Annotated in this window: 50 protein-coding genes (2 of these 50 running past the window's edge); 21 read left to right on the top strand and 29 right to left on the bottom strand. The window is 69.8% G+C overall.

Features of this window, described 5'->3' with window-relative positions:
* From V5F49_RS12970 to V5F49_RS12945, 6 genes are all read left to right on the top strand, one after another.
* Positions 1–629 carry the 3' portion of a replicative DNA helicase gene (locus tag V5F49_RS12970; protein WP_394118546.1) on the top strand. It extends 853 nt beyond the left edge of the window, so the window shows 629 of its 1,482 coding nt (coding positions 854–1,482); its start codon lies off the left edge, out of view; the stop codon is at positions 627–629.
* Complete coding sequence (alr, locus tag V5F49_RS12965; RefSeq protein WP_394118545.1) at positions 626–1,792, top strand: alanine racemase; 1,167 nt, start codon at positions 626–628, stop codon at positions 1,790–1,792. Before V5F49_RS12970 ends, alr begins: the two co-directional genes overlap by 4 nt.
* Before the next feature lie 74 nt (positions 1,793–1,866).
* On the top strand, positions 1,867–3,348 hold the full coding sequence (gene radA, locus V5F49_RS12960; RefSeq protein WP_394118544.1) for a DNA repair protein RadA: 1,482 nt from the start codon (positions 1,867–1,869) through the stop codon (positions 3,346–3,348).
* 105 nt (positions 3,349–3,453) lie between these two features.
* Positions 3,454–4,158 carry a CvpA family protein gene (locus tag V5F49_RS12955; RefSeq protein ID WP_394118543.1) on the top strand — a complete coding sequence of 235 codons (705 nt, stop codon included), beginning with the start codon at positions 3,454–3,456 and terminating at the stop codon, positions 4,156–4,158.
* A gap of 46 nt (positions 4,159–4,204) precedes the next feature.
* A complete protein-coding gene (gene purF / locus V5F49_RS12950; RefSeq protein ID WP_394118542.1) occupies positions 4,205–5,710 on the top strand; it encodes an amidophosphoribosyltransferase in 1,506 nt (501 codons plus the stop codon).
* Positions 5,711–6,035: 325 nt separating this feature from the next.
* Positions 6,036–6,779: an SDR family NAD(P)-dependent oxidoreductase gene (locus V5F49_RS12945; RefSeq protein ID WP_394118541.1), complete on the top strand. Its 744-nt coding sequence runs from the start codon at positions 6,036–6,038 to the stop codon at positions 6,777–6,779.
* A gap of 93 nt (positions 6,780–6,872) precedes the next feature.
* On the opposite strand, the gene V5F49_RS12940 is transcribed toward V5F49_RS12945, so the two are convergent.
* Complete coding sequence (locus V5F49_RS12940; RefSeq protein WP_394118540.1) at positions 6,873–8,543, bottom strand: lysine--tRNA ligase; 1,671 nt, start codon at positions 8,541–8,543, stop codon at positions 6,873–6,875.
* A gap of 96 nt (positions 8,544–8,639) precedes the next feature.
* Positions 8,640–9,590 (bottom strand): transporter substrate-binding domain-containing protein, encoded by a 951-nt coding sequence (locus V5F49_RS12935; protein ID WP_394118539.1) that lies wholly within the window; start codon positions 9,588–9,590, stop codon positions 8,640–8,642.
* A gap of 237 nt (positions 9,591–9,827) precedes the next feature.
* On the opposite strand from V5F49_RS12935, the gene V5F49_RS12930 reads away from it, so the two are divergent.
* A complete protein-coding gene (locus V5F49_RS12930; RefSeq protein ID WP_394118538.1) occupies positions 9,828–11,699 on the top strand; it encodes a glycosyltransferase family 2 protein in 1,872 nt (623 codons plus the stop codon).
* On the opposite strand, the gene V5F49_RS12925 is transcribed toward V5F49_RS12930, so the two are convergent.
* Together V5F49_RS12925 and V5F49_RS12920 are read right to left on the bottom strand one after the other, a co-directional pair.
* Complete coding sequence (locus tag V5F49_RS12925; protein WP_394118537.1) at positions 11,644–12,243, bottom strand: SCO family protein; 600 nt, start codon at positions 12,241–12,243, stop codon at positions 11,644–11,646. The genes V5F49_RS12930 and V5F49_RS12925 overlap by 56 nt on opposite strands.
* 46 nt (positions 12,244–12,289) lie before the next feature.
* On the bottom strand, positions 12,290–12,499 hold the full coding sequence (locus V5F49_RS12920) for a hypothetical protein (RefSeq protein WP_394118536.1): 210 nt from the start codon (positions 12,497–12,499) through the stop codon (positions 12,290–12,292).
* 562 nt (positions 12,500–13,061) lie between these two features.
* Between V5F49_RS12920 and polA the strand changes: the two genes are divergently transcribed.
* Positions 13,062–16,049, top strand: a complete 2,988-nt coding sequence (gene polA, locus V5F49_RS12915; RefSeq protein WP_394118535.1) for a DNA polymerase I — start codon at positions 13,062–13,064, stop codon at positions 16,047–16,049.
* A 123-nt stretch (positions 16,050–16,172) separates the two neighbouring features.
* The gene (gene cysG, locus V5F49_RS12910) at positions 16,173–17,666 is read left to right on the top strand and encodes a siroheme synthase CysG (RefSeq protein WP_394118548.1); all 1,494 of its coding nucleotides are present in this window, start codon (positions 16,173–16,175) and stop codon (positions 17,664–17,666) included.
* A gap of 51 nt (positions 17,667–17,717) precedes the next feature.
* Here cysG and V5F49_RS12905 read toward each other — a convergent pair whose 3' ends face one another.
* Positions 17,718–19,391 carry a 4Fe-4S dicluster domain-containing protein gene (locus V5F49_RS12905; protein WP_509210682.1) on the bottom strand — a complete coding sequence of 558 codons (1,674 nt, stop codon included), beginning with the start codon at positions 19,389–19,391 and terminating at the stop codon, positions 17,718–17,720.
* 187 nt (positions 19,392–19,578) lie between these two features.
* On the opposite strand from V5F49_RS12905, the gene V5F49_RS12900 reads away from it, so the two are divergent.
* Positions 19,579–20,499, top strand: coding sequence for a uracil-DNA glycosylase (locus V5F49_RS12900; protein WP_394115409.1), 921 nt, complete (start codon positions 19,579–19,581; stop codon positions 20,497–20,499).
* 7 nt (positions 20,500–20,506) lie between these two features.
* Here V5F49_RS12900 and V5F49_RS12895 read toward each other — a convergent pair whose 3' ends face one another.
* The 5 genes from V5F49_RS12895 to gcl form a co-directional block, all read right to left on the bottom strand.
* Positions 20,507–20,974, bottom strand: a complete 468-nt coding sequence (locus V5F49_RS12895) for a CYTH domain-containing protein (protein WP_394115410.1) — start codon at positions 20,972–20,974, stop codon at positions 20,507–20,509.
* A 370-nt stretch (positions 20,975–21,344) separates the two neighbouring features.
* The gene (gene pyk, locus V5F49_RS12890) at positions 21,345–22,862 is read right to left on the bottom strand and encodes a pyruvate kinase (RefSeq protein WP_394115411.1); all 1,518 of its coding nucleotides are present in this window, start codon (positions 22,860–22,862) and stop codon (positions 21,345–21,347) included.
* 186 nt (positions 22,863–23,048) lie between these two features.
* Positions 23,049–23,927, bottom strand: coding sequence for a 2-hydroxy-3-oxopropionate reductase (gene glxR, locus V5F49_RS12885; RefSeq protein ID WP_509210681.1), 879 nt, complete (start codon positions 23,925–23,927; stop codon positions 23,049–23,051).
* An 84-nt stretch (positions 23,928–24,011) separates the two neighbouring features.
* Positions 24,012–24,791, bottom strand: a complete 780-nt coding sequence (hyi, locus tag V5F49_RS12880; RefSeq protein WP_394115413.1) for a hydroxypyruvate isomerase — start codon at positions 24,789–24,791, stop codon at positions 24,012–24,014.
* 183 nt (positions 24,792–24,974) lie between these two features.
* A complete protein-coding gene (gcl, locus tag V5F49_RS12875; RefSeq protein ID WP_394115414.1) occupies positions 24,975–26,750 on the bottom strand; it encodes a glyoxylate carboligase in 1,776 nt (591 codons plus the stop codon).
* 183 nt (positions 26,751–26,933) lie between these two features.
* On the opposite strand from gcl, the gene V5F49_RS12870 reads away from it, so the two are divergent.
* Together V5F49_RS12870 and pncB are read left to right on the top strand one after the other, a co-directional pair.
* Complete coding sequence (locus tag V5F49_RS12870) at positions 26,934–27,221, top strand: YARHG domain-containing protein (RefSeq protein WP_394115415.1); 288 nt, start codon at positions 26,934–26,936, stop codon at positions 27,219–27,221.
* A 204-nt stretch (positions 27,222–27,425) separates the two neighbouring features.
* A complete protein-coding gene (pncB, locus tag V5F49_RS12865) occupies positions 27,426–28,718 on the top strand; it encodes a nicotinate phosphoribosyltransferase (protein WP_394115416.1) in 1,293 nt (430 codons plus the stop codon).
* A 51-nt stretch (positions 28,719–28,769) separates the two neighbouring features.
* Here pncB and V5F49_RS12860 read toward each other — a convergent pair whose 3' ends face one another.
* A complete protein-coding gene (locus V5F49_RS12860) occupies positions 28,770–29,963 on the bottom strand; it encodes a choloylglycine hydrolase family protein (protein WP_394115417.1) in 1,194 nt (397 codons plus the stop codon).
* A 167-nt stretch (positions 29,964–30,130) separates the two neighbouring features.
* Between V5F49_RS12860 and V5F49_RS12855 the strand changes: the two genes are divergently transcribed.
* Entirely contained in the window at positions 30,131–30,769 is a 639-nt protein-coding gene (locus tag V5F49_RS12855) for a peroxiredoxin (RefSeq protein WP_394115418.1), read from the top strand.
* 308 nt (positions 30,770–31,077) lie between these two features.
* Here the strand turns inward: V5F49_RS12855 and V5F49_RS12850 are convergent, their stop codons facing one another.
* From V5F49_RS12850 to ispH, 9 genes are all read right to left on the bottom strand, one after another.
* Entirely contained in the window at positions 31,078–31,509 is a 432-nt protein-coding gene (locus V5F49_RS12850) for a CBS domain-containing protein (RefSeq protein WP_394115419.1), read from the bottom strand.
* A gap of 128 nt (positions 31,510–31,637) precedes the next feature.
* Positions 31,638–32,384 (bottom strand): rhomboid family intramembrane serine protease, encoded by a 747-nt coding sequence (locus tag V5F49_RS12845; protein ID WP_394115420.1) that lies wholly within the window; start codon positions 32,382–32,384, stop codon positions 31,638–31,640.
* Between the two features lie 184 nt (positions 32,385–32,568).
* Positions 32,569–35,754 (bottom strand): efflux RND transporter permease subunit, encoded by a 3,186-nt coding sequence (locus V5F49_RS12840; protein ID WP_394115421.1) that lies wholly within the window; start codon positions 35,752–35,754, stop codon positions 32,569–32,571.
* 12 nt (positions 35,755–35,766) lie between these two features.
* Positions 35,767–36,939 (bottom strand): efflux RND transporter periplasmic adaptor subunit, encoded by a 1,173-nt coding sequence (locus V5F49_RS12835; protein ID WP_394115422.1) that lies wholly within the window; start codon positions 36,937–36,939, stop codon positions 35,767–35,769.
* Between the two features lie 171 nt (positions 36,940–37,110).
* A complete protein-coding gene (murJ, locus tag V5F49_RS12830) occupies positions 37,111–38,661 on the bottom strand; it encodes a murein biosynthesis integral membrane protein MurJ (RefSeq protein WP_394115423.1) in 1,551 nt (516 codons plus the stop codon).
* 65 nt (positions 38,662–38,726) lie between these two features.
* Positions 38,727–39,320 carry a Uma2 family endonuclease gene (locus tag V5F49_RS12825; protein WP_394115424.1) on the bottom strand — a complete coding sequence of 198 codons (594 nt, stop codon included), beginning with the start codon at positions 39,318–39,320 and terminating at the stop codon, positions 38,727–38,729.
* Positions 39,321–39,399: 79 nt separating this feature from the next.
* Positions 39,400–39,855, bottom strand: coding sequence for a ribonuclease HI (gene rnhA, locus V5F49_RS12820; RefSeq protein ID WP_394115425.1), 456 nt, complete (start codon positions 39,853–39,855; stop codon positions 39,400–39,402).
* Positions 39,852–40,817 (bottom strand): homoserine kinase, encoded by a 966-nt coding sequence (gene thrB / locus V5F49_RS12815; protein WP_394115426.1) that lies wholly within the window; start codon positions 40,815–40,817, stop codon positions 39,852–39,854. Before thrB ends, rnhA begins: the two co-directional genes overlap by 4 nt.
* Positions 40,818–40,820: 3 nt before the next feature.
* Positions 40,821–41,804, bottom strand: coding sequence for a 4-hydroxy-3-methylbut-2-enyl diphosphate reductase (ispH, locus tag V5F49_RS12810; protein WP_394115427.1), 984 nt, complete (start codon positions 41,802–41,804; stop codon positions 40,821–40,823).
* A 273-nt stretch (positions 41,805–42,077) separates the two neighbouring features.
* Between ispH and V5F49_RS12805 the strand changes: the two genes are divergently transcribed.
* On the top strand, positions 42,078–42,776 hold the full coding sequence (locus V5F49_RS12805) for a DUF1013 domain-containing protein (protein WP_394115428.1): 699 nt from the start codon (positions 42,078–42,080) through the stop codon (positions 42,774–42,776).
* Positions 42,777–42,962: 186 nt separating this feature from the next.
* Here V5F49_RS12805 and V5F49_RS12800 read toward each other — a convergent pair whose 3' ends face one another.
* Positions 42,963–43,793, bottom strand: coding sequence for a universal stress protein (locus V5F49_RS12800; RefSeq protein ID WP_394115429.1), 831 nt, complete (start codon positions 43,791–43,793; stop codon positions 42,963–42,965).
* A 333-nt stretch (positions 43,794–44,126) separates the two neighbouring features.
* Here V5F49_RS12800 and V5F49_RS12795 point away from each other — a divergent pair, with 333 nt between their 5' ends.
* A complete protein-coding gene (locus V5F49_RS12795; RefSeq protein ID WP_394115430.1) occupies positions 44,127–45,176 on the top strand; it encodes a glycosyltransferase family 2 protein in 1,050 nt (349 codons plus the stop codon).
* Complete coding sequence (locus tag V5F49_RS12790; RefSeq protein ID WP_394115431.1) at positions 45,173–46,018, top strand: ChbG/HpnK family deacetylase; 846 nt, start codon at positions 45,173–45,175, stop codon at positions 46,016–46,018. The genes V5F49_RS12795 and V5F49_RS12790 overlap by 4 nt, the downstream gene beginning before the upstream one ends.
* Before the next feature lie 245 nt (positions 46,019–46,263).
* Here V5F49_RS12790 and V5F49_RS12785 read toward each other — a convergent pair whose 3' ends face one another.
* From V5F49_RS12785 to V5F49_RS12775, 3 genes are all read right to left on the bottom strand, one after another.
* The gene (locus tag V5F49_RS12785) at positions 46,264–46,908 is read right to left on the bottom strand and encodes a CoA transferase subunit B (RefSeq protein WP_394115432.1); all 645 of its coding nucleotides are present in this window, start codon (positions 46,906–46,908) and stop codon (positions 46,264–46,266) included.
* A gap of 1 nt (position 46,909) precedes the next feature.
* Complete coding sequence (locus V5F49_RS12780; protein WP_394115433.1) at positions 46,910–47,623, bottom strand: CoA transferase subunit A; 714 nt, start codon at positions 47,621–47,623, stop codon at positions 46,910–46,912.
* 73 nt (positions 47,624–47,696) lie between these two features.
* Positions 47,697–48,464, bottom strand: a complete 768-nt coding sequence (locus tag V5F49_RS12775; protein ID WP_394115434.1) for a glucose 1-dehydrogenase — start codon at positions 48,462–48,464, stop codon at positions 47,697–47,699.
* A gap of 223 nt (positions 48,465–48,687) precedes the next feature.
* On the opposite strand from V5F49_RS12775, the gene V5F49_RS12770 reads away from it, so the two are divergent.
* Positions 48,688–49,542, top strand: coding sequence for an N-acetylmuramoyl-L-alanine amidase (locus V5F49_RS12770; RefSeq protein ID WP_394115435.1), 855 nt, complete (start codon positions 48,688–48,690; stop codon positions 49,540–49,542).
* A 28-nt stretch (positions 49,543–49,570) separates the two neighbouring features.
* Here the strand turns inward: V5F49_RS12770 and V5F49_RS12765 are convergent, their stop codons facing one another.
* The 4 genes from V5F49_RS12765 to uvrC all read right to left on the bottom strand — a co-directional run bounded on the left by V5F49_RS12765 (position 49,571) and on the right by uvrC (position 53,348).
* On the bottom strand, positions 49,571–50,047 hold the full coding sequence (locus V5F49_RS12765) for a molybdenum cofactor biosynthesis protein MoaE (protein ID WP_394115436.1): 477 nt from the start codon (positions 50,045–50,047) through the stop codon (positions 49,571–49,573).
* Between the two features lie 3 nt (positions 50,048–50,050).
* Positions 50,051–50,302 (bottom strand): molybdopterin converting factor subunit 1, encoded by a 252-nt coding sequence (gene moaD, locus V5F49_RS12760; RefSeq protein ID WP_394115437.1) that lies wholly within the window; start codon positions 50,300–50,302, stop codon positions 50,051–50,053.
* The gene (gene pgsA / locus V5F49_RS12755) at positions 50,299–50,955 is read right to left on the bottom strand and encodes a CDP-diacylglycerol--glycerol-3-phosphate 3-phosphatidyltransferase (RefSeq protein ID WP_394115438.1); all 657 of its coding nucleotides are present in this window, start codon (positions 50,953–50,955) and stop codon (positions 50,299–50,301) included. The genes moaD and pgsA overlap by 4 nt, the downstream gene beginning before the upstream one ends.
* 89 nt (positions 50,956–51,044) lie before the next feature.
* Positions 51,045–53,348, bottom strand: coding sequence for an excinuclease ABC subunit UvrC (gene uvrC, locus V5F49_RS12750; protein ID WP_394115439.1), 2,304 nt, complete (start codon positions 53,346–53,348; stop codon positions 51,045–51,047).
* Positions 53,349–53,617: 269 nt separating this feature from the next.
* Here uvrC and V5F49_RS12745 point away from each other — a divergent pair, with 269 nt between their 5' ends.
* The 3 genes from V5F49_RS12745 to V5F49_RS12735 all read left to right on the top strand — a co-directional run bounded on the left by V5F49_RS12745 (position 53,618) and on the right by V5F49_RS12735 (position 56,011).
* Positions 53,618–54,229, top strand: coding sequence for an outer membrane protein (locus V5F49_RS12745; RefSeq protein WP_394115440.1), 612 nt, complete (start codon positions 53,618–53,620; stop codon positions 54,227–54,229).
* Positions 54,230–54,477: 248 nt separating this feature from the next.
* Complete coding sequence (locus V5F49_RS12740; protein ID WP_394115441.1) at positions 54,478–55,173, top strand: outer membrane protein; 696 nt, start codon at positions 54,478–54,480, stop codon at positions 55,171–55,173.
* Between the two features lie 196 nt (positions 55,174–55,369).
* A complete protein-coding gene (locus tag V5F49_RS12735; RefSeq protein ID WP_394115442.1) occupies positions 55,370–56,011 on the top strand; it encodes an outer membrane protein in 642 nt (213 codons plus the stop codon).
* On the opposite strand, the gene panD is transcribed toward V5F49_RS12735, so the two are convergent.
* Positions 55,995–56,444: an aspartate 1-decarboxylase gene (gene panD, locus V5F49_RS12730; protein WP_394115443.1), complete on the bottom strand. Its 450-nt coding sequence runs from the start codon at positions 56,442–56,444 to the stop codon at positions 55,995–55,997. The genes V5F49_RS12735 and panD overlap by 17 nt on opposite strands.
* Before the next feature lie 244 nt (positions 56,445–56,688).
* Here panD and V5F49_RS12725 point away from each other — a divergent pair, with 244 nt between their 5' ends.
* On the top strand, positions 56,689–57,333 hold the 5' portion of the coding sequence (locus V5F49_RS12725; protein WP_394115444.1) for a Gfo/Idh/MocA family protein. The gene runs 354 nt beyond the window's last position; only the first 645 of its 999 coding nucleotides appear in the window; its start codon is at positions 56,689–56,691; the stop codon falls past the right edge of the window.

Genomic DNA, 57,333 nt, shown 5'->3' with positions numbered 1-57,333 from the left:
ACAAGATCCGCCGCGGTGACATCTCCGAGAGCGAGTTCGGCAAGCTCGCCGCCGCCGCCCAGACCATGCAGACCATCCCGCTCTACATCGACGACACCGGCGGCCTCTCCATCGCCCAGCTGGTGGCGCGGGCGCGACGGCTGAAGCGCCAGCGCGGGCTGGACTTCATGGTGGTGGACTATCTCCAGCTCCTGTCCGGCTCCTCCAAGAGCTCCGGCCAGAACCGGGTGCAGGAGATCACCGAGATCACCACCGGCCTGAAGGCCTTGGCGAAGGAGCTGCAAGTGCCCATCATGGCGCTGTCGCAGCTTTCGCGTCAGGTGGAGGCGCGCGACGACAAGCGGCCGCAGCTGGCCGACCTGCGCGAATCGGGCTCCATCGAGCAGGACGCGGACGTGGTCATGTTCGTGTTCCGGGAGGAATATTACCTCAAGAGCCGGGAGCCCAAGCCGGGCACAGAGGAGTGGTTCAAGTGGGAGAGCGAGATGAAGGCGGCCGAGAACACGGCCGAGGTCATCATCGGAAAACAGCGTCACGGCCCGACGGGGACGGTGAAGGTTCATTTCGAGCCCCAGTTCACCCGCTTCTCCAACCTGGCGCGGGAGGACCACCTGCCGGACCGCCGATGAGCGCGGACGAGCCCGGCGCCGGCGAGGGCGCCCCCTTCCAGGACCCGGACACCGCGCGCGAGGCGCGGGAGGCGGGGGCCATCCTCACCGTCGATCTCGGCGCGGTGGCCGACAACTGGCGCACCCTGTCCGCGCTGGTGGCGCCGGCCGAATGCGCGGCCGTGGTGAAGGCCAACGCCTACGGCCTCGGCATCGCCCGCGTCGCCCCGGCCCTGTGGCAGGCGGGCGCGCGCACCTTCTTCGTCGCCCATTTCAAGGAAGGGCTGGCGCTCCGCGCCCTCCTGCCCGAGGCGTCGATCTATGTGCTGAACGGCCTTCTGCCTGCCTGCGCCGGCGACTATGCCGAGGCGCGGCTGCGGCCGGTGCTCGGCTCGGTGCCGGAAATCTCCGAATGGAGCGACCTGTGCCGCGACCGCGCCACCGACCTGCCGGCGGCGATCCACGTGGACACGGGCATGCACCGGCTCGGCCTCTCGCTGGAGGAGGCGGTGCAGCTGTCGGGCACCTATTCCATGCTGGGCTTCACCCCCAGCCTGATCATGAGCCATCTCGCCTGCGCCGACACGCCCGGCCACCCCCTCACCACCCGGCAACGGGACGTGTTCGCGGACGTGGCGCGGCGCTTCTTCAACGTGCCGGCCTCGCTGGCCAATTCCGCGGGCACCCTGATGGGGCGGGATTTCCGCTTCGAGATGGTGCGCCCGGGCATCTTCCTCTACGGCGGCGTCGCCATCACCGGCGTGCCGCCGCTGCGCCCGGCGGTGCGGCTGGAGGTGAAGGTGGTGCAGGTCTCCACCGCCCCGGCCGGCGAGACGGTGGGCTACGGCGCCGCCGAGCGGCTGAAGCGGCCGAGCCGGCTCGCCACCGTCTCCATCGGCTATGCCGACGGCCTGTTCCGCGCCGGCGGCTCCTCCGATGCGGTGCGCGGCGCCGAGGCGATCCTGAACGGCCGGCGCTGCCATCTGGTGGGCCGCGTCTCCATGGACCTCGCCACCCTCGACATCACCGACCTGCCGGATGGCGCCGTGCAGCGGGGCGATACCGCCGTGTTCCTCGGCGAGGGCATCAGCGTGGACGACCTCGCCGCCCGCTCCGGAACCATCGGCTATGAGGTGCTGACCTCGCTGGGCGCCCGCTACGCCCGCCGCTACATCGGCGGGTGAGGCGCCCCGTGCCGGCGCGGATGGGCTAGACTCGCCGCTGCCGGCGGGGATTCGCCGGCGTAGCGGGATCGGGCATGGCCAAGCGCGACACGTCCTTCATCTGCCAGTCCTGCGGCGCGGTCTATGCGCGCTGGCAGGGCAAGTGCGAGGCGTGCGGCGCCTGGAACACCATCTCCGAGGAAGTGGCGGTGGCCGCGAGCGTCCCCGCCGCCCAGCGCTCCGGCCGCAAGGGCCGGGCGGTGGCGCTGGAGACCTTGCAGGGCACGGCCAAGCCCGCCCCGCGCCTCATCTGCGGCATCGGCGAGCTGGACCGGGTGGCCGGCGGCGGCTTCGTGCCCGGCTCCATCCTGCTGATCGGCGGCGATCCCGGCATCGGCAAGTCGACGCTGCTGGTGCAGGCCTCGGCAGCGCTCGCGGGGCGCGGGCTCAACGTGGTCTATGTCTCCGGCGAGGAGGCGGTGGACCAGGTGCGCCTGCGCGCCCAGCGGCTCGGGCTGGAGCAGGCCAAGGTCGCCCTCGCCGCCGAGACCAATGCCGAGAACATCATCGCCACCCTCTCCGGTGGCCCGCCCGTTCACATGGTCGTGATCGATTCCATCCAGACCATGTGGTCGGACAGCGTGGAGAGCGCGCCCGGCACGGTGACGCAGGTGCGCACCTCGGCGCAGTTGCTGGTGCGCTACGCCAAGCAGACCGGCGCCTGCGTCATCCTCGTCGGCCACGTCACCAAGGACGGGCAGATCGCCGGCCCCCGGGTGGTGGAGCACATGGTGGACGCGGTGTTCTCCTTCGAGGGCGACGGCGGCCACCAGTTCCGCATCCTGCGGGCCCAGAAGAACCGCTTCGGCCCCACCGACGAGATCGGCGTGTTCGAGATGACCGGGCGCGGCCTGTCCGAGGTCGCCAACCCCTCCGAGCTGTTCCTCTCCAACCGCGACGCCGGCGCGCCCGGCACTGCCGTGTTCGCCGGCATGGAGGGCACGCGGCCGGTGCTGGTGGAGATCCAGGCGCTGGTCGCCCCCTCCTCCCTCGGCACCCCGCGCCGGGCGGTGGTGGGCTGGGACCCGAACCGCCTCTCCATGGTGCTGGCGGTGCTGGATGCGCGCTGCGGCGTGCGGCTCGGCGGGCACGACGTCTATCTCAACGTGGCCGGCGGCCTGAGGATCGGCGAGCCGGCGGCCGACCTTGCGGTGGCGGCGGCGCTGGTCTCCTCCCTCACCGGCGCGCCCCTGCCGGCGGATGCCGTCTATTTCGGCGAGGCGAGCCTGACCGGGGCTGTGCGGCAGGTGACGCAGGCGCCCGCCCGCCTGAAGGAGGCGGCGAAGCTCGGCTTCGGCCGCGCGGTGGTGCCTGCCTCCGGCCTCGAGGGCACGGAGGCGCCGGTGGCGCTGCAGCCGGTGGGCTCGCTGGCGGAGCTGGTGGCCGCCATCGCCGCCGCCGCGCCCCGCCGTCCAGCCATGCGCGACGCGCGGAGCGGCCCCGCGTCGGGCGAGCGCAGCCGCCCCGAACCGCGGCGAATGGAACACGCGGACCGGCCCGACGACGAGGGAAGGTGACGCGCGGCCAAGCGCAAGCTATATCAGCCGCGCGGCGGGGTCCCTCAGGGCAGCATGCCGCGCGTGCGCGGACCCCATGTCCGCCCATCACGGATCCGATCGCCGATGCCTGTAACTCTGCTCGACATTATTGTTCTGTCGGTCATGCTGATTTCGGGGCTGCTGGCCATGGTCCGCGGCTTCCTGCGCGAAGTGTTCTCCATCCTCTCCTGGGTGGTGGCGGCCGGCGTAACCGTCTATTTCCACAAGCAATTCCTGCCGATTGTCAAGCAGTACATCGCCCAGGACTCAGCGGCGCTCGCCGCCACCGTGGCGATCCTGTTCCTCGGCACGCTGCTGATCGCCTCCATCATCACGGCCCGCATCTCCGACCTCGTGCTGGATAGCCGAATCGGCGCGCTGGACCGCACCCTCGGCTTCATGTTCGGCCTCGCGCGCGGGCTGCTGCTGATGGTGATCGCGCTTTTGTTCTTCAACTGGCTGGTGCCGCCGGAGAAGCAGCCGCCGTGGGTGGCCAACGCCAAATCGCTTCCGGCCCTGCGCGGCGCGGGGGAGTGGCTGAAGGCGCAGTTGCCGGATGACCCAGAAAACACCATCTTGAACAAGTTGAAGAAGCCGCCCGCCGGCGAGGAGGGCGACGCGCCCGCCTCCCCGGCAGCCCCGACGGGAGGGCAGCGTTCGGATTTGGGGGGCACCACAAGACCAGCCGGATCGGCTGAGGCTTCGGCGACGGGGGCGACAGCCTACCGCACCGCCGAGCGCCGCGGGCTCGATCAGCTGCTCGCAAGCACGCGCGGTGCCGGCCAGTGAGCCGCCCGAGCGGAGGTGCATGATGGACTGCGAGAGTGAGGGCCTGATGACCGCGGCACAGCAGGGCGGATTGCGCCTTCCCGATACCGCCCGCGCCAGCGAGCCGGACTTCGACCTCGACGGCGACCGCCTGCGCGAGGAATGCGGCGTCTTCGGCATCTACAATCATCCGGAAGCCGCGGCCATCACCGCCATCGGCCTGCACGCCCTGCAGCATCGCGGGCAGGAGGCGGCGGGCATCGTCTCCTATGACGGCCGGCGCTTCCATTCGGAGCGACGGCTCGGCCTCGTGGGCGACGCCTTCTCCGACGCCGGCGTCATCGCCCGCCTGCCCGGCGAGGCGGCGGTCGGCCACGTGCGCTATTCCACCACCGGCGAGACCCTGCTGCGCAACGTCCAGCCTTTGTTCGCCGAGCTCGACGCCGGCGGCTTCGCGGTGGGCCACAACGGCAACCTCACCAACGGCCTCACCCTGCGCAAGCAGCTGGTGCGCGACGGCGCCATCACCCAGTCCACCACCGACACGGAGGTGATCCTCCATCTGGTGGCGCGCTCCAAGAAGTCCCGCTTCATCGACCGCTTCATCGACGCCATCCGCGCGCTGGAGGGGGCCTATTCGCTGGTGGCCCTCACCAACAAGAAACTGATCGGCGCCCGCGACCCCCTCGGCATCCGCCCGCTGGTGCTGGGCTCGCTGGACGGCTCCCCCATCCTCGCCTCCGAGACCTGCGCCCTCGACATCATCGGCGCGCGCTACGTGCGCGACATCGAGAACGGCGAGGTGATCGTGATCGACGAGGAGGGCGTGCAGTCCTTCAAGCCGTTCCCGGAGATGGCGGCGCGGCCCTGCATCTTCGAGTACATCTATTTCGCCCGGCCCGACTCCGTGGTCGGCGGGCGCTCCGTCTACCAGGTGCGCAAGAAGATGGGGCAGGTGCTCGCCGAGGAGAGCCCCGCCAACGCCGATGTCATCGTCCCGGTGCCGGATTCCGGCGTGCCGGCCGCCATCGGCTTCTCCCAGCACTCGGGCATTCCCTACGAGCTCGGCATCATCCGCAACCACTATGTGGGGCGCACCTTCATCCAGCCCACCCAGTCCATCCGCGACCAGGGCGTGCGCATGAAGCATTCGGCCAACCGCTCGGTGGTGGAAGGCAAATCCATCGTGCTGGTGGACGACAGCCTCGTGCGCGGCACCACCTCGGTGAAGATCGTGCAGATGATGCGCGATGCCGGCGCCCGTGAGGTGCATTTCCGCATCGCCTCCCCGCCCATCACCCATCCCGACTATTACGGCATCGACACGCCGGACCGGGACAAGCTGCTCGCCGCCACCCACGACCTGGAAGGCATGCGCCGCTACATCGGCGCGGATTCGCTGGCCTTCCTGTCGGTGAACGGCGTGTACCGCGCCATGGGCTATGAGGCGCGCGATCCGGCGAAACCGCAGTTCACCGACCACTGCTTCACCGGCGACTATCCCACCCCCCTCACCGACCGTGCGGGCGCCGTGGGCCAGCAGCAGCTCTCCCTGCTCGCCGAAGCGAGCTGACGCCATGCCCCGGCGGCTTCGCGCTGCCGGGTGCGCCACACCGGGGTGCCCCACACCGGGGCGCGACCATCGGGGCGCGACCATCGGGGCCGGGACCACAGGACCGCGACCACGGGGCGACCCACCTTCCGGCGCCGAGGCAACATGGTCCGGCACGGAGAACGTCACCGCGAAGCAAGCGCCTCCCGGAAAGCGTGCTCCGGGTGAAAGCGCCCAGAGAGACCATCGGGCGCTCCGCCGACGTGATCGCGGGCCGCGTCCTCATCGCGCAGGCGGTGCGCCCCGCATCCCCGCAAACGATCCCTTCCCCAGCTGAGGTTTGACCGTGACCGACCGGCCGCTCGCCGACAAGATCGCCCTCGTCACCGGCGCCACCCGCGGCATCGGCGCGGCCACCGCCGTCGCCCTCGCCAAGGCCGGCGCCCATGTGGTGTGCCTCGGCCGCACCGAAGGCGGGCTGCAGGACGTGGACGACAACATCCGCGCCGTGGGCGGCACGGCGACGCTGGTCCCGCTGGACCTGAAGGATTCCGAAGGCATCGACCGGCTCGGCGGCGCGCTTTACGAACGCTACGGCCGGCTCGACATCTATGTGGCCAATGCCGGCATCCTCGGCCCGCTCTCGCCGCTCGGCCACATCTTCCCCAAGGACTGGGACGACATCGTCGCGGTGAACCTCACCGCCAACTGGCGCTGCGTGCGCTCGTTCGATCCGCTCTTGAAGCTGTCGCCGGCGGGGCGGGTGGTGATGGTCTCCTCCGGCGCCGCCCACAAGGCGCGCGCCTATTGGGGCGCCTATGCCCTCACCAAGGCGGGCCTCGAGGTGATGGGCCGCACCTGGGCGGCGGAGAGCATCTCCGGCAACCTCAAGGTGAACCTGTTCAATCCGGGGCCGATCCGCACCCGCATGCGCGCCAAGGCCTTCCCCGGCGAGGACCCGATGGGTCTGCCCGCGCCCGAGGAGGCCGCCGCCGCCATCCTTCCCCTGTGCCTGCCCGGCTTCATGGAGACGGGCAGGCTCTACGATTTCCCGCAGGGCAAGCTGCTCGACTTCCAGATGCCGGCCTGAGCGGCTGCGGGAAAGGGGTCATCGCCCGGCGTGACCGGGCGAGCCACCGGGGCACGCCATCCGCTTGCCCCGGCCGTCAGCATCCAAGCCCGATCAGGCCGCCGCCAGTTCTCCCGCCAGCGCCTTGCGGATCAACTCGCGCGTCTCGGCGACGCCATAGATGGCGACGAAGGAGCCGAAGCGGGGGCCGCGCGCGAGGCCCAGCAGCACCTGATAGAGCGTGTTGAACCACTCCACCGACACGCCCGGCCGCTCGGGCGTCGCGCCCTTGGCCTTGAGGTCCTGGTAGCGCGGAATGGGCCGCGCCACGTCATAGAGCACGGTCTGGATGTCGTCCGCGCCCGCACCCGCCGGCAAAGCGGCCAGCGCCGCGTCGAGCGTCGCAAGCGCCTCCCGCTCGACCGCGTCCGGGGTGCGGAACACCTTGTTCGGCTTCACGAAATCGTGGAAGTAGCGCACCGCATAGCCAACCAGTTCGTGCAGCTTGGGATGCGTCTGGTCCGACACGCCGGGCACGTGGCGCTTGAGGAAGCCCCACAGCACGCTTTCGTCCTCCGTGTTGGAGGCGGAGGCGAGGTTGAGCAGCATGGTGAAGGAGACCGGCATGTCCACGTCCGGCGGATTGCCGGCATGGATGTGATAGACTGGATTGCCGAACCTGAGCTTCCAGTCCTGCCCCTGATAGCGGGCGAGGAAGTTGAAATACTCGTCCACCGCCTTCGGGATCACGTCGAAGTGCAGCTTCTTGGCCGAGCGGGGCGACTGGAACATGTAGAGCGCGAGGCTCTCCGGGCTCGCATAGGTCAGCCACTCGTCGATGGTCAGCCCGTTGCCCTTGGACTTGGAGATCTTCTGCCCCTTCTCGTCCAGGAACAGCTCGTAGACGAAATGCTCCGGCGCGGTGCCGCCGAGGATCTCGCAGATCTTGTCGTAGATGGGCGCGTTGGTCTGGTGGTCCTTGCCGAACATCTCGAAGTCCACGTCCAGCGCGGCCCAGCGGGCGCCGAAATCCGGCTTCCACTGCAGCTTGACCTTGCCGCCGGTGACGGGGAGCGTCAGCTCGGTGCCGTCCTCGTCGTCGAAGGTGATGGTGCCGGCCTTGGCGTCCACGGCCTTCAGCGGCACGTAGAGCACGCGCCCGGAGGTGGGGGAGATGGGCAGGAAGGGCGAATAGGTGGCCTGCCGCTCCTCGCCGAGGGTCGGCAGCATCACGTCCATGATGGCGTCGTAGCGCTCCGCCACCTTCAGCAGCACAGGATCGAGCTTGCCGGAGAGGTAATAGTCCGTGGCGCTGGCGAATTCGTAGTCGAACCCGAAGGTGTCGAGGAAGCGCCGGAGCATGGCGTTGTTATGGGCGCCGAAGCTCGGATAGTCGCCGCCGAACGGGTTCGGCACGCGGGTCAGCGGCATCTGCAGATAGGGGCGCAGCGCCACCGGGTCCGGCACGTTGTCCGGGATCTTGCGCATGCCGTCCATGTCGTCGGAGAAGCACAGGAGGCGCGTCTTGATCTTGTCCTCGGTGAGCACGCGGAAGGCGTGGCGCACCATGGTGGTGCGCGCCACCTCGCCGAAGGTGCCGATGTGCGGCAGGCCGGAGGGGCCGTAGCCGGTCTCGAACAGCACCTCGTCCTTGGGGTGCTTCTTCAGCCGCTCCACCAGCTTGCGCGCTTCCTCGAACGGCCAGGCAGAGGCCGTCTCGGCGACGCGCTTCAGCTCCCCGGCGAGCGCGGCCGGATCGGTGAAGGCGGGTGAAGGGTCAGTCATGATGGGCTCCGAAAAAGGAGCGCGACCTTAGTCAAGCCCCCCCGGAGGGTCAACGCGCGCAACCGCGCGCGCCCACCCCCGGGCCCATCCCCGCGCTCAATAGAAGCCGATGGGGAACCAGCGCAGGTAGAGGTTGGTGTAGACCCCCTTCTCCCAGATGCGCTGGAGGGCGAAGTCCATGGCGTGGCGCAACGTGTCGTTGCCCTCCTTCACCGCCACCGAGAAGCCCTCGCCGAAGAAGCGGCTTTCGGTGAAGGGCCCGCCCACGAAGCGGCAGCAATTGGCGCTGTCAGTGCCGTTGAGCCACAGGGCAAGCGTGATGCCGTCCGCGAACAGCAGGTCCACCGTGCCGGCCTTCAGCGCCTCCTGCGCCGATTTCAGGTCCGGAAACGGGCGGATGCCGGCCTCGGTGAAGAAGGAGCGCAGATAGGCCTCGTGCGCGGTGCGGCTCACCACCGCCACCTTCTTGGCGGCCACCTGCTCGGGGGTGGCGGTCGCCAGCGTCTCCTGCTTGCGGCCCACGAAGCGGGCCGGCGTGCCGAGATAGCGCTCGGAGAAGTCGAGGTTGACGCGGGCGGCCGGGGTGGCCGCGAGGCCGGCGATGGCGGCTTCCGCCCGGCCCTGGTCAACCGTGTCGGACAAGGTGTCGAACGCCGCCGCCTGGATCACGCAGGTCACGCCCAGCTCGGCGCAGATGGCCCGGGCGAGGTCCACGTTGAAGCCGGAGAGCACGCCGTCGGAATTGATGAAGTTGAAGGGCGGGTAGTCGTCGGTGGTGACGAAGCGCAGCTCCTTGGGCAGGCGCGCGGCGTCGGGCCGCTCCAGCCGGCGCTCCACGTTCCAGAAGTTCGGCACCGTGACGCCGGCCTCGCCCTGCGAGCGCATGACCACCGCCGGAGGCGGCGCGGCCGCGGGCGCCGGCTGCGCCTGGGCGACGGCGGCAACCGGCAGAAGCAGGGCGCAGGCGAGCGCGAACAGGAGGCCGGCCGCGCCGAGCCGCCCTGCGACCTCAGCCCGCAGCCGGGCGGAATGGACTGGTAGAGCCATTGCGGCGCGTTTACCTTCAGGTTGCACTCATGGGGTGGGGGCATGGTGGGGGATGCGCGGCCGGCCGGCAAGGGCCCGGCAGATGGCGAGCACGCGCCTGCGGCGGGCACGACGGCCCGGGGCGCCGCGCACCTGTCTCCATCGCTCCCCCGCATCGACGGCGGCGCCGACGAGCGCAGCCCCCCTCACGCCCCGGCCCCCTACCCTCGCGATCTGCCCGTCGAATTGCGGCCGTTCGTGGGGGATCTCCCCCTCGCGGTGCTGCGGGAGGCGGCGGCGCGGGCGCGGCAGGTCGGTGTCGGAGCCGACGAGGTGCTGGTGGCCCGCGGGCTCGTGGACGACGCCACGGCCACCCTCCGCCTCGCCGATCACCTCGGCCTGCCGGTCGAGCCCGCCACGCCGGACCGGACGGCGCCCGGCCGGCCGCTTTCTGCGGAGACGGCGCGGGGCGTGCTGCGCACCGGCATCCGGCTGGAGCCGCCGGGCCGGCCGGGTCAGCGGCCACGCTTCACCCTTGCGGCCCGTGGCCGAGAGGTGCGACGGCTGGCGCGCGCGCTGCGGCAGGACGCGAGCCTCGCCGGCCGGGTCAGCCTCACCTCCCCCGCGGCGCTGCGCCGGGCGGTTCTGGACACCGCCGGCCCACAGCTGACCGAGGCCGCCGTGCTGCATCTGCCGCGCGGCGATCCGCTGCGCTCGGCCGCGACGCTGGTGCCGGGACGGCTGCTGGCCCGGGGCGCGCTGGCCGTCGGCGTGCCATTGGCGGTGCTGGCCGCTCTCGCGCCATTGTGGACGCTGCTCGCCGTGCAGGCGCTCCTGTCGCTGGTGTTCCTGGCGTGGATCGCCATCCGCCTCGCCGGCTGCCTCTATGAGCCGCCGGACGACATCCGCCCCACCCTCTCCGAGCGCCACCTGCCGCTCTATTCCATCCTCGTTCCGCTCTACCGGGAGGCGGCGAGCGTGCCGGGCCTCGTCTCGGCGCTGGGCGCGCTCGACTATCCACCGGAGAAGCTGGACATCAAGCTGGTGGTGGAGGCCGACGACCGCGCGACCCGTGCCGCCATCGCCGCCATCGGCCTGCCGCCGCACATGGAAGAGGTGGCGGTGCCGCCCCTCGGCCCGCGCACCAAGCCCAAGGCGCTCGACGTGGCGCTTTGCTTCGCCCGCGGCAGCTTCGTCGCCATCTACGACGCCGAGGACCTGCCCGAGCCGGACCAGTTGCGCCGGGCGCTGGAGGCGTTCCGCGCCGGCGGCCCGCGCGTGGCCTGCGTTCAGGCGCGGCTGTGCACCGACAATGGCGACGAGCGCTGGATCGCCGGGCAGTTCGCGGCCGAATATGCCGGCCAGTTCGACGTGCTGCTGCCCATGCTGAGCGCGCTCGGCCTGCCCATCCTGCTGGGCGGCACCTCCAACCACTTCCGCCGCCGGGTGCTGGAGGAGGTGGGCGCGTGGGACCCGTTCAACGTCACCGAGGATGCCGACCTCGGCATCCGCCTCGCCCGCGCCGGCTACGAGACGCGGGTGATCGCCTCCACCACCTTCGAGGAGGCGCCAGTGGCCTGCGGGGTCTGGGTGGGCCAGCGCACCCGCTGGCTGAAGGGATGGGCGCAGACGCTGCTGGTCCACCTGCGCCGGCCGCGCGCGCTGGTGCGCGATCTCGGCCCGCGCGCCACCGCGGCGCTGCTGCTGCTCACCGCCGGCCCGTTCGCGGCGGCGCTGGTGCATCCGTTCTGCACCGTGGTGCTCGCGGCGGACATGGTGCGCGGCGTGATCGGCCTGCCCTGCACCTCGCTGGCGGAAGTGCTCACCTCCGCCCTCACCTACACGACGCTGGCGGCCGGCTATGCCGGCACCGCCGTGCTGCAGGTGGCCGCCCTGCGGCGGCGGGGGCTGGCGCCGCACTGGAGCGTGGTGGCCGGCCTGCCCCTCTACTGGATGCTGCTGTCGCTCGCGGCCTGGCGGGCGCTGGTGGAGCTGATCCGCCGCCCGCACTTCTGGCAGAAGACCGAGCACGGCGTCGCCCGCCGCGCGGCCGGGGCGGCGTTGCGCCCGGGCGTCAGAACTGCCGCCGCAGCTCCGCCGCAGCCTCGTTCGGCGGCCGCTTGGAATTGAACGGCGCGACGAAGGTGCCGGTCTTGTCCATCAGATAGACCACCGCCGTGTGGTCCATGGTGTAGTCGCCGGCGGTGAGGGGCACCTTGCGGGAATAGACCCGGTATTCCTTCTTGATCTGGTCCACCGCCTCCGGCGTGCCGGTGAGGCCGTGGATCTGCGGCGCGAAGCTCGCGAGATAGGATTTCAGCACCTCGGGCGTGTCCCGCTCCGGGTCCACCGAGACGAAGAAGGCCTGCGCCTTGTCGGCATCGGGGCCGAGCGCGCCGAAGATCTCGGACATCTCGAACAGGGCCGTCGGGCACACGTCCGGACAATGGGTGAAGCCGAAGAAGATGAGGCTGGGCTTGCCCTTCAGCGCGGCCTCCGTCACCGGCTTGCCGTCCGCGTCGGTCAGGCGGAAGGGCCCGCCAACGGCGGCCGTGCCGGTGGAGACGACGGCCGGCGGAGCGGCCGGCATCAGCAGCGTGACGCCGGCGATGAGCAGGAGGGCGCCGGCCGCGAAGGCGGAGAACAGCGCGATGATCTTCAAGCGTTGCGACATGTATCCTCAAGCGCCCGGCGGCGCCGCTGGCGGAAGGGTCGGGGGATCACAGGCAGGCGGCGATGCCCGCGCTGAGGATATCGAAGAAGACGGTGGCGCCGTGCCGCGCCCACAGCATCACCGCCGCGGCGCCGAGCGCTCCCACAACGGCCACGGCACCCAGCACCAGGAGCCGCGTGCCCAGCCCGGACCGCGCCGACGTGGCCTCGCCGGCATCGCGGCCGGGTTCGAGGCGGGAGGGGGCGGCGAGGGACATGGTTTGGCGGTGGCTCCGGACGAAGGACGGGGCGGAGGATAGCGTGCCCGCCGGGCTGAATCCAATCCGGCCGGGTCAAGGCTGCGTGACGCGACGCCGCGTCGGCCGCGGGCAGGCACGGGACCGGAGCGCGGGACGGGAACGCAGGGCCGGGACGCCGGCCGGGACGGCGCCCGGTTCCTCCCGGCCGGCGCCACTGCCACCGACAAGGCGGCGACGGCCGGCCGGCGGCAGCGCCCGCGCCAGGCTTGCCCGCACCGCCGGCGCGATGGGGCGGGCGGCGGCCGGGCCACGCCGGGACAGCCGTCGCAGCGCGCGGCCGAAGCATCGTGCGCCGGAACCGGACAGCCGGCAGCCGACGGAGCGGGCACGCGGTGGTTCCGGAACCGGCTCGCGCGCCATCCCTCACTGCCCGCGGCGCAAACCCCGCACCCAACGTCCCCCGCCGGCTCCCGCGCGCCGGCGACGCGTAACGGTGCACGCCCGCGCCGGCCCCTTGTCCCGTGCACGCCCCTCGGGCATCGTGCGCGCCTTCTTCCGCGGAACCTGCCAAGGACCGGCGATGTCCCCTTCTCCCCGCCCTCTCCAGCCCGGCGATCACGTCTTTCTGGTGGATGGCTCCTCCTTCGTGTTCCGCGCCTATTTCCAGTCCATCAACCAGGACCGGAAGTACAATTTCCGCTCGGACCGGCTGCCGACCGGGGCGGTGCGGCTGTTCTGCACCAAGCTGTTCCAGTTCGTGCGCGACGGGGCGGTGGGCATCAGGCCGACCCACCTCGCCATCATCTTCGACAAGTCGGAGGACAGCTTCCGCAAGGAGCTTTACCCCGACTACAAGGCCAACCGCTCCGACCCGCCGGACGAGCTGATCCCCCAGTTTCCGCTCATGCGCGAGGCGGTGCGCGCCTTCGGCCTGATCCCGGTGGAGCAGGCGCGCTACGAGGCGGACGATCTCATCGCCACCTATGCCGACCAGGCGGTGCGGGCGGGGGCGGACGTGCTCATCGTCTCCGCCGACAAGGACCTGATGCAGCTCATCGGCCCCAAGGTCGCCATGTATGACCCGGCCTCGGGCGAGAGCGGCGGGCGCGGGGCGCGGCCGGAGCGGCGCATCGGTCTCGGCGAGGTGGTGGAATATTTCGGCGTGCCGCCGGAGAAGGTCACGGACGTGCAGGCGCTTGCCGGCGACTCAACCGACAACGTGCCCGGCGTGCCCGGCATCGGCATCAAGACCGCCGCCCAGCTCATCGCCGAATATGGGGATCTGGAAACGCTGCTCGCCAGCGCCGACAAGATCAAGCAGCCCAAGCGGCGGGAATCGCTGCTGAGCAATCAGGAGGCCGCGCGCATCTCCAAGCAGCTGGTGACGCTGGTGCGCGACGTGGCGGTGGAGGTGCCGCTGGAGGATCTGGTGCTGGAGGCGCCGGACGCCAGGCGCCTCATCTCCTTCCTCAAGGCCATGGAATTCACCACCATCACCCGCCGCGTGGCCGAGGCCTATGGCGTGGAAGCCGGCGAGGTGGACGCCGACCCGCGCCTTGCCCCCAGCGGCGACCTGTTCGCCCCCGGCGCGCCGGGGGAGGGGCCCACCGCTGCTCCTGCCGGCGGCGGAGAGGCCGCACCTGCGGCGACGGCCGCCGAAGGCACGCCCACCCCGGCCGATCTCGCCCACGCCCGCGCGCAGGAGGCCCGCGCCACGCCGGTGAACCGCGCCGCCTACCGCACCGTGCTCGACCTCGCCGAGCTTGAGGCGTGGTGCGCCAAGGCGCGCGAGCAGGGTGTCGTCGCCTTCGACACCGAGACCAATTCACTCGACCCCATGCAGGCGGATCTGGTGGGCGTCTCGCTGGCGCTCTCGCCCAACGAGGCCTGCTACATCCCCCTGCTGCACCAGGGCGCGGGGGACGGCCTGTTCTCCGAGGGCCTGCTGCCGGGCCAGATCCCGTCCGGACAGGCGCTCGCCGTCCTCAAGCCCATGCTGGAGGACAAGGGCACCCTGAAGATCGGGCACAATGTGAAGTACGACCAGCTGGTGCTGGCCCGCCACGGCATCCGCGTCGCGCCCATCGACTGCACCATGTGCATGTCCTACGCGCTCGACGCCGGCCGCAACGGCCACGGCATGGACGAGCTTTCCGTGCTCCACCTCGGCCACCAGCCCATCGCCTATTCGGAGGTGACGGGGAAGGGCAAGAGCCAGATCACCTTCGACAAGGTGCCGCTGGAGCCCGCCACGGCCTATGCCGCCGAGGACGCGGACGTGACGCTGCGCCTGTGGCGCGCGCTCAAGCCCCGCCTCGCCGCCGAGGGCAGGACCACGGTCTACGAGACGCTGGAGCGCCCGCTCATCGGCGTTCTGGCGCGCATGGAAAGCCGCGGCATCGCCATCGACAAGGCCATGCTGGCGCGCCTCTCCTCGGAATTCGCGCAGGGCGCGGCGCGGGTGGAGGACGAGATCGCCGAGCTCGCAGGCGAGCGGCTGAACGTGGGCAGCCCCAAGCAGATGGGCGACGTCCTGTTCGGCAAGATGGGCCTGCCCGGCGGCACCAAGACCGCCACGGGCATGTGGTCCACCAAGGCCACCGCGCTGGAGGAGCTGGCCGAGCAGGGCCACAAGCTGCCGCAGAAGATCCTGGAATGGCGCCAGCTCTCCAAGCTGCGCTCCACCTACACGGACGCCTTGCCCAACTACGTGAACCCCGAGACGAAGCGCGTCCACACCTCCTATGCGCTGGCCGCCACCACCACCGGGCGGCTGTCCTCCTCCGACCCCAACCTGCAGAACATCCCGGTCCGCACCGAGGAGGGCCGGCGCATCCGCCGCGCCTTCGTGGCGCAGGAGGGCAACCTCCTCGTCTCGGCCGACTATTCGCAGATCGAACTGCGGCTGCTGGCCGAGATCGCCGAGATCCCGGCGCTGCGGCAGGCGTTCACGGACGGGCTCGACATCCACGCCATGACCGCCTCCGAGATGTTCGGCGTGCCGGTGAAGGACATGCCGGGCGAGATCCGCCGGCGGGCGAAGGCCATCAATTTCGGCATCATCTACGGCATCTCCGCCTTCGGCCTCGCCAACCAGCTGGGCATTCCGCGCGAGGAGGCGGGCCAGTACATCAAGCGCTATTTCGAGCGCTTCCCGGGCATCCGCGACTACATGGAGGAGACGAAAGCCTTCTGCCGCGAGCACGGCTATGTGGAGACCCTGTTCGGCCGGCGCTGCCACTATCCCGACATCGCGGCCAAGAACCCCTCCATCCGCGCCTTCAACGAGCGCGCCGCCATCAATGCCCGCCTCCAGGGCACGGCGGCGGACATCATCCGCCGCGCCATGATCCGCATGGAGCCGGCGCTGGCGAAGGCGAACCTTTCCGCGCGCATGCTGCTGCAGGTCCACGACGAGCTGGTGTTCGAGGTGCCGGAGGCCGAGGCGGAAGCCATCATCCCCGTGGTGCGCCACGCCATGGAGACGGCGGCCGCCCCGGCGGTCCAGCTTGCCGTGCCGCTGAAGGTGGACGCCCGCGCCGCGAAGAACTGGGAAGAGGCGCACTGAGCGCCCCCTGAAAGGGCCGCCCCACCACCGGCGGCGGCGCTGCCCCGGTCGGGCCGCCGCCCGCGTTGATCGCCAGCCCGGCCCGCCGTAGGCTGGCGCATTCTCTCAGGAGCCACCGTGACCATGGCCGCCTCCGGCCCGCAAACGCCTTCCCCCCGCGCCCCCCGCCAGACCGGGCATGCGCGCATGGAGCCCATCGCGCGGCTGCCGGTGTTCTTCGGGCTCGAGGGGCGACGGGTGCTGGTGGCTGGCGGCGGCGCGCCGGCCGCCTGGAAGGCCGACCTGCTCTCCGCCGCCGGGGCACGGGTGGAGGTGATCGCCCCGCACGTGGGCGAGGAGCTGTGGCGCCTCGCCGGCGCCGCGCCCCACGGCCCCATCTGCATCCATGTGCGCGACTGGCACGCCGACGACCTGCCGGGCGCCGCCTTCGCCGTCGCCGACTGCGAGGACGAGGCCGAAGCCGCCCGCTTCGCCGAGGCCGCCCGCGCCGCCGGCGTGCCGGTGAACGTCATCGACCGGCCCGGCGCCTCCGATTTCACCTTCGGCGCGATCGTGAACCGCTCGCCGCTGGTGGTGGGCATCTCCACCGATGGCGCCGCGCCCGTGTTCGGGCAGGCGGTCCGCGCCAAGATCGAGGCGCTGCTGCCGGCCGGCTTCAAGGGCTGGGCGCTGGCGGCCAAGACCTGGCGCGCCGCCGTCACCGCGCGCGGCCTGTCGCATCACGCCCGCCGCGCCTTCTGGGAGCGTTTCGCCGCCAAGGCCCTCTCCGAGCCCAACCGGGCACCGGACGAGGTCGACCGCGCCGCCCTGTTCGCCGCCATCGAGGCCGGGGCCGCCGCCCCGCAGGCCGGATCGGTGGTGCTGGTGGGCGCCGGGCCGGGCGATCCGGAGCTTTTGACGCTGAAGGCGGTGCGGGCGCTCCAGTCCGCCGACGTGGTGCTCTACGACGATCTCGTCTCCCCTGCCGTGCTGGATTTCGCCCGGCGCGAGGCGCAGAAGATGCTGGTGGGCAAGACCGGCTACGGCCCCTCCTGCAAGCAGGACGACATCAACGCCCTGATGGTCCAGCTGGCCAGGGAAGGGCGCCGGGTGGTGCGCCTGAAGGGCGGCGAGCCCATGATCTTCGGCCGGGCCGGAGAGGAGATCGCCCACTGCCGGGCCGCCGGCGTGCCGGTGGAGGTGGTGCCCGGCATCTCGGCGCCGCAGGGCGCGGCGAGCCGGCTCGTCACCTCCCTCACCCACCGCGACCATGCGCGACGGCTGCAGTTCGTCACCGCCCATGCGCGCGACGGCAAGCTGCCGAAGGATCTCGATTTCAACGCTCTGGCCGACAAGGCAGCGACGACGGTGGTCTACATGCCCCGCCGCACCCTGCCGGATCTCATCGCCAACCTCACCGCCGCCGGCATCGATCCGGCGACCCCGGCGGTGGCGGTGTTCTCGGTGACGCGGCCACAGGAGAAGGTGGTGCTGGCCACGGTGGCGACGCTTGCGGATGCCGTGGCCACTGCCGCCGAGGCGGGAGCCGAGGGCCCCTGCCTCATCCTTTATGGCCATGCCCTGGCGGAGGTGGCGGCCGATGCCCTGCCTGCCCCGCCGGAAGCCGCCCGCGCCTGAGGCTTCGGGCGGCCGCCGTCCTGACGGCGGCGCGGGTGCGCCGCCCGGTCCTCACATGTTCGGATAGTTGGGCCCGCCGCCGCCTTCGGGGGCGGTCCAGGTGATGTTCTGGTTGGGGTCCTTGATGTCGCACGTCTTGCAGTGGACGCAGTTCTGCGCGTTGATCTGGAAGCGCGGCGCGTCCGCCCCCTCCTCGACCCACTCATAGACGCCCGCCGGGCAGTAGCGGTTGGACGGGCCGGCATAGATGTCGTGCTCCGACGCCTTCTGCAGGGCCATGTCCTTCACCACCAGATGCACCTGCTGGTTCTCCTCGTGGTTGGTGCTCGACAGGAACACCGAGGAGAGCTTGTCGAAGGTCAGCACCCCGTCCGGCCGCGGATAGGCGATCTTCTTGCACTCCTTGGCCGGCTTCAGCGAGGCGGCGTCGGTCTTGCCGTGCTTCAGCGTGCCGAACAGCGAGAAGCCGAACGTGTTGGTCCACATGTCCAGCGCCCCCAGCGGGATGCCGAGGAAGGTGCCGAACCGCGACCACAGCGGCTTCATGTTGCGGACCTTCCTCAGGTCCGCGCCGATGGCCGAGGCCCGCCACGCCGCCTCATAGCTGGAAAGCTCGTCGTGGCTGCGCTCCGCCGCCAGCGCGTCGAGCAGGTGGTCGGCGGCCAGGATGCCGGAGAGCACCGCGTTGTGGCTGCCCTTGATGCGCGGCACGTTCACGAAGCCGGCCGCGCAGCCCACCAGCACGCCGCCGGGGAACGACAGCTTCGGCACGCTCTGGTAGCCGCCCTCGGTGATGGCGCGCGCCCCATAGGCGATGCGCTTGCCGCCCTCGAAGGTGTCGCGGAAGATCGGGTGGGTCTTGAACCGCTGGAATTCGTCGAACGGCGAGAGCCAGGGGTTCTGGTAGTTGAGGTGGACCACGAAGCCCACCACCACCTGCTCGTCGTCGATATGGTAGAGGAAGGCGCCGCCGCCGGTCTTGGAATCCAGCGGCCAGCCGAAGGCGTGCTGCACCAGGCCGGGCTTGTGCTTCTCCGGCTTCACCTTCCACAATTCCTTGAGCCCGATGCCGAATTTCGGCACGTCGCGGCCCTCGCCCAGTCCGTATTTGCCGATGATCTGCTTGGTCAGGTGCCCGCGCGCGCCCTCAGCGAACACGGTGTAGCGGCCGCGCAGCTCCATGCCGCGGGTGAACTCGGGCTTCTGCTCGCCTTGCCTGTCGACGCCCATGTCGCCGGTGGCGATGCCGGTCACAGCGCCCTTCTCGTCATAGAGGATCTCGTCGGCGGCGAAGCCGGGATAGATCTCGACGCCCAGCGCCTCGGCCTTCTGCGCCAGGAAGCGGCAGACATTGCCGAGCGAGCCGACATAATTGCCGTGGTTGTTCATCAGCGGCGGCATGGCGAAATTGGGCAGCTTCACCCCGCCGGCCGGGCCGAGCAGCCAGAAATGGTCGTCCGTGACCTGCACGGTCAGGGGCGCATCCGCCTCCTCGCGCCAGCCGGGGACGAGGGCATCGAGCCCCACCGGGTCGATCACCGCGCCGGAGAGGATGTGGGCGCCCACCTCGGAGCCCTTCTCCACCACCACCACGGAGACCTCGGACCCCCGCTCGGCCGCCTGCTGCTTCAGACGGATGGCGGTCGCAAGCCCCGCAGGACCCGCCCCAACCACCACCACGTCATAATCCATCCCCTCGCGTTCAGGCAGATCCGCCGCGCTCATGCCCTCAGGCTCCCTCTCAGTGTCTTGTTGGACTTTTTCCATGGTTGCGGCGTGAAGACAATTGCGTCCATGCAGCGGAGAGACGCAGTTTTCCGACCGCGCGTCCAATGCGCCCCCTCCATCGACCGCATTTACCGTCGCGCGAGGGCGGTTTGGCCGGACCGCGGTCCGGCACTAGAATGCCGGCATGAGCCCGCCCCCCTTCGATCCGCAGGACGCCCTTCCGGCCGACGACATCGCCGACCTCCTCGCCTTCCATCTGGAGGCGGGGGTGGACGTGGCCATCGGCGAGACGCCGGTGAACCGGTTCGCCGAGAGCGCGGCCGAGCCGGCGCGGGGTGGTGCGCGGGCGATCCAGCCCGAGGCGCCGGCATTCGCGCCGCCTTCCCCCGCGGACACACCGCGCCCGGCCCCGACGCAGCCCGCCGCCGGCCGCCCCGCTGCGGCCCGCCCTGCCCCGCCGCGCGAGCCGGCAGCACCGGCGGCCATCCACACCCGTCCGCCGGACGAGGCCGCCATGGCCGCGCGCGAGGCGGCCCGCGAGGCGCAGAGCCTCGACGACCTGCGCGCCATGCTGGAGGCGTTCGAGGGCTGCGCGCTGAAGCGCACCGCTAGCCGGCTGGTGTTCGCCGACGGCACGCCGGGCGCGCGGGTGATGTTCGTGGGCGAGGCGCCGGGCCGCGACGAGGACCAGCAGGGCCTGCCCTTCGTCGGCCGCTCCGGCAAGCTGCTCGACCTGATGATGGGGGCCATCGGCCTCGACCGGACCTCGGCCTATATCGCCAACGTCATTCCCTGGCGCCCGCCGGGCAACCGCACGCCGACCCCGCAGGAAACCGCGGTGTGCCTGCCTTTCATCCGCCGGCAGATCGAGCTCGCCAACCCGGACATACTGGTGTGCCTCGGCGGGCCGTCGGCGCAGGCGCTGATGGCGACCACCGAGGGCATCACCCGGCTGCGCGGCCGCTTCGCCGATTATGACACCGGCACGCGCGCCATCCGCGCCATCGCCACCTTCCACCCGGCCTATCTGCTGCGCACGCCCATCGGCAAGCGCCTCGCCTGGCGCGACATGCTGGCGGTGGAAGCGGCGCTGAAGGGGGCGTGAGCGCGCCTCAGGCGCCGCTGCCGAGCGGGGCGTTCACGAGGGACGAGTTGCGGTAGCGCGGATCGTCGGTGACCTCGTCGCCCACCCAGCCGGGCAGGTCGATGGGCTCGTGCGGGCCTTCCAGCTCCACCTCGGCCATGACGAGGCCGTTGTTCTGGCCCTCGAACACGTCCACCGTCCACAGCTTGCCGGCATGCTCCAGCGAATAGCGCGTCTTCTCGATGAAGGGGCGGGCGCAGAGGTTCTCCAGCATGGCCTCGGCGTCGCCCAAGGGGATGGCATATTCGAACTCGGGCCGGGCAATGCCCTCGGTCTTGCCCTTCACGGTGATGAAGGCCTCCGCCCCGGCAATGCGGATGCGCACCGTGGCGCCCTCGCCGAGCGAGAGATAGCCTTGCCGGATGCGGCAGGCGCGCGCCCCCAGCCGCCAGTCGGCGGAGGTCACGAGGAATTTGCGCTCGATCTCGACGGGCATCAAACCGGAACCGTGTGAAACGGCCATACCTTAGACCCGGGCGACCGGGTCGCGTCCAGCCCCTGGCGGGGGTTAAATAATACCATATTGACCGAGAAAACGATTTCGTCGCGCGTCCTGCGGCAAGACGCAGCGGATGCGGAAGAGACCTGTCCAAAACGGAAGTATCATCACGCCTCCGAAAGGCGCAGCCTGAACGGGCAGGCCGGCCTGCCTCGGCCGCAGATTGCAGCCACGCGGAGCGCGAGCAGCCGGAGTGGCGGCTTGGAGCCGGTCCGGCCGTACCCGTCCCGGCCCGCGCAGGCCGCGGCCGGAACGGGTTCGGGAGGGCGCGGGTCAGCCCCGCGCAGGATGTCTCGCCCGTGCAGGATCAGGCGTGGACGCGGGATTTCGGCGTGCGGGCGGCCGGCGTGTCCACGTCGTAGCGCGACGGCGGGCTGTCGGCGCCGATGGTGGTGATGCGCATGATGTTGGTGGTGCCCGGCTTGGCGAACGGCACGCCGGCGGTGATGGCGAGGCGGTCGCCCGGCTTGCCCAGCCCGTGCTCCACGGCGGTGCGCACCGCCGTATCCACCATGTCGCCGAAGGAGTGGATGTCCTCCTTCATGTGCACGGCGTGGACGGCGTAGGACAGGGCCAGCCGGCGGGCGGTCTCCATCTTCGGGGTGAGGCCGAGGATCGGGATCGAGGGCCGCTCGCGCGCGGCACGCAGGCCGGTGGTGCCGGACAGGGTGAAGGCCACGAAGGCGGAGGCATCGACGGCGATGGCGGCCTGATAGGTGGCCTTGGTCACCGCGTCGCCGATGCTCTTGCCCCATTCGGCCTGGGTGGCGTCCAGCACCTGGCGGTAGCCGGGATCGCGCTCCACGTGGCGGATGATGTCGTCCATGAAGGTCACGGCCTCCACCGGGAACTGGCCGGCGGCGGTCTCGGCGGAGAGCATCACGCAGTCGGCGCCCTCATAGACGGCGGTCGCCACGTCGGAGACCTCGGCGCGGGTGGGGGCCGGCGCGGTGATCATGGATTCCAGCATCTGCGTCGCCACGATCACCGGGCGGCCGTACTTGCGGGATTCCGCGATCATGCGCTTCTGCAGCGCCGGCACCTCGGCCAGCGAGATCTCGACGCCGAGGTCGCCGCGCGCCACCATGATGGCGTCGGAGAGCTCCACCAGCTCGGTGAGATGCTCCACCGCGGCGGGCTTCTCCATCTTCAGCATCACCGCCGCGCGATCCTTGATGAGGGCGCGGGCCTCGTGGATGTCCTCCGGCCGCTGCACGAAGGAGAGGGCGATCCACTCCACCCCGGCCTCGCAGGCGAATTCCAGGTCCACGCGGTCCTTCTCGGTGAGGGGCGAGAGCGGCAGCACCACGTCGGGGATGTTGAAGCCCTTGTTGTTGGACAGGCGCGTGCCCGCCACCACCTGGGTCTTCAGGAATCCCTCGCCCTTCTCGATCACCTTCAGCCGCACCTTGCCGTCGTCGCACAGCACGGTGGAGCCGACCGTGAGGGCGGCGAGGATGTCCGGATGGGGGATCGGCACGCGGGTCTCGTCGCCGAGCCGCTCCACGTCCGCATCAAACAGCAGCACGTCGCCGGCCTTCAGCGCGATGGCGCCATCCTTGAAGCGGCCGACGCGGAGCTTCGGGCCCTGCATGTCGGCGATGACGCCGATGGGCCGGTTCATCTCCTTCTCCAGCCGGCGGATGCGGGCCAGCACCTCGCCATGGTCGGCCTGGGTGCCGTGGGAGAAATTGAGCCGGAACACGTCCACGCCGGCGAGGAACAGCGCCTTCAGCTTCTCCTCGCTGTTGGAGGCCGGCCCCACCGTGGCAACGATCTTGGTGGCGCGCTCGCGTTTCAGGGCCGGGGTGCGCTTATGGGGCATCGGGTCTTCCTCCGGAACGCGCGTTGATCGCGCTGTGGGTGTGCGGGCCGGCGTGGCGGCATGGCATTCGACACCATCATGCGCGCCGTTCGTGTAAGCATAAAGTCGCAGTCACGGCAGCAACGCTGACGCTTCCGGCCCCCGGCGCCCCGCCCGGCCGCTACTGGCGGGGCGCCGGGCGCAAGATCAGGCGATCTCGTGGTTGGCCATCAGCTCCAGCGCCTTGACCATGGCGGAGTGGTCCCACTTGGACCCGCCATGGGCGGCGCAGGCGTTGAACAGCTCCTGGCAGGTGGCGGTGTTGGGCAGGCTCACGCCCAGCATCTTCGCGCTCTGCAGAGCGAGGTTCAGGTCCTTCTGGTGCAGCTCGATGCGGAAGCCCGGATCGAAAGTGCGCTTCACCATGCGGTCGCCATGCACCTCGAGGATCTTGGAGGAGGCGAAGCCGCCCATCAGCGCCTGCCGCACCTTGGCCGGGTCCGCGCCCGCCTTGGATGCGAACAGCAGGGCCTCGCCCACCGCCTCGATGGTGAGGGCCACGATGATCTGGTTGGCCACCTTGGTGGTCTGCCCGTCGCCGTTGCCGCCCACCAAGGTGATGTTCTTGCCCATCTTCTCAAACAGGGGCTTCACGGTCTCGAACGCGCCTTCCGGGCCGCCGACCATGATGGTGAGGGACGCCGCCTTGGCGCCCACCTCGCCGCCGGAGACGGGGGCATCGAGATAGTCGCAGCCGAGCGCGTTGACCTTCTGCGCGAAGCCCTTGGTGGCCACCGGCGAGATGGAGCTCATGTCCACCACGATCTTGCCGGCGGAGAGGCCCTCGGCGACGCCGCCCTTGCCGAACAGCGCCTCTTCCACGTGCGGGGTGTCCGGCACCATGGTGATGATGACGTCGGCCTTCTGCGCCACCTCGGCGGAGGAGGCGCAGGCGGTCGCGCCCTTCGCCTTCAGCTCGTCGGGGATGCGGACGACGTCATAGACGAACAGGGTGTGGCCCGCGTCGATGAGGTGGCCGGCCATGGGGGCTCCCATGATGCCGAGGCCGATGAAACCGACGTTCATGTGCGTTTCTCCTGAAGAGGTGTCTTCTTGCGTCTTGGCGCGGGGCATCTCCCCCTCCCGGGAGGGGGAAGGGGAGCGGACCGTTCAGCCCCTGTAGGGGGCGAACCAGCCGAGGCCGTCGTCGGTGGTGGTCTTCGGCTTGTACTCGCAGCCGATCCAGCCGTCGTAGCCGGTGTCGTCGATGGCCTTGAACAGGAAGGGATAATTGATCTCCCCCGTGCCCGGCTCGCCACGGCCGGGATTGTCGGCCAGCTGGATGTGCTTGATGCGGGCGATGTTGGCGCGGATCGTGGGGGTCAGATCCCCTTCCATGATCTGCATGTGATAGATGTCGTACTGGAAGAAGATGTCGTCCGCGCCCACCTCGTCGAGGATGGCCAGCGTCTGCTTCGTGCTGGTGAGGTGGAAGCCGGGGATGTCCCGTGTATTGATGGCTTCCACCACGAAGGGAATGCCCACCTTCTTCAGCTCGGCGGCGGCGAACTTCAGGTTCCTGATGAGCGTCTCGTGCACCTTCTCGGCCGGGACATCCTTCGGGGTGAGGCCGGCGAGGCAGTTGATGGCCTTGGTGCCGAGCGCCTGCGCATACTCGATGCCCTTGCCCACGCTGTCCTGGAACTCGCCCTCGCGGCCCGGCAGGCAGGCGATGCCACGCTCGCCCGCCGCCCAGTCGCCGGCGGGGAGATTGTGCAGCGCCTGCACGAGCTTATGGGTGGCGAGCTTCTCCGCCAGCTGCTCCCTCGCATAGGCATAGGGGAAGAGATACTCGACCCCCGTGAAGCCGGCGCTGGCCGCCTTGTCGAACCGGTCGAGGAAGTCGATCTCGTTCCAGAGCATGGTGAGATTGGCGGCGAACTTGGGCATGCGTCTCTCCGCGGCTGAGCCTTCGTGGGTGCCGTTCCGATGCGGCCGGGGCGAGCGCGCTCCCCCGGCCGGCTCCTGTCATGCCCCGGCCACGCCGGCGCATCCAGGCATTTTTAAATCGTTATGAGTGCCCCGTCGCCGAAGCGTGGCAGGGGGTGGACCTGAAGGTGAGGGCGCGCGCCCTCACTCCGCCGGCTCGAGGGCGCGGACCTGATCGAGCGGGAGGTCCAGCACCTCCTCGAACTCGTTGACGGCGTTGATCTCCACGCCCATGGCGATGTTGGTGACGCGCTCCAGGATGAACTCCACCACCACCGGCACCTGATGCTCGGCCATCAGCGCCTCGGCCTTGGCGAAGGCGTCCTTGAACTCGTTGGGGGTGCGCACGCGAATGGCCTTGCAGCCGAGGCCCTCGGCCACCGCCACATGGTCCACGCCATAGGCGCCGATGTCCTCCGAGTTCACGTTCTCGAACGAGAGGGAGACCTCGAAGTCCATGTTGAAGCCGCGCTGTGCCTGCCGGATCAGCCCGAGGTAGGAGTTGTTCACCACCACGTGCATGTACGGCAGCTTGTGCTGGGCGCCCACCGCCAGCTCCTCGATGAGGAACTGGAAGTCATAGTCGCCGGAGAGCGCGACGATCTTCGCGTCGGGCCGCGCGGCACGCACTCCGAGCGCCGCCGGCAGGGTCCAGCCGAGCGGGCCGGCCTGCCCGCAATTGATCCAGTGGCGCGGATTGTAGACGTGCAGGAACTGCGCGCCGGCGATCTGCGACAGGCCGATGGTGGAGACATAGACCGTGTCGCGACCGAGCGCCTCGTTCATCTCCTCGTAGACGCGCTGGGGCTTCAGCGGGACGTTGTCGAAGTGCGACTTGCGCAGCATGGTCTGCTTGCGGGCAAGGCATTCGGCCGCCCAGCCGGACCAGTCCGGCATCTTGCCGGCCGCCTTCAGCTCCTGCGCGGCGGCGACGAACAGCTCCAGCGCCGCCTTGGCATCGGAGACGATGCCGAAATCCGGGCCGAACACGCGGCCGATCTGGGTCGGCTCGATGTCCACATGAATGAAGCGGCGGCCCTGGGTGTAGACGTCCACCGACCCGGTGTGGCGGTTGGCCCAGCGGTTGCCGATGCCGACCACGAAGTCGGACGCCAGCATGTTGGCGTTGCCATAGCGGTGCGAGGTCTGGAGCCCGCACATGCCGGCCATCAGCGGATGGTCGTCGGGGATCGTGCCCCAGCCCATGAGGGTGGGGATGACCGGGATGCCGGTCAGCTCCGCGAACTCCACCAGCAGCGGCGAGGCATCGGCATTGATGATGCCGCCGCCGGCCACGATCAGCGGCTTCTCGGCGGTCAGGATCATGTCCATGGCCTTGTCGATCTGCGCGCGGGTGGCCGCGGGCTTGTAGACCGGCAGGGGGGTGTAGGTGTCCTCGTCGAACTCGATCTCCGCCATCTGCACGTCGATGGGCAGGTCGATGAGCACCGGGCCGGGGCGGCCGGAGCGCATGACATGGAACGCCTGCTGGAACACCATGGGGACCAGCGCCGGCTCGCGCACGGTCACCGCCCACTTGGTGACCGGCTTGGCGATGGATTCGATGTCGACCGCCTGGAAATCTTCCTTGTAGAGGCGGGCGCGCGGCGCCTGGCCGGTGATGCACAGGATCGGGATCGAGTCGGCCGAGGCGGAGTAGAGGCCGGTGATCATGTCGGTGCCGGCGGGGCCGGAGGTGCCGATGCACACGCCGATGTTGCCGGCCACCGCGCGGGTGTAGCCCTCGGCCATGTGGGAGGCGCCCTCCACGTGGCGCGCCAGCACGTGGCGGATGGAGCCGCGCGCCTTCATGGCCGAGTAGAGCGGATTGATGGCCGCGCCCGGGACACCGAAGGCGCAGGCGATGCCCTCTTTCTCAAGGACGCGGACAGCGGCGTCGACGGCGCGCATGCGGGCCATGGCATTTCTCCCTTGGGCGTTATTAGACTTTGGATATTGGATACGCCCGGTCCGCCTTCGCTTCTATGGGAAGAAACGGAACGACATTGATGCCCACGGAGAAACAATGATGCGCGCGCCCCGCCTTTCGCGTGTGCGAGCGGGGGTGCTAGCCTGCGCGCAGATGACCCTGGGGAGGCGCGGATGAGCGCAGGAGCGGCCGCGCGCGGCCTCATGTTCGGCGTGGTGGTTGCGGGCGGCCTCGTCCACGCGCAGGCGGCCGGCGCGCAGGCGCTGGGCGAGTTGTCCTGCCGCGCGCTGTGGTACCAGCGCAATGCGGTCTATGCGGAGCAGGGCTATTGCTTCAAGACCAAGGACGCCATCGCCACCTTCGGCGAGCGCTGCTTTCCGCCCTACGGCAAGCTCACGCCCGAGCAGCAGCGCTATGTGGAGCAGGTGAAGGCCTGGGAAGCCCGCAAGGGCTGCCCCTAGCCGCATCCGCACCTGCCCTGCCGCCGGTGGAGACCGGCGGAACGCCTCGCCCACCCCCTTCGGCGTCCGCGCCGGGGGCACCCTCGCCCGGCCCGGCGCGCCCCTTCGCACGGCGGTCCGACATGCTATAGGTGGTATGACCGCCCTCCCGGCGGCGTCCCCGGACGCCCGCCGGAAGCGCTGCCCCCAACGGGCCGGACGCCAATGACCGACATCGCCACGCGGGTCTACAACCACACCTGGAAGATCGACCCCATCGTGCGGTCCGTGCTCGACACGGACTTCTACAAGCTCTTGATGGGGCAGACGATCTTCCGCCGCCACCGCGACACGCGGGTCACGTTCGGCATCCACAACCGCTCCACCCGCGTCCGCCTCGCCGACATCATCGACATCGGCGCCCTGCGCGAGCAGCTGGACCACGTGCGCTCGCTCTCGCTCACCCGCGGCGAGAGCACCTGGCTGCGCGGCAACATGTTCTACGGCAAGAGGCAGATGTTCTCGCCAGACTACGTGGCCTGGCTCGAGGGCTTCCGCTTTCCCGACTACCACCTGGAAAAGGTGGACGGGCAGTACGAGCTGACGTTCGAGGGGCCGTGGGTCGAGACCACCATGTGGGAGATCCCGGCGCTCGCCATCATCAACGAGCTGCGCTCGCGCGCCGTGCTGAAGGACATGGGCAAGTTCGAGCTGCAGATCCTCTACGCCCGCGCCATGGCGCGGGTGTGGGAGAAGGTGGAGTTCCTCAAGACCCTCGCGCCCATCAACATCGCCGATTTCGGCACCCGCCGCCGCCATGGCTTCCTGTGGCAGGACTGGTGCGTGCAGGCGCTGATCGAGGGGCTGGGCGAGGGCTTCCTCGGCACCTCCAACTGCCTGATCGCCATGCGGCGCGAGGTGGAGGCGACCGGCACCAACGCCCACGAGCTGCCCATGGTGTACGCCGCCCTCGCCCGCAACGACGAGGAGCTGGCCTGGGCCCCCTACCAGGTGCTCGCCGACTGGCAGGAGGATTACGACGGCAACCTGCGCGTCATCCTGCCCGACACCTACGGCACCAGCGGCTTCCTCCAGCGCGCGCCGGACTGGGTGGCGCGCTGGACCGGCATCCGCATCGACAGCAAGGACCCCATCGAGGGCGGCGAGGAGGCCATCCTCTGGTGGCAGGCGCGCGGGCAGGACCCCAAGGAGAAGCTCGCCATCTTCTCCGATGCGCTGGACGCGGCCGAGGTGGCGCGCATCCTGCGCACGTTCCGCGGCCGCATGCGGCTCGGCTTCGGCTGGGGCACGCTGCTCACCAACGATTTCCGCGGCCTCGCCCCCAACGGCGTGCTCGACCCCATCTCCATCGTCTGCAAGGTGGTCTCGGCCAACGGGCGCACGGCGGTGAAGCTCTCCGACAATCCCACCAAGGCGATGGGACCGGCCGACGAGATCGCCCGCTACAAGCGCGTGTTCGAGGTGGGCCACCAGGTGGCGCGCCTCGCCGTGGTGTGAGGGCGCGGCGCGCAGCGCCCGGCACGGGGGTCCGCGCGCCGCTCCGCCGGCTCAGTTCTTCAGCGCCGACGTCCCGTCCACCGCCGCCGGGAACGGCAGGTCCGTGACCAGCCGCGCGCTCGGCTTGTCCTGGGCGAAGATGGCATCGAGATCGAGGGTGATGAAGGTCGTCCGGTGGGCATAGTCGGCGATCATCAGCCGGTTGTGGGTGAGGTCCTTGATGGCCACCCACTGGGTGTAGTCCGAGACGACGGCGTCCCCGTCCTTGCTCTGGGCGACGCCCAGCGGGATGTCGACCGTATTGAGGATGTGGCCGATGGCGGCGGAGGCCGCGGCGGCATCCTTCGGCTGGGCCATGGAATGGCGCATGAAGGCCGCCCGCACGAAGCGCGAGGGCGGGGTGAAATCCCCCGGCAGCCCGGTGGCGCCCCCGCCCTGGCCGATGGCCGTGACGTTGGCGGTGCCGAACCGGCGGTCGGTGACGCCCATGGTGGTCAGGTTGAGATAGTTGCGCAGGTTGAGGAGATGCCAGTCGTAGGGCGGTGAGTTGGTGAGGACGCTCGCCACATTGTCGTGGATCTGCAGCACGCCGCCCACATACTCCACGATGATGCTGGCGCCCGAGCGGTCGGTGAAGACCATGTGGATGGTGGGCGGTGTCGGCCCGCTCGGCAGCGAGGCATCGGCCCAGACCTTCGTTTTCTCCAGCGCGGCGCGGACATCGGCCACCGAGCCGTGCATGCCGAGCGCCCAGGCGCCGAAGCCAAGGATGGAGACGTAGGACGTGTCCGCCTTGGTCACCGTCTGGTAGGTGGTGAAGCCGGGCAGGAAATTGCCGCTCACGCCGAGGCCGGCCGCATTCTGGCCCTCGATGATGGCGCCGCCGGGAATGACCTCGGCGCTGACGCCGACGGCCGAATAAAGCGTCGCCACCTTCTTCTCGGGCAGGCCGAGGTCCGCCGGGGCGGTCAGCGTCAGCGTGGTGCCCTTGGGGATGCTCTTGAGCGTCCACTGCATGTCGAACGCCCATTCCATGGTGCGTCCGGCGATCACGGTCTTGTCCGCCGCGACCACGTTCACCGCCGTGCACGCCACCGCGAGCCCGGCATTCTGGATGGGAAGGAAGGCTGCGAGTGCAACCGCCAGGATGCGTTTCAAGGGTCCATCCTCCATCGTCATGTCGCCGATCACCGCAGGGGCGATGAACGCGCGATCCGGGATGCGGCCGGATCGTAACCGCTTCACGCGGTCTTGCTCTCACTTGACCCTGCAAAGGCTGATTTCCAGTGAACGCGCATCACTTCGGGCCGGCATCGGGAATGGCCCCGGGACGTGTGAATTCGCTTCAAATGCATAGATATTGTAGTATAATGCTGAGATATACAGTTTTTGAATGTTTATTGGAGCAGACCATGACGACCCTGCGACTTGGAGACGTGGTTCCCGATTTCGAGGCGGTGACCACCGAAGGCCCCATCAAGTTCCATGAGTGGCTCGGCGACAGCTGGGGCATCCTGTTCTCCCACCCGAAGAACTTCACCCCGGTCTGCACCACCGAGCTCGGCCAGGTGGCGCACCTGAAGGGCGAGTTCGACAAGCGCGGCGTGAAGGTGATCGGCCTGTCGGTGGACACCATCGAGAACCACCCGGCCTGGGTGGGCGACATCAAGGACGCCACCGGCGCCACCCTCAATTTCCCGCTGATCGCCGATGCCGACCGCAAGGTGTCGGACCTCTACGACCTCATCCACCCCAATGCGAACGACACGCTCACCGTGCGCTCGGTGTTCGTCATCGGCCCGGACAAGAAGCTGAAGCTGTCGCTGACCTATCCCGCCTCCACCGGCCGCAACTTCGCGGAGATCCTGCGCGTGGTGGACAGCCTGCAGCTCACCGCGCAGCATTCGGTGGCGACCCCGGTGGACTGGAAGCAGGGCGACGACGTCATCATCGTCCCCTCCCTCTCCGACGACGCGGCGAAGGCCAAGTTCCCGGACGGCTGGACCACGGTGAAGCCCTATCTGCGCGTGGTGCGCCAGCCCGGCGCCTGACGCCGGGGCGCGGGGCCATCCCGCGACCGATGCACGTTGTGAGATGCACGTCCTGAAACGGAACGGGGGAGGCGCTGGGCGGCCTCCCCCGTTTTCATGTCCGCCATGTCGTCCTGCCTCCGCCATGTCGTCCTGCCGGGGCGGCCGAGCCGCGTCGTGCGCCGGCGTCAGGCTGTCAGGTCAGGGGCCGCCATCAAGCGCCGCCACCATCGGCCCCCGCGCTGCCAAGGCAGCATCGCCCCGCTCCCCGCACGCGCCGGGCGCGCGGGCATTCGGGCGCCGCTGGCGCCCGGACGACAGGCCGGCCCTCAGGCCGACATGATGTAGTCGCGCAGCTGGGCGCTCTCGCGCTCCATCTCCTCCACGCGGAACTTCACCACGTCGCCGATGGAGATGATGCCCACCAGCTTGTCGCCGGCCACCACGGGCACATGGCGGAAGCGGCCGCGCGTCATGCGCTCCATGATGACGGGGATGGTCTCGTCGGCGGTGCAGGTCACCACGGCGCGGGTCATGACGCTGCCGAGGTTCTCGTTGAGCACGTCGACGCCTCGCTCCCCGAGCAGGCGCACCACGTCGCGCTCCGAGACGATGCCTTCCACGCTTCGCGTTTCGTCCACCACCACAATCGCGCCGATGCGATGCTCGGCGAGCAGCTTCACGGCATCGCCAACGCTCGCTTCCGGCCCGATGGTAAGGATGTCACTGCCCTTCCGGCTCAGAATGAGGCTCACAGTCATAAGCGTCCGCTCCCTTCTCACAGGCTCAGGGACCGGCTCAGCTTCAGGCCGGTCTTCTCTGGATCATTCCCGGAAAAGTGATGATCCCTCGCATCGCGCTGCGACGCAAGGGCGGGCGGCCTGCCACCTTAGGCGAGGCGCCGGCGCGGCACCGGATCGAACAGGGAGAACAGCAGCAGCCCGGCGAGGAAGCCGCCCACGTGCGCCTGCCAGGCGATCTCCGCCCCGTCCGCCCCGGGCATGGAAACGCCGAGCGCGAACAGCAGGTTGAGCGCGAACCAGGCGCCCACGAAGATCAGCACCCGCCCGTCGCGGAAATTCTCGATGAGGCTGTCGGCAGGGCGATGATCGGCGAACATGCCGCGCTGGCCGGAAAGGGCGCCGCCCGGGCCGAAGGCGAAGCGCACCGCCGCCGCCATGGTGCCCGAGACCGCCGCCGAGGCGCCGATCAGCGGCACCAGCGCGTCGGCATGGGTGATGTAGTGCGCGCCCGCGCCCGCGGCCGCCGTCACCAGCACGAAGGCCCAGAAGCGCGCCGGCCCGAACCGCCGCGCCACCGGCGTGCCGAACGCGAGGAGCCACACCAGGTTGACGATCAGGTGCATCCAGTTGGCATGCAGGAAGGCGTAGGTGACGGTGGTCCACACCTTCGGCCCGTAGCCGCCCGGCAGGTAGAACAGCGTGTCCGGCAGGGTGTAGCGGGCGGGAATGAAGGCGAAATAGGTCAGCACCTCCACGTCCGCGTCTTCCGACAGCAGCAGCACCCGCGCCGCATGGATCAGCACCAGCACCAGTGCCAGCGCCGCGACGGCGCCGGGCACGTTGAAGACGGGCTGCCTCTCGGCAAGGCCGGGATAGTGCGGAGGAATGGACACGTCTTCCGAGATAGGCGGCCGGGCGCCGCCCGGCAAGGCGAAAAGGGCGCGCCGGACGGATCGGGAGGAAGCGGGGTGCCGGCGGACCGCTCGGGAGCAGGGCTGAGCGCCGCCGTTGCGGCCCGTGGGCCGCTCAAGGACAGGGTGGGGCGCCGCCGTTGCGGCCGGCGCCCCACCCTTGATGCTATTCCGCCGGGGCGGGGTGGTGTCCCGTGTCCTTGTCGCCCTTCGGGTCTGGCCGCGCGGCGAGGCCGGCGATCCACTGGGCGAAGACGTAGAACACCGGCGTGAACACGAGGCCGAACAGGGTCACGCCGATCATGCCGAAGAACACCGCGGTGCCCAGCGCCTGCCGCAGCTCGGCGCCGGCGCCGGTGGCCCACACCAGCGGCACCACGCCGAGGATGAAGGCGAGCGAGGTCATGATGATGGGCCGCAGCCGCAGCCGCGCCGCCTCCACCGCCGCCTCGCGGCGGCCATGGCCCTGATCCTGCAGCTGCTTGGCGAACTCCACGATCAGGATGGCGTTCTTGGCCGCGAGGCCGATCAGCACCAGGAAGCCCACCTGGGTCAGGATGTTGTTGTCCTGCCCCCTGAAGATGACGCCCACCAGCGCCGCCACGAGGCACATGGGCACGATGAGGATGACCGCCAGCGGCAGGGTCAGGCTCTCGTACTGCGCCGCCAGCACCAGGAACACGAACACCACGCCCAGCGCGAAGGCGAAGATGGCGGTGTTGCCGGCCCGCTGCTGCTGGTAGGCGAGCGCCGTCCATTCATAGGAGAAGCCCTGCGGCAGCACCTTGGCCGCCAGCCCCTCCATGAGCTGCATGGCCTGGCCCTGGGAGAAGCCGGGCGCCGGCGAGCCGTCGAGCTCGGCCGCCGGGTAGAGGTTGTAGCGCGGAACGCGGTAGGGGCCGGAGATGTCCTGCACCGTGGTGAAGGAGCCGAGCGGCACCGTCACCCCGGTGGCCGAGCGCACGCGGATGGACAGCACGTCCTTGGGATCGAGCCGGAACGGGGAATCCGCCTGCGCCTGCACCCGGAAGGTGCGGCCGAACAGGTTGAAGTCGTTCACGTAGGACGAGCCGATATAGGTCTGCAGCGCCTGGAACACGTCGGCGATGTTGACCTGCAGCAGCTGCGCCTTCTGGCGGTCGATGTCGAGGAACAGCTGGGGCGTCGAGGTCTCGAACAGGGTGAACACCTGCATCAGCCCCGGCGTCTGCGCCGCCGCGCCCATCATGGCGTAGGTGGCGTTGCGCAGGGCCAGCGCCCCGGCGCCGGAGCGGTCCTCCACCATCATGCGGAAACCGCCGGCGTTGCCGATGCCCTGCACCGGCGGCGGCTGCACCACGATCATCTGCGCCTCCTGGATGGAGGACACCTTGCCCAGCAGGATCTTCTGCAACGCAGCCGCGCTCTGCTCGGGATGGTCCGCGCGCTCGGAGAAGGGCGAGAGGATCACGAACATGGCGCCGGCATTGGGCGCGTTGGTGAAGGTGGCGCCGGAGAAGCCGGCGATGTTGACGATGTGGCCGACGCCGGGCGTGCCGAGCACGAGGTTGCCGGCGGTCTTCATCACCTCCTCGGTGCGCTGCATGGAGGCGCCGGGGGGCAGCTGGGCGACGACGATGAGATAGCCGCGGTCCTGCTGCGGGATGAAGCCCTGCGGCGTGGTGACGAACAGGTAGCCGCCGAAGGCGACCACGCCGGCATACACCACCAGCATCAGCGCCACGATGCGCACGAGGCGCGCCGTCATCCAGGCGTAGCCGTTGCCGAGCCCCTCGAAGCCGCGGTTGAAGACGCCGAAGAAGGCGGCGAACGGCCGGGCGTACCACGCCGGCTTCTCGTGCGCGGCGCGGTGCGGCTTCAGGAGCAGCGCGCACATGGCGGGCGAGAGCGTCAGCGACACCAGCAGCGAGATCAGCGTCGAGCCGGCGATGGTGAGGGCGAACTGCCGGTAGAACTCGCCCGACAGGCCGGTGATGAAGGCGGTGGGGACAAACACCGACGACAGCACCAGCGAGATGGCCACCAGCGCCCCGCCCACCTCGTCCATGGTCTTGTAGGCGGCATCGCGCGGGGAGAGCCCGGCCTCGATGTTGCGCTCCACGTTCTCCACCACGACGATGGCGTCATCCACCACGATGCCGATGGCCAGCACCAGCCCGAACAGGGACAGGTTGTTCAGCGAGAAGCCGAACAGCCCCATGACGAAGAACGTGCCGATCAGCGAGATCGGGATGGCGAGGATGGGGATGATCGCCGCCCGCCACGTCTGCAGGAACAGGATCACCACCAGCACCACCAGCACGATGGCCTCGCCGATGGTGTGCACCACCGCATCCACCGACTGCTGGATGAACTCGGTGGGGTTGTAATAGATGGCGTACTTCAGCCCGGCCGGGAACGTCTTGCCGATGCGCTCCATCTCCTTGACCACGGCATTGCCGGTGGCCAGCGCGTTGGAGCCCGGCCGCTGGAAGATGCCGAGGTTGATGGAGATGTCGCGGTCGAGGAAGGAGGTCGAGGCGTAGTCCTGCGCCGAGATTTCCACCCGGCCCACGTCCTTCAGGCGCACCAGCGCCTGGTCGGTCTGCTTGATGACGATGTCGGCGAACGCCTTGGGATCGGACAGGCGGCCGAGGGTCCGCACCGCGATCTGGAAGGCGCGCTGGGTCGGCACCGGCGGCTGGTTGAGCACGCCCGAGGCCACCTGCACGTTCTGCGCCTTCAGCGCGTTCACCACGTCGGTGGTGGTCAGGTTCAACTGGGACAGGCGGTCCGGATCGAGCCAGACCTGCATGGCGTACTCGCGTGAGCCGAACACGGTGATGGAGCCCACGCCGTCGATGCGCGAGAGCACGTCCTTGATCTCGATGTTCGCGAAGTTCGAGATGAAGAGCGGATCACGCGAGCCGTCGGGCGAATAGAGGCTGACCACCAGCAACAGGTCGGGCGAGGCCTTGGCCGTCACCACGCCCACCTGCTGCACCTCGGCGGGAAGGCGCGGCTCGGCGATGGCGACGCGGTTCTGCACCTGCACCTGCGCGATGTCGAGGTTGGTGCCGATGTCGAACGTGACCGAGATGGAGAAGCGGCCGTCCGCCGTCGAGTTGGACGACAGGTAGAGCATGTGCTCCACGCCGTTGATCTGCTGCTCGATGGGCGCGACCACGGTCTCGGCCACGATCTCGGCCGAGGCGCCGGGGTACTGGCCGGTCACCGTGATCACCGGCGGGGCGATCTCGGGATACTGGGCCACGGGCAGGCGGGTGTAGGACACCGCGCCGAGGATGATGACCACGGCCGACACCACGGAGGCGAAGATCGGCCGGTCGATGAAGAAGTGGGAAAAGCGCATGGTTGCTCCTCCTCACTTCGCGGCAGCGGCGGGAGGCGCTCCGGCGGGCGCGGCATCGGCGGTCTGGGGATTGACCACAACGCCGGGGCGCACCCGCATCAGTCCGTTCACCACCACCTTGTCCTCGGCGGTGATGCCGTCGCGGATCACCCGCAGGTCGCCCACGAGCGGGCCGAGGGTGACGAACTTCTGCGCCACCTTGTTGTCCGGCCCCACCACGTAGACGAACTTCTTCACCTGCTCGGTGCCGATGGCGACATCCGGCACCACCAGCGTGGGATACGGATCGGACGACTGCACCCGGATGCGGCCGAACATGCCCGGCCGGAACAGGCCGTTCTTGTTCTCGAACTCGGCGCGGCCGCGGATGGTGCCGGTCTCGCGGTCGATCACGTTGTTGAGGAAGTCGAGCTTGCCGGCGTGGGCGAAGTCCTTGTCGTCGATGAGCCGCAGGGCGACCGGGTCGCCCTTGATGCCGGCCCCGCCCTTGCGGCGCTCGATGCGCAGCAGGGAGGCCTCGTCGATGGTGAACTCGAAGCGGATCGGATCGGTGGAGACGATGACAGCCAGCAGCGTGGGCGAGCCCGCGGTGCCGCCGGTCACGTAGTTGCCCACCGAGACCCGGCGGTCGCCGATCTGGCCCGTCACCGGCGCCTTCACCTGGGTGAAGTCGAGGTCGAGCTGGGCCGAGCGCACCTGCGCCTCCTGCGACTGCACCACGGCGGCGGCGGTCCGCTCGGCCTGGGTGCGCTGGTCGAAGGTCTGCTTGGAGATGGCGTTGGAGGTGCGGTCCTCCAGCAGGGTGCGGGCGCGCTCGAGGTCGGCCTTGGTGAAGTCGAGGTTGGCGCGGGCCTGCGCCAGATTGGCCTGCGCCTGGTCCAGCGCGATCTTGAACGGCCGCTGGTCGATGGTGAACAGCAGGTCACCTTCCTTCACCGTCTGGCCGTCGGTGAAGTGGATCTTGTCCAGATAGCCGGACACGCGGGCCCGCACGTTCACCTCGTCGATGGCGACGAAGCGGCCGACATATTCGTCGGTGTCGGTCACGGTGCGGGTCTGGGGGGTGGCCACCGTCACCTGCGGCGGGGGCGGCGCACCCTGCTGCTGGGCGGAGGGCTGGCCGCAGGCGGCGAGCGACAGCGCGAGCGCGGAAACAAGCAGGGACAGGCGCGGGGCAGGCGTCATGGGAATCCGGCTCCAAGGCGGAATACGTCCGCGGCGAAAACTTGGGGAGAGGGTTCGGCACCTCCCGCAACCGATGAGCCGAAACCGGAAAGAGGCGGTTCCGATAGCATAAGGCGGGTGCGATGCAAAATGGCCCAATTGGTCGCGCGGGCGATTTTCCGCCCGGGCGTGTCATTGCGGCAGCGGCGGCGCCCGGCGCCCCATCACCCCGGCGATGAAGCCCCGCCCGAGAAGGAGCACGACCGAGAGGCAATAGACCAATCCCCCCGCGACGACGACGCAGGCCAGCATCACTTCCTCGCGAGCCGGCATGCCGGCCGGCAGCAGCCGCGCGGTGAGGGCCTGGGTGCCGTAAAGGCTCGCGCCCACCACGACCAGCACCACGGCGAGCCGCGCCAGATGCCCGCCGAGCACCCGGTCACCCACCGGGAAGCCGCGCCGCAGCGCGAACAGCACCAGAAGGCTCACATTGATCCAGCCGCCCACCGCGGTCGCAAGCGCGAGGCCCACCTGGGCGAGGCTGCCCATGAGGGCGAACTTCAGCGCCACGTTCAGGGCCACCGCCGTGAGCGAGGCGATCATGGGCGTGCGGGTGTCGCCGCGGGCATGGAACGGGGCGATGAAGGCGCGCACCACCACGAAGGCGAGCAGGCCGAAGCCGTAGGCGCGCAGGGTCGCCGCCGCCTCGGCCGCGTCCGCCACGGTGAAGGCGCCGCGGGCGAACAGCGCCCGCATGGTCAGGTCCGGCACCAAGAGCGCCGCCGCCACGAACGGGATGGCGAGCAGGGTCGCAAGCTCGATGGCGCGGGCCTGCGAATGGGCGGCGCCGGCATCGTCGGCGGCGGCGAGCCGGCGCGACATCTCCGGCAAAAGCACGGTGCCCACCGCGATCCCCACCACGCCGATGGGCAGCTGGTTGATGCGGTCGGCGTAATAGAGCGCGGAGAGCGCGCCCGCCGGCAGGAAGGTGGCGATGATGGTGTCGGCGAACAGGGCGATCTGCACTCCCGCCGAGCCGATGATGGCCGGGCCGAGCGCGCGCAGGAACTGACGGGTGCCGGGATCGAGCCGCGGCTTGCCGAACCGGAGGCCGATGCCGTGGCGCTCGGCGTCGATGCCCACCGCCGCCAGCTGCGCCACGCCGGAGATCAGCACGCCCCACGCCGCCGCATGGCCGGCGGTGGGGAACAAAGCCGCCCCGAGCAGAGTGCCCACCATGCACACGTTCATGAGGATGGGCGCGGCAGCCGCCATGGCGAAGCGGTCCGAGGCGTTGAGCGCGCCGGAGACCAGCGTCGCCACCGAGATCAGCGCCAGATAGGGAAAGGTGATGCGCGTCAGCGTCACCGCGAGGCCGAACCGCTCGGGATCATCGGCAAGGCCGGGCGCCAACAGCGCCACGAACTGCGGCGTGAAGCCCAAAGCCAGCGCCAGGAGCACGCCGTGGACGATCGTCATGGCGGTGAGTATCTCGTCGGCGAAGGCGCGGGCGGAGAGCACCCCGTCCTGCTCCCGCAGGCGGGCATAGGTGGGCACGAAGGCGGCGTTGAACGCGCCTTCCGCGAAGATGGCGCGGAAATGGTTGGGCAGGCGGAAGGCCACGAGGAAGGCATCCGCCACCGGCCCCGCGCCCAGCACTGCGGCCATCACCACGTCGCGGATGAAGCCGGCGAGGCGGGAGACGAGCGTCAGCCCGCCGACGGAAAGGATGTTGCGGAACATGAGATCGGGCCGGCCCCTCGAACAGGTGGCCGGACCCTAATGGCCCGGGCGTGCCGTGGGAAGCCTCAGACCGCCGCCGTCGCCTCGCCCTCGGGGGGAAAGGAGAGCCGCTCGTAAAGCGCGGCCATGGAGAGGCTGGCGTCGATGTCCGGCAGGTCGAAGCCGCCGTCGAGGCCCTGCACCTCCTCCAGCGCCCAGCCCGCCGCTCCCCGCCGCCACAGCAGGGCGTGCGGCCGCTCCGGCTCGACCAGCAGGATGTAGGCGAGGCCGGGAACGGACTTGTATTCCTCGAGCTTGCGCACGAGGTCGATGCCGCGCGTGGACGCCGAGAGCACCTCCACCACCATGCGCGGGTCCGTGGCCTGCTGGGCCGCATCGTCCCGCGCGCCGCAATCCACCGTCACGTCCGGACGCCGCACGTTGCCGTTGGGGACCACGACGGCGATGTCCGCCGTGGAGGGCTCGCAGGATTTTCCCCTCAGGCTTTGACCAAGCGCCAGGATCGCGTTGACGACAATGCGATCGTGCCTGCGGCTTGCCCCCGTCATCGCCCGGACGAGGAACCCGTCCACCAGCTCGTAGCGCACGCCTTCCTCGCCGCGATAGGCGAAATAGTCGGCGAGGCTCATGGGGACGTAGGCGCGGGCTCGGTTCGACATTGAAGAGGCTCCCGCGCGCAGACTAGCACGAAAGCCCCCCAGGCTCTCACCCGCTCTCGCCCAGTCTCACCCGTCCCGCTCACCCGCCGATGCGGCCCTTCAGCTTGAACGGGGCCATGCCGGCGCGGGCGAGCTCGTCGGCGCGTTCATTCTCGGCGTGGCCGGCGTGGCCCTTCACCCAGTGCCAGCGGATCTGGTGGCGCTTCAGCGCCTCGTCGAGCCGCTCCCACAGGTCCTGGTTCTTCACCGGCTTCTTGTCGGCGGTGCGCCAGCCGTTGCGCTTCCAGCCGTGCACCCACTTGGTGACGCCGTCCTTGAGGTAGGAGCTGTCCGTGTGCAGATCCACGGTGCACGGCTCCTTCAGCGCCTCAAGGGCAGAGATGGCGCCCATCAGCTCCATGCGGTTGTTGGTGGTGAGCGCCTCGCCGCCGGAGAGCTCCTTCTCGTGCGGCCCGAAGCGCAGCAGCGCGCCCCAGCCGCCGGGGCCGGGATTTCCGGAGCAGGCCCCGTCGGTGAAGATCTCCACGTCCTTCATGCGGCGAGGCCGTAGTCCTTGGCGCCGTCCACCGCCTGATGGAAGCGCAGCTTCTTCAGATATTCCAGCGGGTCCTTGGGCTTCACCAGCGCGCCCTCGGGCACGTTCAGCCAGTCCACCAGCCGGGTCAGCAGGAAGCGCAGGGCGGCGCCACGCGCGAGCCGCGGCAGGGCCGCCTTCTCCATGTCCGACAGCGGCCGCACCGCCTCATAGCCGGCGAGCAGCGCCCGCCCCTTGGTGACGTTGTAGGCGCCGTCCGCCTCGAAGCACCACGCGTTCAGGCAGATGGCCACGTCGTAGGCGAGGAAATCGGTGCAGGCGAAGTAGAAGTCGATGATGCCGGAGAGGTGGTCGTCGAGAAAGAAGGCGTTGTCCGGGAACAGGTCGGCGTGGATCACACCGTCCGGCAGGCCGGCGGGCCAGCTGGCCTCCAGCGCGGCGAGCTCTGCGGCGATGGCCGAGGCGAGGCCCGGCGCCACCGTGTCGGCCAGCCCGTGCGCCGCCTCGAACAGCGGCCGCCAGCCGGAGACCGACAGGTTGTTGGCCCGGCGCATGGGGAAATCCGCGCCGGCGAGGTGCAGCCGGGCGAGGCCCCGCCCCAGCTCCGCGCAATGCTCGGCCGTGGGCCGGCGCACCGAGACGCCGGGCAGGAAGGTGACCATGGCCGCAGGCCGCCCGGCGAGCTCCGACAGCATCTCCCCCGAACGCCGCGCCACCGGCTGCGGGCAGGACAGGCCGCGCGCCGCCAGATGCTGCATCAGGCCGATGAAGAACGGCAGGTCCTCCCGCCGCACCCGCTTCTCATAAAGGGTGAGGATGTAGCTGCCGCTCGTGGTCTGGACCAGGAAGTTGGAATTCTCCACCCCTTCCGCGATGCCGTGGAAGGAGGTGAGGGTGCCCGTGTCGTAGCCGGCGAGGAAGGCTTCCAGCTCAGCCGGCGCGACATCCGTATAGACAGCCACGGCCTACTCCGCCGCGTCGGGCCGCAGGACGCGCGGCAGCGGGAAGAACACGTCCTCCTCGGTGGAGGTCACGGTTTCCACCGCCACCTCGAAGCGGGCGGCGAAGGCGTCGATGATCTCCTCCACCAGCACCTCGGGGGCTGAGGCGCCGGCGGTGACGCCGAGGCGCGCGATGCCTTCGAACAGGGCCCAGTCGATGTCGGCGGCGCGCTGCACCAGCACGGAGCGGGCGCAGCCGGCGCGCTCCGCCGCCTCGCGCAGGCGCTGGGAATTGGAGGAGTTGGGCGCGCCCACCACCACCATGGCGTCCACCTGCGGCGCCACGGCCTTCACCGCCTCCTGGCGGTTGGTGGTGGCGTAGCAGATGTCCTCCTTGTGCGGCTCCACCAGCGCCGGGAAGCGCCCGCGCAGGATGGCGACGATCTCGGCGGTGTCGTCCAGCGAGAGGGTGGTCTGCGTCACGTAGGCGAGGCTGGCGGCGTCCGGAGGGGTCACCGCGCGGGCCTCCTCGGCGCTCTCAACCAGGGTGAAGGCACCGTCCGGCAGTTGGCCGATGGTGCCCACCACCTCCGGATGCCCCTTGTGGCCGATGAGCAGGATGTGGCGGCCGCGCTTGAAGTGCACCTGCGCCTCGCGGTGCACCTTGGTCACCAGCGGGCAGGTGGCGTCGATGGCGAACAGGTTGCGTCCGGCGGCGGCCTCGGGCACGGATTTGGGCACGCCATGCGCGGAGAAGATGACCGGGGCGCCGGTCTGCGGCACCTCGTCCAGCTCCTCCACGAAGATGGCGCCCTTCCGCTTCAGGTCCTCCACCACATACTTGTTGTGGACGATCTCGTGCCGCACGTAGACCGGCGCGCCATGGAGCTTCAGGGCCTGCTCGACGGCGTCGATGGCGCGCACCACGCCGGCGCAGAAGCCGCGCGGCGCGCACAGGAGGACGCGCAGGGGCGGCTTGGGTGTGGCGACCTTGGGGGCAGCATCCATGGCAGGCTCGGTCGAGGGCATGGGGCGAATTGGCGGTCTCCCGCCCCCGCTGTCAAGCAGAGCGATGATTTCCCGCGCCATTTGGGCGTTCCCGCGCGTGCGGCATTTGCAACTTGCGGCCGGCGCGCTTATGTTGTGGGCATCCCGGACATCGCGACGAGTACCGCGGTCCGCCCCTGGGGGAGGGGCGACCTTGCGAAGCCGCATTCCGAAACCAACGCACACGAACGGCGCCCCGGAGCGCCGCAGACCAGAAAGCCGCAAGAGGCCGTCATGTCGAACATACCGTTGATGCCCAAGGCCACCGCCGTCTGGCTCGTGGACAATACGGCGCTCTCCTTCGAGCAGATCGGCGACTTCTGCAAGCTTCACCCCCTCGAGGTGAAGGGCATCGCCGACGGCGAGGTGGCGCAGGGGATCAAGGGGCTCGACCCCATCTCCACCGGCCAGCTCTCGCGCGACGAGATCACCCTCGCCGAGCGGGACCCCAACCGCCGGCTCAAGCTGCTCGAGTCCAAGGTGCGCCTGCCCGAGCAGAAGAAGCGCCGCGGCCCGCGCTACACCCCGGTGTCGCGCCGCCACGACCGTCCCAACGCCATCCTCTGGCTGCTGCGCAACCATGCCGAGCTGAAGGACGCGCAGATCATCCGCCTAGTGGGCACCACCAAGGCCACCATCCAGTCCATCAAGGACCGTACCCACTGGAACTCGGCGCAGCTCTCGCCCATGGATCCGGTGACGCTGGGCCTGTGCAGCCAGATCGACCTCGACCTCGAGGTGCAGCGCGCCGCCAAGGAGCGTCCCGCCGCCTATGAGGATCGCGGCGCGACCCTGCTTCCGGCCGACGTCACCACCGCCCAGGACGAGCACGACGAGCCGCCGGCCAAGGGCCGCGAGTCCCTCGATCTGGAGACCGTGTTCGCCAAGCTCGGCGGCTCGAAGAAGAACGAGGAAGAGGACTACGAGGACTGAGCGACGGCGCCGCCTGGCCCGCGCCGTCCTCGCCCCTCCCGGCCTGAGCAAGGCCAAGACCGACGGGGCCGAGACCGACGAGGCCAGAACCGACGGGTCGAAAGCAACGCGACCAACGCAAAAGGGGAGAGCCTTCGCTCTCCCCTTTCTCGTTTCAGGGCCTGCCGGAGCGGTCCGGCCGCCGGATCAGTGGGCCATCAGCACCGGCACGGTCATGGTGGCGAGGATCTCGCGGGTCACGCCGCCCATCACCAGCTCCCGCAGGCGGGAGTGGCCATAGCCGCCCATCACCACGAAATCGGCGCCCTGGTCGGACACTTCGTTGAGGATGGCCGCGGCGATGGGCTCGCCGGAGGACACCGGCAGCTTGCGCACCTGGGCGGAGAGGCCATGGCGGGCGAGATGGCGCACCACCTCCGGCCCCGCGAGGTCTTCCTCCTCCTCGCCGGAGACGACGCGGAACACTTCCACGTGCTTGGTGCGGTGAAGCAGCGGCAGCGCCTCGGCCAGCGCGCGGGCGGCGGGACGGCTGCCGTCCCAGGCCACCACGGCGCGGTCGGCGGCGAACGGCTTCTTCTGCACGTACGGCACGATGAGCACGGCGCGGCCGGATTCCATCAGCACCGTCTCGGCCAGCACCTCCTCCGGGCCCGGGCGGTCCGGATCGGGCTGGGCCACCACGGTCAGGTCGAACAGGCGGGCCATCTCGGCGAAGGTGTTGGCGGCGACGCCCAGCGAGGCGGAGAGGTTGCGCACCTCATGGGTCACGCCGAGGGCGCCCGCCGTGCCGGCGAAGCGGGCGGCGGCCTTCTCGGCGGCGGCCTGGTTCTCCAGCACCTGGGCATCGATGAAGTCGGTGGGAAGGGCGCCCATGTAGAAGGGCGGGACGTCGATCTCGTACGCCACCGACAGGCCGGTGAGGTGGGAACCGAAGGCGGCGGCGAGGCTCGCCGCGAAATCGCAGGCGAGGTCCTTCTCCGCCCCCTGGGCGAGATTGACCAAAATGTCGCGAATCATCTGGGAAGGCCCCCGTTCGGCCGTTTGGACGACGCGACCTTACCCTAAACTCGCCCAAAGTCTCATGTCTTGATGCTGCGCAATCGCGGCGCATCTTTCCCCAGGGACAGAGCCCGGCGCAGGGCGCATGCGGAGGTCGGAAACGACGACGCGGCCGCCTTGGGGGAAGGCGACCGCGCCAATGGCACGATCAATGGGGGGGATGATCGCGCTGGAGGGGAAACGCGGTACCCGCTGCCGGGTTCCGCGCGGCGTGAAAAAATTTCTGCTCCCTTTCGGGGCGGAGGCGGCTAGATGAGTTTGCATTCCTTGCGTGGCCCCGGCGGAAGTACCATGATACCCGACCTCAGCATCGTCGTGCCGCTCTACAACGAAGCCGAGGGGCTCCCGTCCTTCCATGCCCGCCTGAGCGGAGCGGCGGAGGAGGAGGCGCGCGCCCGCGGCCTCCAGGTGGAGATCGTCTATGTGGACGACGGCAGCCGCGATGGCAGCGCCGCCCTGGCCGCCGGCCTGCCGGTGCTGGGGGTGGACATCCAGGTGGTGGCGCTCTCGCGCAACTTCGGCAAGGAGGCGGCGCTGATGGCCGGCCTCGACCACGCCCGCGGCGATGCCGTGATGTTCATGGACGGCGACGGCCAGCACCCGCCCGAGATGATCCCCACCTTCATCCGGCTGTGGAAGGACGAGGGCTGGGACGTCGCCTACGCCGTCAAGGAGGACCGCTCCGACGAGGCGGCGAGCCGCCGCGCGTTCGTGCGCATCTTCTACAAGCTGCTGAACTATGGCGCGGCCACCCGCATCCCCGAGGATGCCGCCGACTTCCGCATCCTCTCCCCGCGCGCCGCCGCCGCGCTGCGCCGGATGCCCGAGCGCAACCGCTTCTTCAAGGGCCTGTCCAGCTGGATCGGCTTCCGCCAGATCGCCGTGCCCTACCGGCCGGCGCCGCGCGCGCACGGCTCCACCTCGTTCAATTTCCTGCGGCTGCTCGGCCTGTCCATGGAGGCTCTGACCTCCTTCTCCCCGGCGCCGCTGCGCCTCGCCGCCTTGTTCGGCGCCACGCTCGCCGGGCTCGCCCTGCTCTATGGCGGCTGGATCGTGGTGGAGCGGCTGTTCTGGGGCATCCCCTTGCCGGGCTACCCGTCCATCGTGGTGGGCCTGATGGTGATCGGCGGCTCGCAACTGCTGGTGATGGGGGTGCTGGGCGAGTACATCGCGCGCATCCTCTCCGAGATCAAGGCGCGCCCGGTCTACTACGTGGCCGACCACGTGCTGAACCGCGTGCCGGCCGAGGCCGTCGGCCACTCCCCGTCCGGCCACGCCATGTCGGGCCACGGGGTCGGCGGGTCCCATCCCACCGTGCTGGCATCGAGGGCCGAGCCGTGAAGCACGTCATTCTCTGCGCCGACGACTACGCCATCTCCCCCGGCGTGTCGCAGGCGATCCGCGCGCTGATCGCCGACCGCCGCATCAACGCCACCTCGGTGATGACCGTGTTCGACGGGCTCGCGGCCGACGCGGAGGCCCTGACCGAGGCCGCCGAGGGCACCGGCGCCAGCATCGGCCTGCATGTCACCCTCACCGGCACATTCCCGCCGCTGACGCCCGGCATCGCCGGCCCGCTGGGCTTCTTCCCGCCCCTGTCCCGGCTGATCCTCTCGGCTCTGGCCCGCCGGCTCGATCCGCGCGCGGTGGAGGCCGAGGTGGAGGCGCAGTTCGTCGCCTTCCGCGACGCCTTCGGCCATCCCCCGCACCATGTGGACGGACACCAGCACGTGCATGTGCTGCCGGTGGTGCGCGCCGCCGTGCTCGCAGCCACCGCCCGCCACGCGCCCGGAGCCTTCCTGCGCGACGTGACGCCCGCGCGCGGCGCCCTCAACGGCCTCGATGTGAAGGGGCGGCTGATCGGCGCCTTTTCGGCCGGCTTCGCACGCGATGCGGCGCGGCGCGGCCTGGCCACCAACACCGGCTTCGGCGGCGCCTACGACTTTTCGGCCGACCACGATTTCGGAACGCTGCTCACCCGCTTCCTCGCCGGCGTGCCGGAGGGCGGGCTGGTGATGGTGCACCCCGGCCGGGTGGATGATCCGCTCACCGCCCGCGATCCCCTCACCCACCAGCGCGAGGTGGAATTCGAGGTGCTGCGCGGCGACGGCATGCGCGCCATCCTCGACGCCGCCGACGTGAGCCTCGCCCTGCCCGACCTCGCCCAGCGCGCCGCCGCCTGAGCCGCAGGGCGCACAGGCATCCCTGAAACGAAAACAGAGGCGCCAGGGCGCCCCCGCTTGCCTGAAACGAAAACGGAGGCGCCAGGGCGCCCCCGCTTGCCTGAAACGAAAACGGAGGCGCCAGAGCGCCTCCGGGTGCCCGAAACGAAAGCGGAGGCGCCAGAGCGCCTCCGCGTGTCTTGCAGCCGACCGGTCCGGCAGGGAGGGGCCCCCTGCAACTCCGGAACCGTGCCCCGTTGTCCGGATCAGGCGAGGCCGATCTCGAACTTCGCCTCGGTCTTGGCCTTCACCTCGTCGAGGGTCACGCCCGGCGCCAGCTCCTTCAGCACCAGCGCGCCGCCGCGCTTGGTGAACTCGAACACGGCAAGGTCGGTGATGACGAAGTCGGTCACCTGCGTGCCGGTGAGGGGGAGCGTGCAGCGCGTCACCAGCTTGGGCGCGCCGGACTTCTCCACGTGCTCCATGAGCACGATCACCTCGCGGGCGCCGGCCACCAGATCCATGGCGCCGCCCATGCCCTTCACCATCTTGCCGGGCACCATCCAGTTGGCGATGTCGCCCTGCTCAGACACCTGCATGGAGCCGAGGATGGACAGGTCCATGTGGCCGCCGCGGATCATGGCGAACGAGTCGGACGAGGAGAAATAGGCGGTGTCCGGCACCTCGGTCACGGTCTGCTTGCCGGCGTTGATGAGGTCCGGGTCCTCCTCGCCCTCATAGGGGAAGGGGCCGATGCCGAGCATGCCGTTCTCGCTCTGGAAGCTCACGGTCATGCCCGGGGGCAGCGCGTTGGCGACCAGGGTGGGGATGCCGATGCCGAGGTTGACGTAGAAGCCGTCGCGGATCTGCTGGGCGGCGCGGGCCGCCATCTGCTCACGAGTCCAGGCCATCTCACTTCACCTCTTCGCGCTTGCGGGTGGTCACCTTCTCGATCCGCTTCTCGGCGCCCTTGGAGACGACGATGCGGTCCACGTAGATGCCGGGGGTGTGGATGTGGTCGGGATCGAGCTCGCCGATCTCCACCAGCTCCTCCACCTCGACGACCGTCAGCTTGCCGGCGGTGGCCATCATCGGATTGAAGTTGCGGGCGGTCTTGCGATAGACGAGGTTGCCTTCCTTGTCGGCCTTCCACGCCTTGATGATGGAGATGTCGGCGACGAGGCCGGTCTCCAGCACGTAGTTGTGGCCGTTGAACTCGCGGGTGGGCTTGCCCTCGGCGATGATCGTGCCGTAGCCGGTCTTGGTGTAGAAGCCGGCGATGCCGGCGCCGCCGGCGCGGATGCGCTCGGCCAGCGTGCCCTGCGGGTTGAATTCCAGCTCCAGGTCGCCGGCGAGATAGAGCTTCTCGAACAGCTTGTTCTCACCCACGTAGGACGAGATCATCTTCTTGATCTGGCCGTTGGCGAGCAGGATGCCGAGGCCGAAATCATCGACGCCGCAATTGTTGGAGACCACGGTCAGCTGCTTGGGGCCGAGATCGCGGATGGCGTCGATCAGGTTCTCGGGAATGCCGCACAGGCCGAACCCGCCGGCCATCACCATCATGCCGTCGGCGATGACGCCCTCAAGGGCACTTTTCGCGTCCGGGTACAGCTTGTGTCGCATGACTTTCCTCCTCGGCGCTCGCGCCGCGTTCAAACTTGCGCCTCGTTCAAAACAGCGTCTCCCGGGGCGGGCGTCACAGGGACGAGACGAGGTGGCCGCCGTCGACCACCACCGCCGTCCCGGTCACGTACTGGGAGGCTTCGGAACTCAGGAACAGCAGCGGGCCCACGAGATCCTCGAGCGTGCCCAGCCGGCGGAAGGGGATGCGCCGCACCAGCGCCTTGCCGGCGTCGGTGGCGAAGAAGTCCCGGTTGAGATCGGTCTCCACATAGCCCGGGCACAAAGCGTTGGCGCGGATGGAATGGCGCGCCCATTCGAGCGCCATGGACTTGGTGAGCTGCACCAGCGCCGCCTTGGAGGCGGCATAGGCCGCCACCTGCCCGGCCACGCGCAGCCCGAGGATGGAGGCGACATTGATGATGCTGCCGCCCTGCCCGCCCGCCACCATGGCCCGCGCGGCCGCCTGGGCCATAAGGAACGAGCCCTTCAGGTTGGTGTCGAGGATGCGGTCCCAGGCTTCCGCCGTCTCGTCGATCAGCGCCGTGGTGCCGGTGACGCCGGCATTGTTGACGAGGATGTCCAGCCCGCCGAAGGCCGCCACCGTCTCGGCCACGGCGGCGCGGGCGGAGGCCTCGTCGGTCACGTCGAGGGAAAGGGCGATCGCCGTGCCGCCGGCCGCCTCGATCCGCGCGCACAGGTCGGCGCAGGCGTCACGCCGGCGGGCGGCCACGGCGACGCGCGCCCCGGCTTGCGCCAGCCGCTCCGCGAAGAACGCGCCGAGCCCTCCGGACGCGCCCGTCACAAGGGCGGAGCGGCCGTCCAGCGAAACGTCGAATGCCATGAAGCGCCTCACTCACCAGGCATGACCGTTGGCCGGCTCTTCTGATGGGATTAATGGTTTCATAGACGCCCCCGCCGCCGCGACGCAAGGGGTTGGCGCGTTCTGTCCCGCGCACCCCGCCGCAAGCCCTGCCCGGTGCGGCTGAAGGCGGCTCCATGCACAACCTATGCGTACATATTTGTGATATACACCTTCATCCGGCCCCGCCGGAGGGGAGGGAGCCATGGCCTTTTCGATCAATGCGCGCCACCGGCTTGAGAAGGACGGCCGCGCCGTGGAGCGCATCGCCGCGCCAGCGGCCAGCACGGGCGGCGCATTCGGCGCGGTGCCGCGCATCCTCATCATGCACTTCACCTCTGGCGCGTCGGCCCGCTCCAGCGCCTACTGGTTCCAGGACCCCGCCAACCGCGCCAGATCCTCCGCCCATGTGGTGGTGGACCGCGACGGAACGGTGATCCAGTGCGTGGATTTCGACACCGCCGCCAATCATGCGGGCGTGTCGTCGTGGGGCGGGCTCACCTCCTTCAACAACAAGTCGTTCGGCATCGAGCTTGCCAACTGGGGCGACCTGAGGCCGGGGCCGGGCGGCACGTGGATGACGCCGGCGAACGCGCCCGTCGCCAACCCGGTCATCGCCACCCACAAGAACGGCAATCCCAATCCGCCCTACAATGCGCCCATCGGCTGGGAGCCGTTCCCGGCCGAGCAGATGGCCACGGCCGTGGCGATCGCCCGTGAGCTGGTGGCGAAATACAAGGTCGACACCATCCTCGGGCATGACGACATCGCCCGGAGCCGCAAGTGGGACCCCGGACCGGCCTTCGACATGGCGCGCTTTCGCAGCCAGGTGCAGGGCGGCCGCGCCGCCGACGGGCCGAACACCTATACCGTGCGCTCGCCCACCGGGCTCAACCTGCGCCAGGGGCCGGGAACGCAGTTCGCAGTGATCGAGCTGCTGGCCGACGGAACGCAGGTGGAGCCGGTGGAGCGGAACGAAAACTGGCTGTTCGTCAACGTGCTCGACGGCGCGGGCGTGGCGCAGAAGTCGGGCTGGGCGCACGGGGCGTTCCTCGCCTGACGGCTTCGCCGGTGGAGACCGGCCCCGGTCAGCCCTCGCGCCAGCGGTCGGCGGCGGCATCGTCCGCGGCCTTCGCCTCCACCCAGGAGCCGGCATCGGCGGACGCGCCCGCCGGCTCCTCCTTCTTCCAGAAGGGAGCGCTGGTCTTCAGCCAGTCCATCAGGAATTCGGCGGCCTCGAACGCGGCGGCGCGATGGGCCGAGGCCGTCACCACCAGCACGATCTGCTCGCCCGGCTCGAGGCGCCCGTGGCGATGCACCACCACCGCGCCGAGGAGCGGCCAGCGGCGGCGCGCTTCCTCCACATGGCGCTCGATCTCCTCCTCGGCCATGCCGGGATAATGCTCGAGCGTGAGCGCGCCGAGCGTCGCCCCATCGGCGCCGGGATCGGCCCGGCACAGGCCGGTGAAGGTCACCACCGCGCCCACGTCGGTGCGCCCCTCGGTGAGGCGCGCGGTCTCCGCCGCCGCATCGAACGGCCCCGGCTGGATGCGGACGGAAAACACCGCTCAGCCCCCGGTCATGGGCGGGAAGAAGGCCACTTCCCGTGCCGCGCCGAGGGCCGCATCCGGCTTCACGTGCCGCCGGTCGAGGGCGGCGCGGACGACGGCGGGGTTCTCGAAGGCGTGGGCGTGCGCCTCGTCGCGCCCGGCGAGCCAGCGCGCGAGATCGGCCACCGTCGCCACCTCGGGAGGCGGCTGGAGCTCCTCCTCGGCGATCCCCACGCGCTCGCGCAGCCAGGCGAAGTAGAGGATCTTCACCGGTCGTCCTCCACCAGATGGCGCGCGCCGGCGCGGAAATAGTCATAGCCGGTGTAGAGCGTCAGCACCGCCGACACCCACAGGAGCGTCAGCCCGGCGATGTTGATGCCCGGCAGCACCTGCTCGCCGGCCGGGCCGGTGATGAGCACGCCCACCGCCACCAGCTGCAGCGTGGTCTTCCACTTGGCGAGGCGCGACACCGGCACCGACACGCGCAGCTCCGCCAGGAACTCGCGCAGGCCCGAGACCAGGATCTCCCGGCACAGGATGACGATGGCCGCCCACAGGGACCAGCCGCGGATGGTGCCGTCCGAGGCCAGCATCAGGAGGCAGGTGGAGACCAGGAGCTTGTCGGCGATGGGGTCCAGCATCCGCCCGATGGCCGATTGCTGCGACCAGGCGCGGGCGAGGTAGCCGTCGAAGAAATCGGTGATGGCCGCCGCGACATAGATCGCCAGCGCCACCCAGCGCAGCCACAGCCCGCCGGCAAGGATGTCCGACCAGAACAGGCAGGCCGCCACCAGCGGCACCGCCACGCAGCGCGAATAGGTGAGGATGTTCGGCAGCGACAGCGCATGGCCCTGCCCGCCGCGCACCGGTGCGGAAGCATCGGGCGCGGAAGCGGTTGGAGATCTCGTCGCTGCCTCTGCCATCGGGGTCCTTCGCCGGTCGCGCGGCACGCGCCGCGGAACGCTCTATTTAGGCCGCCGGGGCGGCGGGCGGAAGCCTTTCCGCCGCGCCGTCAGCTTCCCGGCCGCTCGTGGAAATAATCGTAGACCGCCTTTGCCGTCCCGGCGTTGATGCCGTCCACCTGCTCCAGGTCCGCCAGCGAGGCGCGCTCGATGGCCTTCAGCGTGCCGAAGTGGCGCAGCAGCGCCCGCTTGCGCGTGGGCCCCACGCCGGGGATGGCCTGGAGCCCGGCCTCGGTGATGTCCTTCTTCCGCCGCGCCCGGTGCGAGCCGATGGCGAAGCGATGCGCCTCGTCACGCAGCCGCTGGATGAAATAGAGCACGGGGTCGCGCGGTTCCATGCGGAACGGCGGGCGGCCGGGCAGGAAGAACTGCTCGCGGCCGGCATCGCGGTCGACGCCCTTGGCGATGCCCACCAGCGGCACGTCGGTGATGCCCAGCTCCTCCAGCACGGCGCGCGCCGCATTCAGCTGGCCGAGGCCGCCGTCGATGAGCACGAGATCCGGCCAGGGCGAGGCGCCGGTGGCATCGGGCAGGACGTCGGGGGCGTCTTCGGCCACGTCGGCGCCAGCCTCGGGTGTCCCTTGGGGGGACAGGCCGGGGCCAGCCCCGGAGAACGCCTCGGCAGCGGGGTCCTCCGCTCTCGCCCCACCCCTCCCGTGGGCAGGAAGAGGCGGCACGGCCGGGAGCGTGGCCAAGGCCGACCCGACCGCCCCCGCCTCGTCCCCCCCCTCCCCGCCGCCCGCCTGAGGGGCATCCCCAAGCGCGGGAGAGGGATGGGCCGAGGGGGTGTCCGGCTGAAGCACGGGTGCGCCGCCATCGCGCGGCGCCTCCTTCAGCAGGCGGGAGAAGCGACGGGTGAGCACCTCCCGCATCATGCCGAAATCGTCGCCGGGCACGAGGTCCGCCGAGCGGATGTTGAACTTGCGGTACTGCGACTTGCGGAACCCCTCCGGCCCCGCGACGATCATGCCGCCCACCGCATTGGTGCCCATGATGTGGGAGTTGTCGTACACCTCGATGCGCTGGGGCGGGGCCTTCAGGGCGAAGGCGGCGGCGACGCCCTCCAGCAGCCGCGCCTGGGTGGCGCTTTCCGCCAGCGTGCGGCCGAGCGCCTCGCGCGCGTTCTGCAGCGCGTGGTCCACCAGATCGCGCTTCTCGCCGCGCTGGGGCACGGCGATCTCCACCTTGTAGCCGGCCTTTTCCGACAGGGCCTCGGCGATGAGCGCCTGCTCCTCCACCTTGTGGGAGAGCAGCACGAGGCGCGGGCACGGCTTGTCCTCGTAGAACTGGGACAGGAAGGCGCCCAGCACCTCGGCCTCGGTGAGGGAACGGTCGGCGCGCGGATAATAGGCGCGGTTGCCCCAGTTCTGGCCGGTGCGGAAGAAGAACACCTCGATGCAGGTGGCCCCGCCCTGCTGGTGGCAGGCGAACACGTCCGCCTCCTCCACCCCGCGCGGGTTGATGCCCTGCGAGCCCTGCACGGCGGAAAGCGCGGCGAGACGGTCGCGCAGGCGGGCTGCGCGCTCGAATTCCAGCGCCTCGGCCGCCGCCTCCATCTCCTGCGCCAGTTCCTCCTTCACCGCGCGCGAGCGGCCGGACAGGAAGGCGCGGGCCTCGCGCACCAGCTCGGCGTAGTCGGTGTGGCTGATCTCCCCCGTGCAGGGGCCGGCGCAGCGCTTGATCTGGTAGAGCAGGCACGGCCGCGTGCGGTTCTCGTAATAGCTGTCCGAGCAGGAGCGCAGCAGGAACGCGCGTTCCAGCGCGTTGATGGTGCGATCCACCGCCCACACGCTGGCGAACGGGCCGTAATAGTCCCCCGGCCGGCTGCGCGCGCCGCGATGCTTGGCGATCTGCGGCGAGACGTGATCGGCGGTGATGAGGATGTAGGGAAACGACTTGTCGTCGCGCAGCAGCACGTTGAAGCGCGGCTTCAGCTGCTTGATGAGGTTGGCCTCCAGCAGCAGCGCTTCCGGCTCGGTGCGGGTGGAGACGAACTCCATGCTGGCGGTCGCCGCGATCATCCGCGCGATGCGGTTGGTGTGGCCCACCGGACGGGTATAGCTGAGCACCCGCTTCCTGATGCTCTTGGCCTTGCCCACGTAGAGCACCGTGCCGTCACCGGCGATCATGCGGTAGACGCCCGGCCCCGCCGGCGCCAGCTTCGCCGCGCGCACGATGGCGTCCCGGCCGGTGGCGAGGCTTTCGGCGCCGGGCAGAGGCGCTTCCCCCGCATCGAGCACGAGCACGGCCTCGTCCTCGCCCTCATCCGCCTCTCCGGCTTCCGGCGGCGGCTCGGCCTGCGCCGCGCGGGCGAGGGCGATCTCGGGCGGGTCTGTGGGGCGTCGTGCGGTCATGGGCCGTATGTAATGCCCGCGGGCGCCAGATGGAAACGCCCCCCGCGCGCCTTAACACCCCCTCAACCATTTCTGCAGCCGAAAGTGGACGGCGCAGCCCCGCCTGAGGCAGGAGGCGCGCACTTCTCCATGCGTTTCAACGGCTTGGTGGATTAACAGCGCATTAGGCATTCCGGCCGGAGGCGGGCGGAAGACAGGAATGCGCAAGATTCGTCTGAGAGTGTGACCTCGATACCGGCGTGAGAGGCCGGCTGAAGGAGGAAGAGTTCATGCGTTCCCGCCTGCTTGCATCCGCCGCCGTACTGGCCGGGCTTGGCCTCGCCGCCCCGGCGGTCGCGGCCGATCTCAGCGGCCGTTATCCGGCGCCCTACGTGCAGCCCGTCGCGGCCTTCACCTGGACCGGCTTCTACGTGGGCGGCAACGCCGGCTACGGCTGGGGCACCACCTCCTTCGGCGACCCCGGCGGCTTCATCGCCGGCCTGCAGGCGGGCTACAATTTCCAGTTCGGCAGCCCGTTCGTGCTCGGCATCGAGACCGACATCAACTACTCGGGCATGTCCGGCGGCGGCGTCGGCCTCGGCTATTTCGGCACCGTGCGCGCGCGCCTCGGCTATTCGTTCGACCGCGCGCTGGTCTACGGCACCGGCGGCTTCGCCTATGGCCAGGGCAATGCCGATTTCTTCGGCCTCACCTCCTCCGCCAACCTCACCGGATGGACGCTGGGCGTCGGCGCCGAGTATGCGGTGGACCGCAACTGGAGCGCCAAGCTTGAATATCTGTATGTAGACCTTGGCTCTGCAACCTATGGGACCCTTGCCGGCCCCGTCGTCAGCGGACTCGATGCCAATATTCTGCGTGCAGGTGTGAATTATCGCTTCTGATCTCAACCGTGACGCTGGGTGAAGAATTGCGGCAAAACATAGAGCAGATCTCATAGCCGCCATCTTTTACCCAGGCCTTTGTCCCACATCTGAAGCACGGTTAGGTTTTTGCCACATCTCTGCCGGGTTTGATTTTTCCGGTGTGGCACATGCGCTACAGACGCCCGCCGCCCGGGCCTGTAATAAGGAACCACCCTTCCGGCACGGACCCTCAGGTCAGGCCGGATGAAACAACGAAGGTAAATCTCATGTTGAAGCGTGCACTTCTGGGCGCCACCGCCCTCGCTCTTCTCGCCGGCTCTGCGTCTGCGGCGGATCTGTCGACCCGCTATCCCGTGAAGGCGGCGCCCATCCCCGTGCAGGTCTTCTCCTGGACCGGTTTCTACATCGGCGGCAACGTCGGTTGGGGCTGGGCTGACAACAGCTATAACTACACCCCCTTCGGCCTGCCCACCTTCTCCTACGGCCTCGGCAGCTCGAACGGCTTCGTCGGCGGTCTGCAGGTCGGCTACAACTACCAGTTCGCCAACAACGTCGTGCTCGGCGTCGAGGCCGATCTCGACTGGGCCGACATCGGCAAGACCTCGACCCTGGTGGCCGGCCCCGTGGGTGGCGCCATCGTGAACCAGAACGTCGACTATTTCGGCACCATCCGCGCCCGCGCCGGTTATGCGATCGACCGCTTCCTGCCCTACATCACGGGCGGCGCGGCCTGGGTGAAGACCAACTACTCCGACCCCTTCCTGGTGAACTACGACAACACCAAGTGGGGCTGGACCGTCGGCGCCGGCGTCGAGTACGCCATCACCAACAACTGGACCGTCAAGGCCGAGTACCTGTACCTCGGCTTCAGCGACTCCAACACCACCTTCCTCAACGGCGACCAGCTCTCGGTCGGCACCAACATCAGCACCACCAAGCTGGGCGTGAACTACAAGTTCTGATCCCCGCTTCGGCACCTGCAGAAGGGGCTCCCGGCATGCGCCGGGGGCCCTTTTCTTGTTCTGGGCGCACGCAAACGTGAGCGGTTGCGGCACATCGCCACGGCTTTGCCTTGGACGCGCCATCACCCCGCCGACCGGGCCGGCGAGGCTCGGGGTCCGTGGTCGCGTGCCACGCCCCTGTGCCCGGGAGCCGTCCATGAAGCGGATTGCGTTCTGCGCTGCCACGCTCGCCCTTCTGGCGGCGATGCCTGCGCATGCGGCCGACGTGGCGCGCCCGGCCGCTCCGCCGGTGAAGGCGCCGGTGGCGGTGCCCGCCCCCGTGTTCTCCTGGACCGGCTTCTACATCGGCGGCTCGGCCGGCTATGCCTGGGGCTCGGGGCAGGATGCGCTGGGCGTTGCCGGCATCGATCCCAAGGGCTGGCTCGCGGGGGGACAGGCCGGGTACAATTACCAGTTCGCGAACAATGTGGTGGCCGGCATCGAGGCCGACATCGCCGGCGGCGGCATCAGCGCCGGCGCCCCCGGCCTGTCGAGCAGCCTCGACCTGCTGGGCACGGTGCGCGGGCGCCTGGGCTATGCGTTCGGGCCGGTGCTGCCCTATGTGACGGGCGGCCTTGCCTGGGGCAACAATTCCATCTCGATCCCGGGCGCGAGCCAGTCGCAGACGCTGACGGGCTGGACCGCCGGCGCCGGCATCGAATATGCGCTGACCGAGCACTGGACCGCCAAGACCGAGTATCTCTACACCGACCTCGGCTCCAAGACGTATGACGCGCTCGGCCTGAGCAGCGGCGTCACCAGCCAGACCGCGAAGGTGGGCATCAACTACAAGTTCTGAGCGGGACCGGCTTCTCCGCTCCGCTCTCGTCGCGGATGGCGAAGCGGTACTCGCCATCGTCGTCGCGCGTCACCTCATAGGTGAGGCGGCCGGTGACGTGGTTGTCGCCGTCGAAGGTGAGCACGCGCGGGCGCAGCGAGACGATCTCGCCCTCCGCCACATAGACCGAATTGCAGATGATCACCTGGTCGCCCGGCTGGCAGGTGCGCGCGGCCGCCCCGTTCAGCACGCAGCAGCGCGAGCCGCGCTCACCGAGAATCACATAGGTGGAGATGCGGGCGCCGGAATTGCGGTTCCAGATCTCCACGAACTCCAGCGGCAGGATGCCGGCCTGCTCGCAATGCTCGGGGTCGAGCGTGATGGAGCCGTGGTAGTTCAGGTCGGCCCCGGTCACGGTGATGCCGTGCAGCTTGCCGGCGACGATCTTGCGCATCAAGGCGGCCCCTCCCGTTCAAAAGGCGGGCTGTGATAGGGCTTCCGGAGCCGCGGGGAAAGCGGTTTCGCACCCGGCGCCACCCCGGCGGCGGTCATGTCTTGCGCGGGCGGCCGTGCTGGCGGCCGTAACATGGGGATGCAATTCTTGAACGTGCCACGCCCGTGGATTTGACGCGGCTCCTCGCCTTTGCGCCTATGATCATGCTAGGAGCCCGCTTCGCTAACGATTGATGAGGGCTGAAATGGCTCATACGGCAGCGCCCGGAACGGAGCGCGCCCTGAACCGCCCGGTGCGCATCGGCGTCACGGGCATCGGCATCATGGGCTCGAACCATGCCCGTGTCCTGGCAGAGCTTCCTGGCGCCGAGTTGGTGGCGGTGGCGGACCCGGACCAGGCGCAGGCGCAGCGGGTGGCCAATTTCCTCGGCTGCAAGGCGGTGGGCGACCACCGCGCCCTTCTCGACCTCGGCCTCGATGCCGTGGTGGTGGCCGCCCCCACCCACCTGCACCACACCATCGCGCTGGACGTGATCGGCGCTGGCTGCTCGGTGCTGGTGGAGAAGCCCATCGCCTCCACCGCCGAGGAAGGCCGCGAGATCGTCGCCGCCGCCCGCGACAAGGGCGTCACGCTGATGATCGGCCACGTGGAGCGCTTCAACCCCGCCGTGCGGGCGGTGAAGGATGCCATCCGCGACGAGAACCTGCTCTCCATCGCCATCACCCGGGTGGGCCCGTTCCCGCCGCGCATGTCGAACGTGGGCGTGGTGATCGACCTCGCCGTGCACGACATCGACCTGATCCGCTGGTTCACCGGCTCGGACATCCTGGAGGTGCAGCCCCAGACATCCGCCGCGCTCGCCGAGCGCGAGGACATCGCGCTGCTGCAG

The organism is Xanthobacter lutulentifluminis, assembly GCF_043194675.2.
GTDB lineage: Bacteria > Pseudomonadota > Alphaproteobacteria > Rhizobiales > Xanthobacteraceae > Xanthobacter.
The sequence above is the reverse complement of the archived record's forward strand: the minus strand, read 5'-3'. Positions and strand labels throughout refer to the sequence as shown.

Coding starts and splice junctions, on each gene's coding strand:
- alr (WP_394118545.1), top strand. CDS start 626: ATGAGCGCGGACGAGCCCGGCGCCGGCGAGGGCGCCCCCTTCCAGGAC.
- radA (WP_394118544.1), top strand. CDS start 1,867: ATGGCCAAGCGCGACACGTCCTTCATCTGCCAGTCCTGCGGCGCGGTC.
- V5F49_RS12955 (WP_394118543.1), top strand. CDS start 3,454: ATGCCTGTAACTCTGCTCGACATTATTGTTCTGTCGGTCATGCTGATT.
- purF (WP_394118542.1), top strand. CDS start 4,205: ATGACCGCGGCACAGCAGGGCGGATTGCGCCTTCCCGATACCGCCCGC.
- V5F49_RS12940 (WP_394118540.1), bottom strand. CDS start 8,543: ATGACTGACCCTTCACCCGCCTTCACCGATCCGGCCGCGCTCGCCGGG.
- V5F49_RS12935 (WP_394118539.1), bottom strand. CDS start 9,590: ATGGCTCTACCAGTCCATTCCGCCCGGCTGCGGGCTGAGGTCGCAGGG.
- V5F49_RS12925 (WP_394118537.1), bottom strand. CDS start 12,243: ATGTCGCAACGCTTGAAGATCATCGCGCTGTTCTCCGCCTTCGCGGCC.
- V5F49_RS12920 (WP_394118536.1), bottom strand. CDS start 12,499: ATGTCCCTCGCCGCCCCCTCCCGCCTCGAACCCGGCCGCGATGCCGGC.
- polA (WP_394118535.1), top strand. CDS start 13,062: ATGTCCCCTTCTCCCCGCCCTCTCCAGCCCGGCGATCACGTCTTTCTG.
- cysG (WP_394118548.1), top strand. CDS start 16,173: ATGGCCGCCTCCGGCCCGCAAACGCCTTCCCCCCGCGCCCCCCGCCAG.
- V5F49_RS12905 (WP_509210682.1), bottom strand. CDS start 19,391: ATGAGCGCGGCGGATCTGCCTGAACGCGAGGGGATGGATTATGACGTG.
- V5F49_RS12900 (WP_394115409.1), top strand. CDS start 19,579: ATGAGCCCGCCCCCCTTCGATCCGCAGGACGCCCTTCCGGCCGACGAC.
- V5F49_RS12895 (WP_394115410.1), bottom strand. CDS start 20,974: ATGCCCGTCGAGATCGAGCGCAAATTCCTCGTGACCTCCGCCGACTGG.
- pyk (WP_394115411.1), bottom strand. CDS start 22,862: ATGCCCCATAAGCGCACCCCGGCCCTGAAACGCGAGCGCGCCACCAAG.
- glxR (WP_509210681.1), bottom strand. CDS start 23,927: ATGAACGTCGGTTTCATCGGCCTCGGCATCATGGGAGCCCCCATGGCC.
- hyi (WP_394115413.1), bottom strand. CDS start 24,791: ATGCCCAAGTTCGCCGCCAATCTCACCATGCTCTGGAACGAGATCGAC.
- gcl (WP_394115414.1), bottom strand. CDS start 26,750: ATGGCCCGCATGCGCGCCGTCGACGCCGCTGTCCGCGTCCTTGAGAAA.
- V5F49_RS12870 (WP_394115415.1), top strand. CDS start 26,934: ATGAGCGCAGGAGCGGCCGCGCGCGGCCTCATGTTCGGCGTGGTGGTT.
- pncB (WP_394115416.1), top strand. CDS start 27,426: ATGACCGACATCGCCACGCGGGTCTACAACCACACCTGGAAGATCGAC.
- V5F49_RS12855 (WP_394115418.1), top strand. CDS start 30,131: ATGACGACCCTGCGACTTGGAGACGTGGTTCCCGATTTCGAGGCGGTG.
- V5F49_RS12850 (WP_394115419.1), bottom strand. CDS start 31,509: ATGACTGTGAGCCTCATTCTGAGCCGGAAGGGCAGTGACATCCTTACC.
- V5F49_RS12840 (WP_394115421.1), bottom strand. CDS start 35,754: ATGCGCTTTTCCCACTTCTTCATCGACCGGCCGATCTTCGCCTCCGTG.
- V5F49_RS12835 (WP_394115422.1), bottom strand. CDS start 36,939: ATGACGCCTGCCCCGCGCCTGTCCCTGCTTGTTTCCGCGCTCGCGCTG.
- murJ (WP_394115423.1), bottom strand. CDS start 38,661: ATGTTCCGCAACATCCTTTCCGTCGGCGGGCTGACGCTCGTCTCCCGC.
- V5F49_RS12825 (WP_394115424.1), bottom strand. CDS start 39,320: ATGTCGAACCGAGCCCGCGCCTACGTCCCCATGAGCCTCGCCGACTAT.
- rnhA (WP_394115425.1), bottom strand. CDS start 39,855: ATGAAGGACGTGGAGATCTTCACCGACGGGGCCTGCTCCGGAAATCCC.
- ispH (WP_394115427.1), bottom strand. CDS start 41,804: ATGGATGCTGCCCCCAAGGTCGCCACACCCAAGCCGCCCCTGCGCGTC.
- V5F49_RS12805 (WP_394115428.1), top strand. CDS start 42,078: ATGTCGAACATACCGTTGATGCCCAAGGCCACCGCCGTCTGGCTCGTG.
- V5F49_RS12800 (WP_394115429.1), bottom strand. CDS start 43,793: ATGATTCGCGACATTTTGGTCAATCTCGCCCAGGGGGCGGAGAAGGAC.
- V5F49_RS12795 (WP_394115430.1), top strand. CDS start 44,127: ATGATACCCGACCTCAGCATCGTCGTGCCGCTCTACAACGAAGCCGAG.
- V5F49_RS12785 (WP_394115432.1), bottom strand. CDS start 46,908: ATGGCCTGGACTCGTGAGCAGATGGCGGCCCGCGCCGCCCAGCAGATC.
- V5F49_RS12780 (WP_394115433.1), bottom strand. CDS start 47,623: ATGCGACACAAGCTGTACCCGGACGCGAAAAGTGCCCTTGAGGGCGTC.
- V5F49_RS12775 (WP_394115434.1), bottom strand. CDS start 48,464: ATGGCATTCGACGTTTCGCTGGACGGCCGCTCCGCCCTTGTGACGGGC.
- V5F49_RS12770 (WP_394115435.1), top strand. CDS start 48,688: ATGGCCTTTTCGATCAATGCGCGCCACCGGCTTGAGAAGGACGGCCGC.
- pgsA (WP_394115438.1), bottom strand. CDS start 50,955: ATGGCAGAGGCAGCGACGAGATCTCCAACCGCTTCCGCGCCCGATGCT.
- uvrC (WP_394115439.1), bottom strand. CDS start 53,348: ATGACCGCACGACGCCCCACAGACCCGCCCGAGATCGCCCTCGCCCGC.
- V5F49_RS12745 (WP_394115440.1), top strand. CDS start 53,618: ATGCGTTCCCGCCTGCTTGCATCCGCCGCCGTACTGGCCGGGCTTGGC.
- V5F49_RS12740 (WP_394115441.1), top strand. CDS start 54,478: ATGTTGAAGCGTGCACTTCTGGGCGCCACCGCCCTCGCTCTTCTCGCC.
- V5F49_RS12735 (WP_394115442.1), top strand. CDS start 55,370: ATGAAGCGGATTGCGTTCTGCGCTGCCACGCTCGCCCTTCTGGCGGCG.
- panD (WP_394115443.1), bottom strand. CDS start 56,444: ATGCGCAAGATCGTCGCCGGCAAGCTGCACGGCATCACCGTGACCGGG.